Annotated in this window: 41 protein-coding genes and 3 pseudogenes (1 of these 44 running past the window's edge); 21 read left to right on the top strand and 23 right to left on the bottom strand. The window is 59.0% G+C overall.

The features are described from left to right. On the bottom strand, window positions 1-1,667 hold the 5' portion of the coding sequence (locus tag EHH60_RS34245; RefSeq protein ID WP_124163633.1) for an ABC transporter substrate-binding protein. Its footprint begins 22 nt before the window's first position; 1,667 of the gene's 1,689 nt are visible here — the first part of the coding sequence; its start codon is at window positions 1,665-1,667; its stop codon lies off the left edge, out of view. Between the two features lie 34 nt (window positions 1,668-1,701). Next, window positions 1,702-3,042: an NtaA/DmoA family FMN-dependent monooxygenase gene (locus tag EHH60_RS34240; RefSeq protein ID WP_036032050.1), complete on the bottom strand. Its 1,341-nt coding sequence runs from the start codon at window positions 3,040-3,042 to the stop codon at window positions 1,702-1,704. Window positions 3,043-5,464: 2,422 nt separating this feature from the next. On the opposite strand from EHH60_RS34240, the gene EHH60_RS34235 reads away from it, so the two are divergent. Further along, entirely contained in the window at window positions 5,465-6,373 is a 909-nt protein-coding gene (locus EHH60_RS34235; protein WP_199752387.1) for a hypothetical protein, read from the top strand. Window positions 6,374-6,600: 227 nt separating this feature from the next. Here EHH60_RS34235 and ltrA (EHH60_RS34230) read toward each other — a convergent pair whose 3' ends face one another. The 3 genes from ltrA (EHH60_RS34230) to EHH60_RS34220 form a co-directional block, all read right to left on the bottom strand. Then, complete coding sequence (ltrA, locus tag EHH60_RS34230) at window positions 6,601-7,983, bottom strand: group II intron reverse transcriptase/maturase (RefSeq protein WP_245454658.1); 1,383 nt, start codon at window positions 7,981-7,983, stop codon at window positions 6,601-6,603. Between the two features lie 485 nt (window positions 7,984-8,468). Then, the gene (locus EHH60_RS34225) at window positions 8,469-9,668 is read right to left on the bottom strand and encodes an IS256 family transposase (protein WP_124163631.1); all 1,200 of its coding nucleotides are present in this window, start codon (window positions 9,666-9,668) and stop codon (window positions 8,469-8,471) included. Window positions 9,669-10,686: 1,018 nt separating this feature from the next. After that, window positions 10,687-11,127, bottom strand: a complete 441-nt coding sequence (locus EHH60_RS34220) for a VirK family protein (RefSeq protein WP_036032015.1) — start codon at window positions 11,125-11,127, stop codon at window positions 10,687-10,689. Between the two features lie 693 nt (window positions 11,128-11,820). Here EHH60_RS34220 and EHH60_RS34215 point away from each other — a divergent pair. The 5 genes from EHH60_RS34215 (at window position 11,821) to EHH60_RS34195 (ending at window position 21,344) form a co-directional block, all read left to right on the top strand. Further along, window positions 11,821-12,798: a hypothetical protein gene (locus EHH60_RS34215; protein ID WP_245454657.1), complete on the top strand. Its 978-nt coding sequence runs from the start codon at window positions 11,821-11,823 to the stop codon at window positions 12,796-12,798. 2,040 nt (window positions 12,799-14,838) lie between these two features. Beyond that, a complete protein-coding gene (locus EHH60_RS34210) occupies window positions 14,839-15,528 on the top strand; it encodes a response regulator (protein WP_036032010.1) in 690 nt (229 codons plus the stop codon). Between the two features lie 27 nt (window positions 15,529-15,555). Further along, on the top strand, window positions 15,556-17,010 hold the full coding sequence (locus EHH60_RS34205) for a type II and III secretion system protein family protein (RefSeq protein ID WP_036032008.1): 1,455 nt from the start codon (window positions 15,556-15,558) through the stop codon (window positions 17,008-17,010). Window positions 17,011-17,020: 10 nt separating this feature from the next. Next, a complete protein-coding gene (locus tag EHH60_RS34200) occupies window positions 17,021-17,683 on the top strand; it encodes a CpaD family pilus assembly lipoprotein (protein WP_036032006.1) in 663 nt (220 codons plus the stop codon). Window positions 17,684-18,902: 1,219 nt separating this feature from the next. Beyond that, the gene (locus EHH60_RS34195) at window positions 18,903-21,344 is read left to right on the top strand and encodes a hypothetical protein (RefSeq protein WP_124163630.1); all 2,442 of its coding nucleotides are present in this window, start codon (window positions 18,903-18,905) and stop codon (window positions 21,342-21,344) included. Between the two features lie 329 nt (window positions 21,345-21,673). On the opposite strand, the gene EHH60_RS34185 is transcribed toward EHH60_RS34195, so the two are convergent. Genes EHH60_RS34185 through EHH60_RS34135 form a run of 11 tightly spaced genes read right to left on the bottom strand, consistent with a single transcriptional unit; the run spans window position 21,674 to window position 30,094 of the window. Beyond that, window positions 21,674-22,711, bottom strand: coding sequence for an EscU/YscU/HrcU family type III secretion system export apparatus switch protein (locus EHH60_RS34185; RefSeq protein ID WP_036031186.1), 1,038 nt, complete (start codon window positions 22,709-22,711; stop codon window positions 21,674-21,676). Then, the gene (sctT, locus tag EHH60_RS34180; protein ID WP_036014821.1) at window positions 22,708-23,529 is read right to left on the bottom strand and encodes a type III secretion system export apparatus subunit SctT; all 822 of its coding nucleotides are present in this window, start codon (window positions 23,527-23,529) and stop codon (window positions 22,708-22,710) included. The genes EHH60_RS34185 and sctT overlap by 4 nt, the downstream gene beginning before the upstream one ends. A gap of 10 nt (window positions 23,530-23,539) precedes the next feature. Beyond that, window positions 23,540-23,815 carry an EscS/YscS/HrcS family type III secretion system export apparatus protein gene (locus EHH60_RS34175; protein WP_036014823.1) on the bottom strand — a complete coding sequence of 92 codons (276 nt, stop codon included), beginning with the start codon at window positions 23,813-23,815 and terminating at the stop codon, window positions 23,540-23,542. A gap of 2 nt (window positions 23,816-23,817) precedes the next feature. Further along, window positions 23,818-24,483, bottom strand: coding sequence for a type III secretion system export apparatus subunit SctR (gene sctR / locus EHH60_RS34170; RefSeq protein WP_124163629.1), 666 nt, complete (start codon window positions 24,481-24,483; stop codon window positions 23,818-23,820). Beyond that, entirely contained in the window at window positions 24,476-25,597 is a 1,122-nt protein-coding gene (gene sctQ / locus EHH60_RS34165; RefSeq protein WP_124163628.1) for a type III secretion system cytoplasmic ring protein SctQ, read from the bottom strand. Before sctQ ends, sctR begins: the two co-directional genes overlap by 8 nt. Then, window positions 25,594-26,130: a hypothetical protein gene (locus EHH60_RS34160; RefSeq protein ID WP_124163627.1), complete on the bottom strand. Its 537-nt coding sequence runs from the start codon at window positions 26,128-26,130 to the stop codon at window positions 25,594-25,596. The genes sctQ and EHH60_RS34160 overlap by 4 nt, the downstream gene beginning before the upstream one ends. Next, the gene (gene sctN, locus EHH60_RS34155) at window positions 26,106-27,461 is read right to left on the bottom strand and encodes a type III secretion system ATPase SctN (RefSeq protein ID WP_036014832.1); all 1,356 of its coding nucleotides are present in this window, start codon (window positions 27,459-27,461) and stop codon (window positions 26,106-26,108) included. The genes EHH60_RS34160 and sctN overlap by 25 nt, the downstream gene beginning before the upstream one ends. After that, window positions 27,458-28,078, bottom strand: coding sequence for a type III secretion system stator protein SctL (gene sctL, locus EHH60_RS34150; protein WP_036031175.1), 621 nt, complete (start codon window positions 28,076-28,078; stop codon window positions 27,458-27,460). Before sctL ends, sctN begins: the two co-directional genes overlap by 4 nt. Beyond that, the gene (locus tag EHH60_RS34145; protein ID WP_124163626.1) at window positions 28,075-28,707 is read right to left on the bottom strand and encodes a nodulation protein NolU; all 633 of its coding nucleotides are present in this window, start codon (window positions 28,705-28,707) and stop codon (window positions 28,075-28,077) included. Before EHH60_RS34145 ends, sctL begins: the two co-directional genes overlap by 4 nt. Before the next feature lie 11 nt (window positions 28,708-28,718). Next, window positions 28,719-29,585: a type III secretion system inner membrane ring lipoprotein SctJ gene (gene sctJ, locus EHH60_RS34140; RefSeq protein ID WP_124163625.1), complete on the bottom strand. Its 867-nt coding sequence runs from the start codon at window positions 29,583-29,585 to the stop codon at window positions 28,719-28,721. An 8-nt stretch (window positions 29,586-29,593) separates the two neighbouring features. Beyond that, window positions 29,594-30,094, bottom strand: a complete 501-nt coding sequence (locus EHH60_RS34135; protein ID WP_199752391.1) for a nodulation protein NolB — start codon at window positions 30,092-30,094, stop codon at window positions 29,594-29,596. A gap of 184 nt (window positions 30,095-30,278) precedes the next feature. On the opposite strand from EHH60_RS34135, the gene EHH60_RS34130 reads away from it, so the two are divergent. The 3 genes from EHH60_RS34130 (at window position 30,279) to EHH60_RS38345 (ending at window position 33,362) form a co-directional block, all read left to right on the top strand. Continuing rightward, window positions 30,279-30,974 (top strand): secretin N-terminal domain-containing protein, encoded by a 696-nt coding sequence (locus tag EHH60_RS34130; protein WP_199752385.1) that lies wholly within the window; start codon window positions 30,279-30,281, stop codon window positions 30,972-30,974. A gap of 305 nt (window positions 30,975-31,279) precedes the next feature. Beyond that, complete coding sequence (locus EHH60_RS38350) at window positions 31,280-32,146, top strand: hypothetical protein (protein WP_245454656.1); 867 nt, start codon at window positions 31,280-31,282, stop codon at window positions 32,144-32,146. Window positions 32,147-32,936: 790 nt separating this feature from the next. Further along, a complete protein-coding gene (locus EHH60_RS38345; protein WP_225114932.1) occupies window positions 32,937-33,362 on the top strand; it encodes a hypothetical protein in 426 nt (141 codons plus the stop codon). Between the two features lie 660 nt (window positions 33,363-34,022). Here the strand turns inward: EHH60_RS38345 and EHH60_RS34115 are convergent. Continuing rightward, a complete protein-coding gene (locus EHH60_RS34115) occupies window positions 34,023-35,468 on the bottom strand; it encodes a DUF1521 domain-containing protein (RefSeq protein WP_036031150.1) in 1,446 nt (481 codons plus the stop codon). A 922-nt stretch (window positions 35,469-36,390) separates the two neighbouring features. Here EHH60_RS34115 and EHH60_RS34105 point away from each other — a divergent pair. The 11 genes and pseudogenes from EHH60_RS34105 (at window position 36,391) to EHH60_RS34050 (ending at window position 45,806) form a co-directional block, all read left to right on the top strand. Further along, complete coding sequence (locus EHH60_RS34105; protein WP_036031147.1) at window positions 36,391-36,699, top strand: hypothetical protein; 309 nt, start codon at window positions 36,391-36,393, stop codon at window positions 36,697-36,699. Between the two features lie 42 nt (window positions 36,700-36,741). Continuing rightward, window positions 36,742-36,933: a hypothetical protein gene (locus EHH60_RS34100; protein WP_036014847.1), complete on the top strand. Its 192-nt coding sequence runs from the start codon at window positions 36,742-36,744 to the stop codon at window positions 36,931-36,933. Between the two features lie 115 nt (window positions 36,934-37,048). After that, window positions 37,049-37,942, top strand: coding sequence for a SctD/MshK family protein (locus EHH60_RS34095; protein ID WP_036031142.1), 894 nt, complete (start codon window positions 37,049-37,051; stop codon window positions 37,940-37,942). Between the two features lie 33 nt (window positions 37,943-37,975). Further along, window positions 37,976-38,512 (top strand): hypothetical protein, encoded by a 537-nt coding sequence (locus EHH60_RS34090; RefSeq protein ID WP_036031139.1) that lies wholly within the window; start codon window positions 37,976-37,978, stop codon window positions 38,510-38,512. Window positions 38,513-38,514: 2 nt separating this feature from the next. Next, complete coding sequence (locus tag EHH60_RS34085; RefSeq protein ID WP_036031136.1) at window positions 38,515-38,943, top strand: tetratricopeptide repeat protein; 429 nt, start codon at window positions 38,515-38,517, stop codon at window positions 38,941-38,943. Between the two features lie 9 nt (window positions 38,944-38,952). Next, window positions 38,953-41,043 (top strand): type III secretion system export apparatus subunit SctV, encoded by a 2,091-nt coding sequence (gene sctV, locus EHH60_RS34080; protein ID WP_124163623.1) that lies wholly within the window; start codon window positions 38,953-38,955, stop codon window positions 41,041-41,043. A gap of 216 nt (window positions 41,044-41,259) precedes the next feature. Then, window positions 41,260-41,664 (top strand): tetratricopeptide repeat protein, encoded by a 405-nt coding sequence (locus EHH60_RS34075; protein ID WP_245333766.1) that lies wholly within the window; start codon window positions 41,260-41,262, stop codon window positions 41,662-41,664. 119 nt (window positions 41,665-41,783) lie between these two features. Next, entirely contained in the window at window positions 41,784-42,656 is an 873-nt protein-coding gene (locus EHH60_RS38340; RefSeq protein WP_245333767.1) for an Effector protein NopP, read from the top strand. Window positions 42,657-43,110: 454 nt separating this feature from the next. Then, a pseudogene (locus EHH60_RS38900) lies at window positions 43,111-43,350 on the top strand (hypothetical protein); the annotation flags it as partial. Window positions 43,351-44,277: 927 nt separating this feature from the next. Then, a complete protein-coding gene (locus tag EHH60_RS34055) occupies window positions 44,278-45,027 on the top strand; it encodes a P-loop NTPase family protein (protein WP_036031156.1) in 750 nt (249 codons plus the stop codon). 59 nt (window positions 45,028-45,086) lie between these two features. Continuing rightward, window positions 45,087-45,806 (top strand): hypothetical protein, encoded by a 720-nt coding sequence (locus EHH60_RS34050; RefSeq protein ID WP_036031124.1) that lies wholly within the window; start codon window positions 45,087-45,089, stop codon window positions 45,804-45,806. A gap of 461 nt (window positions 45,807-46,267) precedes the next feature. Here the strand turns inward: EHH60_RS34050 and EHH60_RS38335 are convergent. The 3 genes and pseudogenes from EHH60_RS38335 to EHH60_RS34040 form a co-directional block, all read right to left on the bottom strand. Then, window positions 46,268-46,743, bottom strand: a pseudogene (locus EHH60_RS38335) (NEL-type E3 ubiquitin ligase domain-containing protein). Between the two features lie 63 nt (window positions 46,744-46,806). Next, entirely contained in the window at window positions 46,807-47,385 is a 579-nt protein-coding gene (locus tag EHH60_RS38330; protein ID WP_050996249.1) for a hypothetical protein, read from the bottom strand. A gap of 38 nt (window positions 47,386-47,423) precedes the next feature. Continuing rightward, window positions 47,424-47,630: a hypothetical protein gene (locus EHH60_RS34040; RefSeq protein WP_050996247.1), complete on the bottom strand. Its 207-nt coding sequence runs from the start codon at window positions 47,628-47,630 to the stop codon at window positions 47,424-47,426. Window positions 47,631-50,990: 3,360 nt separating this feature from the next. Here EHH60_RS34040 and modC point away from each other — a divergent pair. Next, a complete protein-coding gene (modC, locus tag EHH60_RS34025; protein WP_311740022.1) occupies window positions 50,991-52,103 on the top strand; it encodes a molybdenum ABC transporter ATP-binding protein in 1,113 nt (370 codons plus the stop codon). Between the two features lie 980 nt (window positions 52,104-53,083). Here modC and EHH60_RS34020 read toward each other — a convergent pair. The 3 genes and pseudogenes from EHH60_RS34020 to ltrA (EHH60_RS34010) all read right to left on the bottom strand — a co-directional run bounded on the left by EHH60_RS34020 (window position 53,084) and on the right by ltrA (EHH60_RS34010) (window position 57,034). Then, window positions 53,084-54,559, bottom strand: coding sequence for an IS4 family transposase (locus EHH60_RS34020; protein WP_124163619.1), 1,476 nt, complete (start codon window positions 54,557-54,559; stop codon window positions 53,084-53,086). 161 nt (window positions 54,560-54,720) lie between these two features. Further along, a pseudogene (gene tnpC, locus EHH60_RS34015) lies at window positions 54,721-55,587 on the bottom strand (IS66 family transposase); the annotation flags it as partial. 151 nt (window positions 55,588-55,738) lie between these two features. After that, window positions 55,739-57,034, bottom strand: coding sequence for a group II intron reverse transcriptase/maturase (gene ltrA, locus EHH60_RS34010; protein WP_124163618.1), 1,296 nt, complete (start codon window positions 57,032-57,034; stop codon window positions 55,739-55,741). Between the last annotated feature and the right edge of the window lie 637 nt (window positions 57,035-57,671).

The raw sequence follows: 57,671 nt of genomic DNA, 5'->3' as shown, positions 1-57,671 counted from the left end.
GCATCATAGAAGACAGGTTCGCCAACTGACCCACGGTCCAGCCAGACGTCTTTCAGGGTCGGCTTGGTCGCCAAAGTTACGTCCAGGACAGTAAGGCCAATAACGGGTGCCTCATCCACGATCTTCCGTTCCGCCTGCTGATAAAGGGCGGTACGTTCAGCTCCATTGAAATTCTGTTCCGCCTTTCGAATGATGTCCCAAAGCATCAGATCCTGGTAGCGCGAGGGATTGAAGCGATTGGGCTCGCCATTCTGATCGGGCTTCCACGAGATCCGGAATATCTCAGCGCCGGGGGCAACCCAATAGAGGAGAACGACCTCATAATCATCGGGTCCGAGGTTTTTCCCGGCGAAGAAGTCAGCCGGATTGGTGGGTTGAAGACGTACGTCAAAACCGGCCGCCCGTCCCTGCTGCTGGACAACTTGCAAGGCTTGCTCGCCATCCGGCTTGAGAAAAGCGTACGAATAGGAAATGCGCACGATGAGCGGACGACCGTTCTTGACACGAACGCCCGTAGGATTGCGCTCAGTCCAACCCGCCTGATCAAGCAGCTGATTGGCCTTGCGAATATCGTACCCATAGGACTGCCCGAGTTCAGGCAGGTATTCCGGCGAGCTCTGACTTAGCGCACCGTTGCCCTCGAACGGTAAAGAGCCGAGGAAGGATGTGTCGACCGCGGCCTTTCGGTCAGTAGAATAGGCAAAGGCCCTGCGGACGAGCACGTCGTCAAATGGGGGCCGGGCCGTATACAATGCGAGGCGCAGGGGGGTGTCCCCCGTCAGGTGCCGTAATACTGGAAAGCGGAAGTTGGCGTCCTTCCATGCGACAGCCGGAATATCGTATATGGCATCGGTCTCCCCCGCGATCAGCGAGCCGTATCGGACAGTCTGATCTGGCAGAAACTTCCAACTGATCCCGTCAACGTAAGCCGGCCCCTGATGTCTGGCGGTGGCCGGCGCCGAATTGTATTCGGGATTGCGGCGGAAGGTGACTTCTCGCCCATGGTGCCACTTGTCGACAATGAATGGACCTGAACCGACGGGGTTCTCGCAATTGACCGCAAGTCCACGTTTGAGTGCCGATGGCGAGAGAATGCCTTGTGAGGATTGGGCGAACACGTTCAGCAAGGGCTGGAACGGCACCTTCAATTTTACTTCCAATCTCAGAGGAGCAATTGCCCTCGCCGATTCGAAGCTCTCGCCGAGATAAGGAGCGGCAGTCGGATTGCGAAGATCGGGGTCATTGCTGAGCCACCCGTTGATATTGTCAGCGATGGCCTGCGCATCGAGGGCGCTCCCGTCAGTGAACTTTACATTCGGCTTTATCTCGAATGTGTACACCTTTTTGTCGTCGGAGATGGTCCAAGACTCGGCCAGCCATGGCAAAATCTTGCCGTCCTCGTCGCGCGCAACCAGATTATCGCTGTACTGGCGTTGCAGATACCATTGCTGCACCCATCCTCCGAACAGGCAGGCAGGCTCTTGAAAATGCCCGTAACGAATAACGCCTCCTCGCTTGACGCTGCCGGCCAAGCCTTCCTGCGCATGAACGCTGGGCGCCAATTGGGACAGGCCCAAGAGCATGACAAGGGTAGCCGCCAGTGTTCTTGCTTGACGGTTGGACTTGCCAGTGAAGCGCCTCGCTGACCGCGCATTGGCTAAATGCATATCCAGGCTCCAGAGATTTGGTGTTGAGGAAGCGTCAGAGCGGTGAGCTAGCTGTGGCTCGTGCCGGCTCGAACGGAGTAGAAATGCCGAAATGCTCTCGCAGTGTCTGTCCCAGATATTCTTTGCGAAACAGCCCGCGCTTCTGCAGGATGGGAACCACATTGTCGACAAACGCTGAAGTGCCATCGGTGAGAACATCCGGAATGATGTTGAAACCATCGACCGCGCCGGCGCGGAACCATGCCTCAATCGAATCCGCGATCTGCTCGGGTGCACCCACAAGCAAGCGGTGGCCAAAAGCTTGAACGCTGCTGATGATCTCGCGAACCGTCCGACCTTGACGCGCCAGAGCTTCAATCGTGCGATGGTGACCGACAGAAAACGGAACATGATCTGCATCAGGCAGAATCTCCTCCGGGATTGGCCTCTCGAGGCTGAGCTTCTCGACCGCCACACCCATGCTTCTTGCAAGGGCGCCGAGGGCGCGCTCCAGATCGAGCAGTCCATCAAGGTTTTCTTTGCGACGAGCCGCCTCGTCCTCGGTGCCCCCGATACAGGTGACAAGGCCCGGCAGGATGAGCGGAGCCGCAGGGCGGCCGAATTGCCGAGAGAGCGCACGCAGGCGCTCTGCCTCCCTCAGAGCCGTCGTCAAGTCCCCGGCGGCCGCAAACACGACATCTGCACTGCGGGCACCAAGCCATAGTCCGGGATCCGAACCGCCCGCCTGAACGATGACTGGGTGACCTTGGGGCGAAGCGGGATGCGTCAGTGGGCCTCGGATGCCGAAACTATTGGTATCGGGATCCAGGAGGCGGAATTGACTCTGATCTGCGTAAACTCCCGCAGCCTGATCGGCGATGACCACCTCGCCGCTCCAGCTCAGCCAGAGAGCGCGGACCGTTTCAACGAAGTCCTCGGCCCGTCTGTAGCGATCCACTCGCCCGACTTCTCGACCGCCAAAGTTTGCTACCGTCGCCGGGCTCGACGTCGTGACTGCGTTCCAGGCAACGCGGCCACCGCTGATGACCTCGAGCGATTGGAAACGCCGAGCGAGATTGTATGGTTCATTGTAGGTCGTCGACGCTGTCGCGATCAGGCCAATCCGCTGCGTTTCGCGTGCAATCACCGCAAGAACGAGGGTAGGTTCGAGCCCATTCAGCGGTGGCTGGTGCGTAATGTCGAAACTTATCGCGGGAGTATCGGCGAGGAATACAGCATCCAGCAGACCACGCTCCGCAACCTTCGCAGCCCGGACGTAGTGCTCGACATCGAAAAAGGCGCTTGGATTTGTACCTGGCCAGCGCCACGCGGCGGAATGGCCACCAGCGCCATGAAGATTTAGGCCGAGATGAAGCATGGAGTTAACCGAAGACATCACAACCCCTAATGCGGCGGCCTCTGAGCCAGTTGGTGGGCGTTGAGGACAAATCAGCGACCACCCTGCCCTTTCGCGCAAGCTCACGCTCAATGTGCGCCGGGCAACCGATTTGAGGCATGGATAACAAACCGTCGGCTGATGTTAGAGGGCTCTCCCCGAAGAAGATTCGGGTACGTGCTATGATGTTCTGCGCGCAGGCGCAGCCCAAAAGAGCTTCGACAACGGTGGTCGCCGATTGACGCTGTCGTGACAGCCAGTTTCCAGCGGCTAGTTGATCCCACACGAGTACACTCACATCTGCGCTCCAGAATTCATCAAGGCCAGCTGCTTCTCAGGAAGGTGTTCTGATGCCCATTCGCGATCGGAACGTTTGGACTCGCGACCGGGCGAGCAAGGATCGATTAGAGGATTTTTAGAGGGCGAAACCACGCAAACGCAATAGTTGAGTATTTCAATCTACTATCGTCTGTTGGCATCCCATTCTATTGCGAAGTCTATCTGTCCATCGCTTAGCCCAAATGGTCTCTGATCAGGCTCCCCGAACATGCGCTGCGTGATTGCAGCGACTTTAATTGGCAGCGCCGGCTCAAAGCGAGGGACATGAATTGATGCGCTCGAGAACACAAACAGATTAGGCGAGACATTGCTGATCAGCCGCATGCTGCCCCGTTGCAAAGCGACATCCGATCAATAAGGCCGGGCCAAGCCAACCATCTAATAATGCGATGAAACATTCTAGATTATAGATGCCTAAAGCATTGCTTGGACGCTGAGCTTTGTTCTGCAGCACCGTGGCGCCTGCTGCATTCGAGGATGCTGCGGATCTTCGCGTGATTGTCTTGCAGGCGCCGCATGTTCTCGCTTTTTCCATCGGTATGATGACCGACGCGACTTTGGAAGAATGCCGTCCCCGAGGCCGCCTTCGTGAGCGCGCCCCGCTATGTGCACGGGACTCAGTTACTTGTGAACACAAAGGCCCTGGAGCATCAAACACCCGGAGCATCAACGTTCACGAAATCACTCAGTTGGGTATCGGAGCGCGTCACTTACCGGCAGATGAGGTCGGGCGCGCCTCTCGTGATGAATCGCAGGCTATCAGCTTCATCAATGCCGGTTCGAACCGTCTGGCTAGCCTCGAGGTCTGCGGCCACCTCCGGCGAGAAAGATCACGGACGACACGCTCCGCGCCAGCATGGTGGACGACCGCAGCCCCGGCGTTCTGACCTAAGCCATCGCCGTCCTGCCACTAGCAACAGAAATGCAACCCTTGGAGCGCCAAGAGCCGCCTCCTTCGGCCATCCGGGCTGGTCGCTTTGGATCGACCCAAGAAGACTGATGCTAGTCACATTTTCATGCGTCGGTGCCTGAGATCTATCGCTACTTTGACCGGAACCGCGCCGGGGTTCGGAGATGGCAAGGAGGGGCCGATACGACCGACCGCGGAGATTGCCCTGGATCTTTTTGTTCTGCTGCGCCTGCAGGTCACACTAAAAGGCTTGTGCGGCGATATGTTTGTAAGGCGCGACCAACGTTGTGGTGCATTGTGTGGCGCATCGGCTGCAAGCGTCAACGCGCCGTTTTTCTTTTCCGAACTGAGGCGCCCGTGCGCCAGTTCTTGCCGCCGCGGGTTCTATGCACCCGAATCGTTTGTGGCCCAGTCAAGCTCTGGTTGGCAGTTCAACGTCTCGCGGCCGCACAGCGTTTTAATGTTGTCAGTTAAGCCATTACCCATGTGTTGCGGATGCCCGAATCGAAATCGCACGCCCGGCTCTTGTTTTACGGCCAGCGCCCCGGCGCACCGACGCGAGGTCTCGTTTCAGCAGTCCCGACAGAGGAATAAGCTTCACGCCACCCCGGCCCGGACACGAGCCCGACGGCTGCGGCCAGACTCAGCTGTTCGGATCCAGCTAGCACCTTGACGAGCATTTCAAGGAGATCCACTCGGAGCCGATGCAAGCTGGCCCAGGCATACTTCTCCACGCCGCTCAAGCTCACCGATAGCAGCGCTTCCGCCGCGCTGCTTCTCCCCGGACCTTCACACGGCCCTGCCGTGGAGCGGATAGCGACGATGGCCGTATCTCCCAAACTCTGCTCTGCATGAACAACAGGCTCGCGGGGGTAGTCGGAAAGGACCCCGCGTTTTCTTCAAGCGCTGAGTCTGGTCAGCTGTTCGACAGCTAAGCCTTCTAGCATCGCAGCATCTTTATCCGGACGGCAGGCCGACTTGATGGCCCAAGCTCTGGAACAGAAGAATGACTTGGATCGGCGGTCAGTCCGACCCGTATGCCCTCAACACACCGATCGGTTCGAGAACCGGAGCCGGTGCGTTTTATCGACATTGCGGGCGTCTCGGTTTCTGATCCTTATCGGATCAACTTCGTACGAATGATAGTGACAAGGCTACCAAAGGGAGACCGACATGGACCCATTTGAGGACGTCAACCGATCCGAGGCTCGGATGAATTACCTCGAGCCTCAACAGGAAGAGATAGCGCAAGCAGATTTTGAGCAGCGGCTTAGAGAGTCTCAGCCAATCCTCGCAGCATTGGCTTCACCTGGGGCCGGATCGAGCCGGAAGGTAACGGACGGTAACAAGAGAGCGCAAGGTATCCCGGAGAATGAACGCTGCACGGCTGCATCCTTTGTCAGAACACGCGCTCAACTTGCCGCAACGCTGACGTGCGCTAACATTGCGGAACTCAGAAGAGAAATCGAACTCGCTGCGCAAAGATCAGCAAAATGGTCACGAGCGAGTGGATTGTCAGTCGACCGCGTGGACAGTGGCCGCGTTTACGATGACGTGGTGGGATCGTCATACGTGGAGCTGGAGCGCTTTCAAAACCACGCCAGCCATTGCAAGCCAAATGCGTTGGACCGTCAAAGCGCGATGGCCCATTTGCGTTCCATGGCGGCTTTGCGTTATGAGGCCGCCCCCTGGAATATCTGGGGAGGCCAACGACTTGATCTGGGTCGCACAGCGGCAGAGCACATGAGGGGAGGTACCAGTTCTTCGCCTTTTGTGTCACTGTCTGAGGAGGCCTCACAACTGCTCCTTTCGCCGGACGATGACAACGAGTATGGCGCCAAAGCAATCGCGGAAAACGCGAATGAGTTGCACACCTACACGGTCCCGAGAGTCACAACATGGACGGCGGAAGACATCGTCAGTATTCTCGAGGACGGGACTGAGAATGACGAACCCGCTCTGGCTTGGGTGAGCGATACCCCAACTGAGGAGCGTGAGGTACTATTTCTCGGCGGGAACCTGGATGACTATCGGACCGCTAGCGCATCTAATCCATACAAAACGTCAGGAACAAACGACTGAGTGGTACAGGCCTCGGAAAGGGTGACTTGCCTTTTACGACGCTCGGAGAAATCAAACAGTAGCGTTTCACGCTACCAATAATACTCCGGCCCAACTGGCCAGCGCGGGGGACTGGCCGCGTACCGCGCTTGGAGATCGTGGTCGAGTAGCTCGGCCATTTGGCTTTGCCCTCACAGATCCGGGCAGGCGGCTTTCCCGCACCCGGCTCTTCCCGAGGGTAACCCGCGTCATATCCGCGCCTGCGCCCATGTGCGAGTGATGCGTGGAGTTGGCAGGCGGAAGCGTGCCGTCAGGGTCTCGAACTCCGGCCAGCCCATGCGCCGACTTTTCTGGCTACGCCGTCTCAGACAACGCAGCCAGGTCCGACGCACTTCGCGGTAGAAGCCGTTGAGCGCTGGATAATTGTGCGGCCTGCCATAATAGCCATAGTGCCCGCGCAGCACGGCGGCGAACCACTCGTGCTGCGTGGCCAGTGGCGCGTGCATGAGCCGCCAGGCCTCCTGGCGCAACGCCGTCAGCTTGCGCGTCAGGCGTTTCCCTTCCGTCTTGTGCTTCACGATGAACCGGCCATCTCGGGTCCGCCCGCAGTAGTGGGTGAAGCCGAGGAAGGCGAAGGTCTCTGGCCGCCGCTCGCCCCGCCGCTGACGCGAGACGGCCGCGAACCGGCCAAACTCGATCAGCCGCGTCTTGTCCTCATGGAGCGTCAGGCCGAAGCTGGCCAGCCGCGCCTTGAGGGCCAAGAGCATTTCCTGCGCATCTGCCTTGTTCTCGAAGCCCATGACGAAGTCGTCCGCGTAGCGCACGATCACGATACGACCGCGTGCGCGGCGACGACGCCATTTCTGGACCCAGAGATCGAGGATGTAGTGCAGGAAGACGTTGGCAAGGAGCGGGCTGATGCCTGCCCCTTGCGGCGTGCCCCTGTCCGTCTCTTGCTTCTCGCCGCTCTCAAGAACGCCAGCTCGCAGCCACAGCCCGATGAGCCGCAAGATGCGAGGATCGGCGATCCTGTGTGCCAGCATCCGCAATAGCCACTCGTGGTCGACCGAGTCGAAGAAGCTGCGTATGTCGGCATCGAGCACCCAGTTCACATGCTGGCTCATGATCGCCGTATGCAGGGCATCAAGCGCCATGTGAGGATTCCGCCCCGGCCGGAAGCCGTAGGAGAACCCGAGGAAGTCGGCCTCGTAGACGGCGCTCAGCACCTCGGCCACCGCGCTTTGGACAATCTTGTCCTCTAGCGCCGGCACGCCGAGAGGCCGCTTACCGCCATCGGCTTTGGGGATGTAGACGCGCCGCACCGGCTGTGGCCGGTAACGACCGGAGTGGACCCGTCCGCAGAGGTCGCGGAGGTTATCCGTCAGCCTCTCTTCGTACTTCGCCACCGTCACCCCATCGACCCCCGCGCTGGCCTGCCGCTTTTGTCGTCGAAACGCCCGAAGAAGAGCGTCTTCGTCGACATGGTGCAGCAGGGCAGTGAATCGGGTTTGGGCAGCTTGCTTGGCTGCCGCGTTCACCCGCTTGAGGTTCGGCGGCAAGGCAACCCGGCTCTGCGTCCGGACCCTGGCCTCCTCGCGCAGGCTCCCCTCGGGCTGGTCCCTTCCCTCCATCCGTCTCGTTACCTTCGACGACTTCACAGGTAGTATGGACCAGTCCGACTCCCGACCTCAGCTCGGACAACGGCTCTGGCAGTGCCTTGCCGCTGTCCCCCACTGGAGACCAATCCAATGGACCCGGTCGGGCCTCTCATGTTCCGATGATTGCCTTCCATACGTGATGCGGCCATCGACCCCGACGGAGCGACATCGTCTCGCATAACGACGATGCTCATGCAGCCTTCGTGACTAGGGAACACACTCGGCCTCCGCGAACATCCACCTTTCGAGGCTCATTCCCGCACCCCGCATGGCTCCTGTCTACACTTCAGACCCCGCGTTGCCGCGACGCCCGCAAGACTCGGTCCCGGCTTGCCTGCTACAGCTTTGGCCGGATGGGACTTGCACCCACAAGCAATCATCAGCTTGGCATGACGTACTCCCTGAGCGTGGTGTAACTGGCGGTGGGACACCGCGTTCGCCGGCAAAAGCCGGACTGGTCAGCTGGCGATAGCCGGGAGGCTGACGGTTGGATCATCGCTCGACGGCGCGATGGTTTCCAGCGTCATGTAACGGGCGCGCTGGACGGCCCATTCATCATTCTGTTCGAGCAGGATCGCGCCGATGAGGCGGACGATAGCGTCCTCATTGGGGAAGATGCCGACGACCTCGGTCCGGCGCTTGATCTCGCCGTTGAGGCGCTCGATCGGGTTGGTCGAGTGCAGCTTGGTGCGGTGCTGCGGCGGGAACGTCATGTAGGCCAGCACATCGGTCTCGGCCTCGTCGAGGAAGCCGGCGAGCTTGGGTAGCTTGGGGCGGAGCTGATCGGCGACCTTCCGCCATTGCGCTCGTGCGGCCTCGGCATCGTCCTGGGCAAACGCAGTGGCGATGAAGGCGGAGACGACACGCCGTCCACTTTTGCCGGCATGGGCCAGCGCGTTGCGCATGAAGTGCACGCGGCAACGCTGCCAACTGGCGTTGAGCACCTTGGCGACGGTCGCCTTGATGCCCTCGTGGGCGTCGGAGACGACCAGCTTGACGCCGCGCAGGCCGCGGCGGGCGAGCTTGCGCAGGAACGCCGTCCAGAATGTCTCGGCCTCCGAGGGACCAATGTCCATGCCGAGAACTTCGCGCCGGCCATCGCTGTTGACGCCGACCGCGACGATCACCGCGACCGACACGATGCGCCCCTGCTGGCGCACCTTCACGTAGGTGGCGTCGATCCACAGATAGGGCCAATCGCCCTCGATCGGGCGAGCGAGGAACGCCTTCACCTTGTCATCGATCTCCGCGCACAGCCGCGAGACCTGGCTCTTGGAGATGCCGCTCATGCCCATCGCCTGCACCAGATCGTCGACGGAGCGGGTCGAGACGCCCTGCACATAAGCTTCCTGCACCACGGCGGTGAGCGCCTTCTCGGCCATCCGGCGCGGCTCCAGAAAGCCGGGGAAGTAGGAGCCTTTGCGCAGCTTGGGAATGCGCAGCTCGACCGTGCCGGCGCGGGTCTCCCAGGTCCGGTCGCGGTAGCCGTTGCGCTGCGCCAGACGCTCGGGGTTCTTCTCGCCGTAGGCGGCCCCGGTCTGGCCTTCCACTTCCAGCTCCATCAGGCGCTGGGCAGCAAAGCCGATCATCTCGCGCAGCAGATCCGCATCGGGGGTCTTCTCCACGAGCGTGCGGAGGTTCATCATCTCATCGGTCATCGGTGGTTCCTCGAATCAGGTTGGTGTCAGCAACCCGACCCTACCGGCGAACTGCCGGTGACCACCGCAAAGCCGCCCGCCCGCTACGGCGCCATGGGAGGGCGCGCGTGCGGACGGCTTTGCTCTACCGAGCTACACCATCACCGGGGACACGACCCGCTTGGAAACATGAGAGTTCAGCCCAACCCTGTATCGTCTCTGAAGTTCGCCGCACTTATCCGCGGGTTGGAACGACCCTTGCCCACTATTCATTCTAGGTTTCCGCCTGGCCAGGTCAGCTTTTGCGAAGCTAACATGGTAGCGATAGAACGAGGTAGCCATGCCCGCCGACCGCAGAATGGATCGATACAACGCGATCAGCCTAACCGATGGCCGCGCTCAGCTCTTCCGTTGGCGCGCAATTTGGCTGAACGAGGTGCTCGTCGGCACCTCGAGCAGTTGCTCAAGCTGCCGAAACCACGGATCGTTTGCTCAGAGAGCTTCGATCTGCGCGCGAACGCAGTTTACGAGCGGTGAGCAAACCCATAGCGGCCAGCCCAGATGATCTTAAGCGGGATGGTTCAATCACCTTGTGGCTGCATTCGGCAGGACTGAGATTTCAAGGTGAAGGACCCCAAAAGAGGCGGATGAAGGATACGAGCGCATCCTGGGCGCCTAGGTCGAGTGTCATCAACGCGAGCCCGCGGCTGGATCGACTTGGAATGTTCTTACGATGACCGCAGACTGCGTGAGGGCGTCCTTGGCGAGTTCATCTGAAGCGTTCAAGTGAGAGCCTTGCTCCCCCCATCCGACGACTGGCTGAACCGCCGATCTTCCAATCCCTGATATCGAATCTAGATCGGCGGCCCTCATGAGTTACCTGAGCAGCAAGTTCGTGCAACTTGATCCTCGCCCGACGAAACGACCGTCAGAAACACTCTGATCGTTCCTGACGATCGAAAGGATCCGTATCCGTGCGAAGGTGTCCGCGCGATTAAAGGATCAAGTCTTTGAAGCGCCCCCTGCTCTGTGCTCTTCGTTACCAGATGAACTTTGCGCCATCCGGCAGTTCGCAGATGAATTCGCCCTGGTTCACGAGTTCGGTGGTCCCGACGACAAGTTTCGAGGCTCGCACCGTCAGCTTGCCCTCGCGGCTAAGGCTATGGCGGATGTACTCGGTCACGGCATGTCCGGAGCTGTCGACCGTTTGATGAGCATTGGCGAAGCTGATGCCGTTCTGGACGGTTACCCTGAATGCATTGATGAGCAGGCCGGCTTGCGTCGCCGACGCAGGCTTGCCACCCTCCGCTGTGGTACAGCGGCTCATGTCCAGTATGAGCTTTACATTCTTCCCCGCCTGGAGGGCACTGAGCACCTCGGTGTATTTCGGCGAGGGCTCGTCGGCTCTCGCCGGCGCGCTCACGCTCGCGGCCGAAAGCAAGGACAACAGGATCGTTAGTGCTCGGCCAGTAAACTTCATATGCTCTTCTCCCTCGATAAGTACCGCAAATTGCGCTTTTAAAGACGTCGTGCTCGCAAGCCCTTTGTCTGATTCCAGACACAACGCGCGCTCGCGCCTGTACAAAAGCAGCCTGTCGCAACGAGGCGCAAGTCGCTGTGATGGCTATTCCGACATCACAACCTCGTAGGTCAGGTTTGCTGAAGTGGCTTAGCTTCGCGCGCGTCGACTACAACGATTTGATCCAGCGTCGTCCTCCGCTTGGAAACAACAAAACGGAAGCCGGTTGCGCTTGTCCATCGCAGTCCTAACGGGCGCGAGAATGCAGTTCTCACATCTGCATAAGGAGACGATCTACGAAAGACATTCGGCCAGCCGCAAGCGCCAGTCCGTCCGTCTTGCTGTGCAAGGACCGTCTCCCTGGATGAAGCGTCCGCATGAGGTAGTGGAGCGAACCTGGCGCGGCGGTCCGAAAAAGCTCACTCAGCGGCGCCGATCTCGGCTGATCGAACACCAATGCCGGAGGGCACAAGGCAGCACGGTATCGTGGTACGTCGCCTCCCGCGGCTTCCGTGCAGCTGACCGTTCGCCTCGTTGACTGACTCTATTCGACCCTTTCCAAAGCTAAATGACCTCCTTCCTGGTCGGTCAGCTTCTCGAAAGCTGCACCTGCAACAACTACGCCGACCGCCTGCACTTCGAAGGGAGAGAGAGATGAATGTTGATACAGGAAATGCCGCAGACACTCCCTTTGAGGTTCACAACCCGCTACAGGAGCCGCACCGGGTCCACGGGCCACAAGACGAGCTTAACACCCAGATCAGCGCATCGGCGCACAGTTCAGACGATCAAGCAAGCTTCGAGCAGCACTTGAATGACTTGAATCTAGACGACGTAGACTCGGTCTATTCAACCTCGGCTTCACCCCCCTTAGCGGCAAATTCCGCTACCGCCCGCTCCTCGTCTGCGCCAGGCGGCGCGGCCTCGGAAACCAGTCGCTATCCAGCCCCATCATTTGTCGGCGCGCGCGCCCAGCTTGCGGCAACGCTAATGGGCGCCACGCTCCAAGAGCTCAAGAACGAGATCGCCCTCGCCGAAAACCAGTCAGCGCGATGGGCGCCAGCGGGGGACAACGGTGTCGACCGGGATCGCATTTTCGAAAATATAGCGGCATCGACATATCTCAAGCTGCATCGTTTCCAGAACCAGGACAGCGATTGCAAACCGCGCACGGAAGCCACCACATCTGCAATATCACACGTCCGTAACACGGCGCGCGATCATTCTTCCATTGGAGATCCTCTGGAGCGATATCCCCTGGACCTGGCACGCCAGGCTGGATGGCATATGCGCGGTAAGACCGCTTCTCCATTCGTGTCGTTGGTCGAAGACCCTTCGAAACTCAGCGTCTCCCGAGACCACTGGGCGAGAGCGATCGCAAACAATGCCGACAAGCTGCATACCTACGTCGTCCCGAAGTCTGCGGTCTGGACGCCCGACGACGTACTGAGCAGTATTGGCCTTGCAATGAATGTGGAGGATAGCGACAACATCGATGCGGATGTGGATTTGATGTGTTCGCTTGGCAGAACGCCAACTAGTGAGACAGAGCGCTTGTTCCTGGGCGGCAATTTGGAAAGCTATCGAGTCGCCAGTGAAGACAACCCCTTCAAGCGGAGGACTGGAGAGTAACGATTAGCCAACTGGCGACTGCGCCATGCTCGTAGGTCCCTTAATGCTGACTAGATGACCACCCGAAGGAAGGGTCATCCCAGGCGAGCCCGCTTCACGGACAACGATAATGGCTTGGCCACAGGCGCTGAGACCTATCCCTTGACCGGGCGAGGGACGAAGGGGCGCCCACATCCCAAGAGGTACCCGACAGTGTGGCGGAGGACACACTCGCGCCATTGTTTGTTCTTCCCCGGCCTCATTCGAGTGCTGCGGCCTCCTCGCTCGATCCAGCCGCCGCCGACACGTTCGGAAGAAAGTTCAGATGACGTGAGCCACTAAGGCCGCGCATCGATCGTTTCCGCAGCTCGACCTGCCATCGATGGTGCGATCAATCGCAAGAGCTCGAACGCGAGCGCATCAAAGATCAAGTCAATAGAGTCTCGCTCGCGCGGCAAGCCGTGCCCTCGCACAATGGTCTATCTGCTACCTGGATGCGTTCCATCAAAAGAATCGATTTTGCCGATCTTGCCTAAAAGCTCCATAGTCGCTCGTGATGTATGGAGGCAGCATTCAAGAATGTCGTTTCGCAATTCTTCCAGTCCCTTGTCAGTCAAATCAGCTTGCGAGCTCCGGCGCCTGCATCCCATAGGTTAGCTCCTGCGCCTCACATAGAAGCATCACGGGGCGCCACTGTCTCCCTGCTGAGTTCGCACGCACGAAGTCGACCGCACGACCACGACGTCACACCTAAAGGGCCAGCAAAGACGACGGCCCTCACACACTGTCATCGCCTTTGGCTCAAGCTACGCTTTTGGACCGACGAAATGCTCATGACCTTGAGGAGAGGGACGCGCGCGACGCGCAGCTCGATAGTTTGGTTAGGACGTGTCGTCATTACTAAAGACTCGTCGAGTTCGAGAGCACCGCTACGGACCAGCGGTCAAAAGCACTTGAACCTCACCTAGCGTCAGATTGTAGGATTTCTGACAGTCGCGACACCGCCCCCCGCTCGCGTGAACTCTTCCTGACAGGTAGCAAGAATTGCGAACGTCTCAAAAGAACAATGCTCCGCTGCGCCGCCCAATCATGCTGCTGGATAGCTCCTCTCCAGGGCCAGCGTCCCACACCGCCTATGTGGAGATCGAAGGACGCAGCGCCGATCCTATCCCAAGCGAATCAAGATGCGCCGTGCGAGAAGAACGCTGGCGGCCGCTATCTCGGCCTTGCGGGGCACACTCCAACTCCGAAATCGAGATCCGATCATTTTGGGGCTGTGCACTCCGTGAGGCGAAGTTGTTCTGGTGTAGGCACCGGGATCTATGCGCAATGGCAAAACTGTGGAGCTCGGTTCTGCAATCGCTCGCAGCTTTCGCTGGGCTGCGACGTATGCGGGGACCTCGGGCGCGTCACAACTTCAGCACGGTTGACACCTTGCGTGCGAACAATTGCGCGCGAGAGGGTGCTCTTCCGGCCGCGAGGGGCAGATCGTTTCGGCGTGCATCTCGGCCTGTGAAGCCAGTGGCCAGATGCCTCGCGTGATGTGTCCTTGAATACCGGAAAGACTTGCACTGTCGTGACTTCACGACACGACAGGCTCGACAGCCCAGCAAGACTGGCCGCAGACCAAGACGAATTGGGGAGTTTCCATGTCAGTTTCGCTCATCTGTTCAGCCACAAATCCGATCGTCTCCCGCGCTTTGGTTTCGGTTGCGCGGCTCGGCGCTATTCTTTCTGCGGGGGCCGGGTCAGTGCGTGCAAGGACGGGCGTGATCGGCCCACGGACGCGTCAGCGGGCTGCCGCGGCTGTCAGCCTCTTAAACAAAAACAGATCTGGCATGAGGGGCATGTTGAGCAGCGCCGACGCCGTAAGCAGGCCGCAGCGGTCCGTGGTCCATCCGACGACAATCGACCCGCAGGTATTGATCGCCAGCCAACATGCTCCGCCCTCTCGTTTCGGGCTGTCCAAACTCACACCGGTCCAGCCTCCTCTCAGTTACATCGAGCCCATGCTCAATCGTGACGCGCTCAGGTCTGCGTGGATGGACGAGAGGCAATGAAATGCGAATTCTCCTGGTTGATCATCATGCGGACTTTGCCCGCCACGTGAAGGAAGTGCTGTTAGGTTGCGGCTTCGCCGTCGACGTAACACGCACGCTGGATGAGGCGGCGGCCGCGCTCGATTGCGCGAACTACCACATGGTCCTGCTCGAATCGGCTTTGCCCGATGGAGACGGATTGGACTGGCTGAAGCAGTTGCGGCGCGAGGGACGGTCAATGCCCACCATGATGATGAGTAGTCTCAATGATCTCGGCCGGCGGATTGCGATTTTCAATGCGGGCGCGGATGATTTTCTGCCTAAGCCCGTCTCTACCGACGAACTCATTGCTCGGATGCGAGCGATTTTGCGACGGTCAACGCAAATGACGGCGCCGGTGGTGACATTCGGGAATCTGCATTTCGATCCAATCGCGCGGCAAGTCTCGGTCGGTGGCCGAATCCTCAGAATTGCGCGCCGGGAAGTGTGCATTCTTGAACATCTGCTCAACCGCGCGGGGCGTACCGTGCCGCGCGCATCGCTCGAAGATAGCTTGTATGCATTTGACGACGAGGTCTCGACCAATGCGCTGGAAGTCGGGATCTATCGATTGCGCACGCATTTGAGCCAGGCGGGCGCAACGCTCAGGATCAAGACCGCGCGCGGTGTCGGTTACACCCTTGAACTCATTGGCGCAGCCTCGGCTGCCTAGCCGATCGAACTTGAAAGCGACACTCCCTTGAACATCGTTAACAATGCCCCCGGCGCTGATGAGCCGTCCATGGTGGCAGGCCGCTCGCACTATGCCGCTTTTCGCCGCCTCTGGTACGCCCTGTGCGCAGTCGCTCTGTTATTTCCGTTTGCTGCCACAGCTCAGACAAAGCGAGATGGCAAAGCAGAACAGCCACGCGCGGCGTCTGGCAGCACCACCGGCACGCTCAGCCTTACTTCCTCACAGGGCAAGACAGTTCATCTGACCGGACCGGCTGCGAGCATTTTTGTCGCCGACCCGGCGATTGCGGACTATCAGGCGCCCTCAAACACCACGATCTTCGTCTTTGGCAAAAAGGCGGGACGGACCAGCCTGTTCGCCCTGAACGACAAGGGAGAGGCTCTGGCTGAGCTGCGTATTGTCGTTACCCAACCGATCCAGGATCTGCGGGCCGCGCTGAGGGCTGAGGTCGGCGACTATCCGATACAGGTCAGCTATACTCCCCGGGGCGCAATTCTTAGCGGGACCGCGCCCACTGCCGATGTCGTCGAGAACGCCAGGAAGGTCACTGAGCAGTTTCTTGGGGCGGGCGCGCTGGTTGCCAACAAGATCCAGGTGGCTGGCTCGTTGCAGGTGAATCTCAGCGTACGGGTGGCAGAAGTCTCCCGCAGCGCGGTCAAGGATCTCAACATCAACTTCACCGCCTCCGGCCCAAACGGCGCTTTCCTTATTACCGGAAAAGGGGGCGGGTCCGGCGCGGCCGGCGGCGGCGGCACGATCGGAATCGGGTTTAGCGCCGGCAATACCAATCTCAGCGCTGTTCTCGACGCTCTCGCGAGCGAGCACCTCGCCTCTATCTTGGCTGAGCCGAATCTGACGGCGATGTCCGGCGAAGCCGCAAGCTTTCTCGCCGGCGGGGAATTTCCGATTCCGGTCATGCAGGACAATCGACAGGTTTCCGTGCAATTCCGGCAGTTCGGCGTCAGCCTGGAATTCGTCCCAACTGTGCTGAACAACAATCAGATCAATATACGTGTGAAGCCCGAAGTCAGTGAACTGTCGAGCGAAGGCGAAGTCAAAATCAATGGCATGGCGGTCCCTGCACTCTCAACGCGGCGCGCGAGCACCGTTGTGGAGCTTGCCAGCGGTCAGAGCTTTGCAATCGGCGGCCTCATCAGGCGCAACTTCAACACTGATATCGGCGAGTTTCCCTGGCTCGGCGATGTGCCGATCCTCGGTGCGCTGTTTCGCTCTTCATCGTTTCAAAAACGTGAAACCGAGCTGGTCATTATTGTCACGCCGTACATCGTGCGGCCGGCATCGAACCCGAACAAGATGAGTGCACCGAGCGACCGCATCTCACCGCCCTCAGACGCGGGGCGCATTTTGACGAACACGGTGGCCCGGCCGCCGCGAGACCGCGATGCTCCTCGCACCAGCACACCAGGATTGACCGGCAGTGCCGGCTTTATCATCGAATGAGGACCCTCATATGACCTTGCGACATTTGTGTCACTTGATCGCTATAGGAGCAACATTGGGTGGCTGTGCAAATAGTGCCTCGATCCATCTCGGGCCGGCTGAACAAGCAATACAGGTAGAGCAGAAGAAACGTATCTTGTTCCTGCGGAGCCTGCGTGGCTCCGAAAAGCGTCAACTGCGGAGCTTTATCGCGAACGCCAGTGGCGGCCGGCGGGATGCGCTCCATGTGGATGTCACCGGCTCACCCAGGCTCCTTGCCCAAGTGGCGCACGAGGCCCGCGCCATGGGCGTTGCACCTTATAACATCCGCCTGTCCGCTTCTCCCGTCGATTTACCGCCCCGTTCCGGCGTGAGGATCGAGGCGATCACCTTTGATGCCCATCCTCCGATCTGTCCGTCGCTTTTGATCGTCGGACCAGCCGTGAACGACAATTCGTTCGAACCCACGCTTGGTTGCTCGACCAAAAACAATCTGGCAGTTATGGTAAACGATCCGCTCGACTTGCTGGATAATCGGTCTGTCATCACAAGTAATGGCGATCGCGCCGCCATTCCCCTGGCCAACTACGGTACCTTCGCCCCGCGTAACAAGAGCAACAGAGAAGATGGAGCAGGTACGGCAGCCCCGAACGCGGCGGGAACGACAGAACCGAATGTGCAGCCGCTCCGATAGCGGTTTTTGGCGAATGTCGGAAATCACAATAGCTGCTGCCATGTGGCTAGCAAGGAGAGGCGGCTCGATCGTGACACACAAACCCGCGCTCTGTTTCGGGAGCGGTGACGATCAAGCGCAACGTGCTGCACAGCTCTCGAACGGATGGCGGATCTTGTTCACCCGCACCAATGGATCTCGTCCAGAAATTCCACGTGGCGTGCGCGTGCTCAACAAGGCCGCCATCACGACCCTGAGCGCTTCGACGGTGAAACCGTGACCGGACGTGCCTAAGCGAGATCGACGGCGAAGACCGAGCCTACGATCTATGGGGCGTCTCCAAGAGGGCAACTTAGGCTTGGCGACCACGTCGGTCGTTTGGCTCCGCGCCGTTATGGCTATGGAGCACCCATTTGTGGCTCCAGTTCAGTAACGCGCTCGGCAGCTGGTCTGCATCATCGTCCGTCTTATCCGATCGATGCAATGCCCTCTTGCGCGAGCGCCACAGTTGCCGCGCGCTGGACGCTATGTAGGAGCACATCGGATTAAGCCAAACAATAACATGGTTTGTCCTGGGTGTCTGAATGCACGCGGCTTCACAGGCTAGCGTTGCCTCTCAATGGCAACGACCGAGCCATCAGCAGTCAAAACGCGCTCGGCTGCTGGCTTCATGGATCAATGGCCCTCGGCAATCCCGCCCTAATCTGCCACCCAGCATGTCGGAGCGTGTGTGTTGAAAGTGAACATGACCACAAGGTGGTATACGAATGGCTTCGTTTCGCTTCTATTCTCGCAGCAGGCGACCACCAACCAGAGCTTGCGAGCTTTATTGAAAGCGCGCGTTCCTGGGAATGCTGGTCAGGAACGCGCAAGAGTGCCCTCAATTCTGGTGCCGCCCATACCGATATCTCGTTGGTTCAAGGAGCGAGCGCCCCGTCGCCGCCTCAGCCCGACCTCCGAGTAATCGAAAGCCCCCGGATGACCCGGTCCTCACGATCATACCGCCGTGAAGGGACCGAGATCTGAAGCGCTGTGGCGCATCACACCACCATTTCAGCTCAACACTTCAGTTGAAGACGCTGTTTTTTCTTCCGGCGCTTTCTTTTGCCTGCTCGAGCGATGCTACAGCGCACGCCGGCCATCATTCACATGTCATTCTACCTTTCCGCCGGCCACGTCAGATTTTGGAAAGCTAACGTGAGTAGCGAAATGGCGAAAAAGCGATGCCAGCGGACTGACCATGGACCGATTCAACACGATCAACCCAGCCGATAGAGAGTCCACTGCGTCAGATGCCAGCGTGGAACAGCCGCAACAGCCGCATGTTGCGTTTGAGCAGCACCTGGCAGGCGCGCGAGAGGCGGGTCCCGTATATCCTCACGCGGCATTGTATGATGTCACTGACGAAGACGATCGCCTCATCCAGGCGGCATCGGCCGCTGCTCTCGATCGAGGGCCACCGCCGAGTAAAACCACCGTCGAAATTTATGATCGTCGGCTTCGCAAATTCGCCGACGCACTGAAGAAGTCTGGCAAATCAATCTCTGGGCTGGATGACGACACGTTAGCCGGTTACGCTAAGAAGCTGCTGCCAGGCGATAAGGTCATTGCCCCAGCATTGTCAATGGTCAGTCAGTACCGCGAGCCTGACGCCGACGCTGGCCCCATCTCAACACATTATCGTCCTTCCAGGGAAGATGAGAGGGTCATCAGGAAGGCCGCCAACGCAGGTTTTGGTCGACGGATTGGCAAGAGAACGGCCGAGAGCTATGCGAGCCATCTGCGGAAATTGGCGGTAGCGCTCCGCCCCTTGTCCATGGCCGAGCTCAGTGATGATAGACTGCTTGGCCACGCGGACAGGTTGTTTCCAAAGGACAAGACGCTCATCGCCGCCTTGAACGGCCTCCGCGATTATCGCGCGACTACCCTGCAGAACAATTTAGGCGGGGAAGGAGGCAGCTCGCGTCAGGTCATTCAGCCGTCCGCGCCCTCGCCCATGCCCCCGGCCGATGGGCAGCCGATGGGGAGCGGCGCGGATGGGGGCGGCTCATTGCCGCCCGGGTTCGATGTTCCGCAGGTCAGGCATGCAATGGGTTTAGCGGCCCATTCTCCTATACAAAGTGTCGCCCAGGACGAGCTTTTCGATGCGGCGGATCGCGAGGTCCTCTTGCCGGCGACAACACATGCACCGGTGCCTTGGCCAACGACGAGTTCAATCGCCCCCTCGCCGGTGCAAAGTGTCGCTCAGGAAGGGCTTTTCGATGCAGCGGATCGCGAGAACCTCTTGCCAGCGTCGACCTTCGATGCACCGGTGCCTTGGCCAACGATGAGTCCAACCATCCCCTCCCCGGTGCAAGGTATCGCTCAGGAAGAGCTCTTCGATGCCGCGGATCGCGAGAACCTCTTGCCCACCCCAACCTTCGATGCACCGGCGCCTTGGCCAATGATGAATCTAACAATCCCCTCGCCGGTGCAAAGTGTCTCTCAGGAAGAGCTTTTCGATGCCGCGGATCGCGAGAACCTCTTGTTGGCCCCACCCTTCAATGCACCGGTGCCTTGGCCAACGATGAGTCTAACCATCCCCTCGCCGGTTCAAAGTGTCGCTCAGGAAGAGCTTTTCGATGCCGCGGATCGCGAGAACCTCTTGCCGGCCCCGGCCTTCGATGCACCGGTGCCTTGGCCAACGCTCAGTCCAATAATCCCCTCGCCGGTGCAAAGTGTCTCTCAGGAAGAGCTTTTCGATGCCGCGACTTGGCAGCCGAGCTCGCGGCAGCCGAATTCCGCCTCTGAAGACCACCCTGGACGGATGATGAACCAAGGCGCTGCGGCCCAGACCATGCTTGAGCAGACGGTCGCGGCAGCCGGCGACGCCTTTGATGCGTCTTTGAGCGTTCCCGAGGATTTCTCGCACGGCACCCAGGCCGCGCCCAATATGATGCACACGCTTCGCCGCTGGGGCCTCCTGCCGGATGCAGCACAGCGGATAAAGACCTACGATATTCGCGGTGAACGCTATATCGCCGTCTTGGGACCGGGAGGGCTCAATGATGTTCGGCTCGTCCATCTGCGGTCGCCCGCTGTCGGCGATACGTTTGATGTTTCGTTCGCCGTTCCCGAGAATTTTTCCCATCACACCCAGCTGGCCCCCGACATGATGCTGTCCACGTTGGGGGATTGGGACTTCTTGCCTGTTGCGAAACATCCAATCATGAACTACGAAATCGGCGGCGAACGCTACACGGCCATCTTGGGACCGGAAGGCCCCAAGGACGTTCAGCTCATTCATCACCCTCGGCCCGGTTTGCCGGGTGAAGCTACGCCTGCGGCACCGAGGACTTCCTCAGATATTTACGGCGGTCTTGCGCCCGGCTTTGATTGGCTGGCACCTTTCGAATCGCGTGAGGACCCTCCCTCGGCACTGGCACCAAGCCTTTCCCTGCCGTCTGCCGCACCGGCATCAGGTCATCAACCCTTCCCCCAAGTGCCTGAACTGGGAGAGTTGTTGGGCGAGGACTGGACGCACGGCCCCCAAGAGGCTTCGCCTGCCGTGATCGACATATTGCAGATCCTTGGCCTTCTGCCGAGTCGCGACGTCCCAATGACCGTGTTTTTGATCCACGGTCAGCGCTACACGGCCGAAAGCCTAGCGGGAGGCGGCGTTCTTCTGTTCCATCGGCCATAATTTGGCTGAACGAGCGGCTCGTCGGCACCACAGGCCCGTTGAGAGCGTGCTCCAGATGGGAGCCGTCCTAGTTCATGATCAGCAGTACCGCGTCATCCGAGTGGCACCCCCTGTAGCTACGGTACAAGTCGACGTCCTCGAGGGTGCAGGCGCGGAAAGCACTCGAAATCGGCGAACAAGTTGTTGCGCTTGGCGCCGCAGCTGATCCAGTGATCCGGTCGGCGAGCCCGTGGCCCAGAGGCTATCTGGGCGAGCCTATCGGCCCGTCGCGCAAGATCCCAGCGTCCATTGGGCGCACTCTGCAGATCGCAGCGTCAGGACAGGATGATCTAGACTAGCCCCGCCGCATAGAGTGCTTTTGCGACCGACTCGAAATATTGCGAGGGAACGGGGTTGCCGAGCTTTGCTTTGCCGAGCAGCTGACGCGTCAGGACATCGTCATCCACAATGTTGAGGCGCAGCGCGCGCGCCTCACCAAGCAGCTGTGAAGCAGCTTCGCCCTCGCCACGGCAGACCAAGACCGGCACGCCGGTCTCGCCGCGAACATAGCGCAGCCCAATCAACGTTGCCGATCCCCGCAATATCAACGTGGCTCGACTGACGCCGACCGGAGCCTCGTTGGCCGACTCTTGCCGCAGACGCCGGTGCTCACGCTTCACCTGCGGATTGCCCTGCTGTTCCTTGTTCTCCCGCTTGGCCTCCGTTTCAGTCATGCGCATGTCCTGCATAAATAGCCAGCGCTGGATTAGGAGGTCAGCCAATCCGCCGACCAGAAAAGCTCCAGCGGCAATCCCAGTCAGCAATTTAACCTCGGTGAAAACGAAGCCAAAACAGCTCATCCCGCAGACTGGCAGGTACACCAGCGCTTTCCAGCTGGCGGTCACCGTGAGAAAGAAAGTCGCACTAAGCAAAACCACTTTAGCCAGTGTCTTGCCAAGCTCGATGGCCGAACGTTTCGAGGCGATGCGTTTCAAGCCTTTGATTGGATCCAGTTTCTCGAGCTTCGGCTTGAGCGGCTCCGAAGCAAACATAAAGCCGCCATTGGCCAGGACATTGGCGAGAAGAGCTGCTGTGACGGCAGCAGCGAGCAACGGAGCGACGGTGGCAATCGAAAGTTCTAGCAAGCCGCTGAGCGCTTGTGGCACTGCGTTTGTGAACGGCTGCTCCTGCAGTTTATCGACCAGTTGGACCGTCTCTTGCCACTTGTCCTTGATCGCACCCGCTCGCCACCACAGACAGCCGAAACCGGCACAGGCGCTGACGCCGCTCACCAGATCCGAGCTGCGGGCGCTCTGCCCCTTCTTGCGGGCATCACGCAGCTTCTTGGGCGTCGGAGGAAGCTTTTTCTCCTCACTTGTAGAGCTCATTTCAACAGCTTCTTCAGATACTCAAGCATGTTGTTCGAGGTCAGGATTTCAGCTCCGGCGTATTCAAGCAGATAGACGGCGTAGCTAACCATGATGACCCCGAATGCAAGATTCTTGATCATTGGGGAGAGATCGTTCAGCTTGAGCTGAGATGCAAAACGGCCGAGTATCATGACCGAGACATCGACCAGCAGCAGCAGGGCCAGCACCGGCCCGGCAACTAACAAGGTCGTCATCATGATGCGATCGAGAAGGGCCAGACATTCCATTGCACCCTGCGCTGTCACGGCAGGCAGAAACTGATAGACAGGCCACACTAGGTAGCTGCCATAAAGGCCGCTCACCATGGTCTGCAGCCCGCCGACCAGTACGAAGATCGTAACTGCCGTAACGCCGAGAAAAAGCCCGGTCCCGGACGCTTGGCTGTGCGTCGCGGGATCCTCCCCCGCAACTTGGCTCGAAATTCCTCGTTGAGTATCGATGATGTCGCCGACTGCCTGTATGCTCCATAGTGGAATACTGAGCAGGATGCCGAGCATAAGACCGACGAACACCTCCTTCAGGCCAAGCATGGTAACGCTGACTAGGCGCGTGTTCGGGTCCAGGGTCTGCAGACCGAGCTTGATCTGAGCGAGGCACGGTAGGCCGATCGCAATCGTAAGGCTTCCCCGAACCAGACCGCTGATGCGCGGCCGGGTGAAGACCGGAAGCACCAGCATGATGCCGAGGGCGCGGGCCGCACTCAGGCCGGTTGCGGCGACGAGCTCGATCGTGCCCTGAACGAGAGCTTGCGCCTCCGCGGGTGACAGGCCAGCCATCCAAGCTCTGCTAATATCTTGCGGTGAGTGCTGGAAACTCGCTGAAGATGTGCTCGGCCTGGTCGATCAGAGGAGCGCTGAGCACGGGAGAAAACCCGGCGAGCACGGCTACAACAACCAGAAGCTTGACTGTCAGTGGCAAGGTTTGATCCTGGAGCTGAGTTGCCGCCTGGATGAGGCCAATGATCAGTCCAGAGATGAGAGCTGCGAGCAGCGGCGGCAGAACCCAGATCATGAAGAGCACGAGCGATTGACTCAGGTGCGTAAGGATACTGGCTTCGTTCATGGTCAACCTCCTGGGGTCGTGTAGCTTAATACCAGCCCGTGCATGAGACGTGACCAGCCGTCGATCGTGACGAACAAAAAGAGCTTGAAGGGGACAGATATCACCGTGGGGGATACCATCGACATACCCATGGCCATCAAAATCGTCGTTACAATGAGATCGATCGTGATGAAGGGAAGATAGAGAAGAAAACCGATTTCGAATCCACGCTTGAGTTCGGAGATCAAAAACGACGGCACGAGAATCGCAAAATCATCTGCCGTGACGCTGCCGCGCATGTCCTCCGACCAGACGTGTTCCGTTGAGGACAGGAAGAAGCGGCGTTGCTCTTCATTAGTGAATTTCTTCAGATGAGCTCGGAGCGGCTCCTGTCCCTCCTTGGCGGCCGTCACCCAGTCATCGAAACTTTGGTAGCGAAGTTGCGGATCGGTAAAGCGGTTATAGGTCTGCTCGAAGACCGGAGCGCTGATGAAGACGGTCAGGATCAGTGCCGCTCCGTAGAGGACGATGTTCGGCGGTATCGATTGAGTCCCCAGCGCATTGCGCACGAGGAAGAGAACAACGGAGACCTTGATAAAGGCGGTCGTTGTCACGACAGCAAAGGCCAGCAGGCCAAGGCCGACGGTAATCGCAAGAAGCGCAAGGATGCTGGGTTGAACCTCAGTCATTAAGCGCCAACCTGCCGCGCAGCCTGACGGCCAGCTCGTCCCCGATCCGCACGATGTCGCCCTGGCCGATACGTTGGCCGTTGGCAAGGATATCAACCGGCCCATCCAGAGGCCGGCCAAGTTCGAACACGTGGCCTTCGTTGAGGGTTCGCAAGGTTCCCAAGGGCATCGGCCAGCGGCCACATTCGAATATGAGTGTGATCTCGATGCTGTCGATATCCGCCTCTGACGGAGGCTGCTGTTGCACCTGGTTTTGGGGCATTATATCTTCACTCGTTAGGGGGTGGGATCGCAAGCGGAATGGTCCTCGCAGCACCAGCTTGTCGCCGCCAATCTCTGCAGGGGCCCACAATCGGTCTGCAGCGAGAATGATCTGTCCTCGCGCGAGTGGAATTACGTCCGGGAGCAGCGCGTCGCCTTGCTCTGCTCGGCGAAGAACGCCGATCGCGACGCGAAGCGAACCGACTTGGCCTGCAACGATGACCGGGAGTTCGGAAGGCAGCTTGGCCGTCTGTCGCGGTGATCGGCCGAGCAGCTCGCCGAGGGCGGTGAAGGCCGGCGGAACGGGACCGTCAAGCGGCGAGAATAGAAGCAGCCGCGCCTTGCTGGCGAGCTCACCAAAGGCGACGTCAAATTCAAGATAAGGCCTCGTATTCGGCGCTTCCTCGGTGCGAACAAGCTGCAGATTGCGCTGCGTCATTCTTTCCAGCGGAGCCAGCAAGGGTTCCAGCGCAAGTTCCAGGACCAGCGAACGCGTCGGCTCAGAAGGTAAGGTAAGGCCATCCTGCAAGGTCCCAATCAGCGCTTCCGCAAGCGCAACTGGCAAGGACAGGATCAGGGTTTCACCATTTACTTGGAAGACGCAATCAAGCATCGACGTCGCAGCCGGCTCCGCCTGCCAGACGGTTCGGCTCACGCGCACAGATAGCGGCTTCTCGCCGAGGAGGGTTTGCAGAGGCGCACGCAACGCTGCGATCTCGTTAAGCCACGAGGTCACGGCGTGCGAGAGGATCAGCGTCGGCGTGAAGGCTGCGCGTTCAGCCGGCCGATATGGCGCGGATGCGGCTTCCGCGTCGCAGGCCCCTAGCTCGCGCGGGAGAGGATCTGCAATCATGTTGGCTCACCTCCCGTCTGCCCTGATCGGCCTCGCCGGTAGCGGAGCAAGACTTCATCATCGGCTTCGATTTCGGCGGCAGCCTCGAAATGTGCATTCGTGATGCGCCGAACGTCGTGATCGATCTCACGCCATTTCTGGCTCGCCGCTGAACGCTTGGTCCAAACGGCTCGGGCCTCAAGAGCCGCAGCCTCAGCTTGCTCTTGGGCAGCACGGGCCTTGTCAAGAACGCACTGCGCCGCTGTGATCTCGTCTGTGAGTCGCCCGATGATGAGATGATAGCGTCGCTGCAGTTCGCATACAGATATCGCATCGGCCGCTAGCATCTCCCGATAGAGCTCCGCCTCGACCTTTGCGCGGCGCTCTTCGGCATGTGCAAGATGCTCGCACGCTTGTTGGACAGCTTGAATCGCGAGGTGGCGCTTGGCTTCCATGTTGGACAATTCACGAAGGGCGCTTCGTTCCCGCATGTCCTTTACCAGCCGCAGCTTTGAGGCGTGAACGGGACTTAGGCCGTCAGACGCGATATCCATGCGACCGTCTCCTCAAAGCTGCACGCCTCACCCTGCCCCTGGCGCAAAAAGGCCCGCAGCTGCTCGATCGAGGCGATTGCTCGATCGGTCAACGGATCAGAACCTTGCTTGTATTCACCGACCTTGATCAAGAACTCGGCCTCAGCGTAGCGTGAGAGCAGATCACGGAAGAAGGATGCGGCCTTGCGATGCGGCACCGACACGATCGCATCCATGACACGGCTGCGGCTAGACAGCACATCGATAGCCGGAAAATGCTCTCGAGAGGCCAGCGCGCGGGACAGAATAATGTGGCCATCAAGGATGCCGCGTGATTCTTCCGCTATTGGATCGCCCGTGCCATCACCCTCGACAAGCACCGTATAGAAGGCCGTAATGGAGCCATGCTCGCCCATGCCGGCGCGCTCCAACAAGCCCGGCAACAGCGCAAAAACGGAGGGCGGAAATCCGCGCCGGGTCGGCGGCTCTCCTGCGGCGAGGCCGATTTCACGCATGGCGCGGCTAAAGCGCGTCAAAGAATCCATCATCAAAACGACGCGAAGGCCCTGATCACGAAAATATTCCGCCAGTGCTGTCGCCATGTGGGCGCATTGGGCCCGCTCCATCGCCGAACGGTCGGAGGTCTCCACCACAACGACGGAACGGTGAAGGGCTTCGCCAAGATGACGTTCGATGAATTCACGCACCTCTCGACCGCGCTCACCGATCAGCGCAACGATGGTGACGTCGGCCGCCGCGCCTCTTACGATTTGCGACATCAGCGTCGACTTGCCGCAACCCGCATCACCATAGATTCCGATCCGCTGACCTTCTCCACATGTCAGAAGGCCATCCAGGACACGAACGCCTAGCGGGAACGGCTGTTCAATTCCGCGCCGTTTCATCGGATTGGGCGCCCTGCCGCGCAGCGGTCTGGCTTCGCCGGCTTTTATCGGGCCCTTGCCGTCGAGCGGTCGGCCAAAACTGTCGATGACGCGGCCGAGCAAACCGGGGCCGACAGCCACTTCCTGCATTCGCCCGGTCGTCACCACCTCCGCACGATTGGACAGCCCCACCATGTCCCCGATGGGCGTGAGTAACACCCCGTCCGGCAACAGGCCGATCACCTCCGCCTCGAGCGACCATCCGCTACGAGGATCCTGCAATAGGCATAGCTCTCCGACCCGGGCCTCCGGCAAGACGGCGTGCAGCAGCGTGCCCACCGCCCGCGTGATCCGGCCGCGGACGGCGCGTGTATCGATGTGCCTGGCGGAAGATCTCAAGGACGAGAGTGCGGCCTCTACACTTCCTTCTGCGGCCTCGGCATCATGGGTCGCTCGTTGCCCGGTCACGATTCAGCTTCCTCTGACAAGCCAAACCCGAGACGCAGCGCGCGCAGCTGCGCGGCAAGTCCAAGATCGACATTGCCAAACTCGCTCCACAAGACACATTGGTCCGCACTCAGCGCCGGATCCGCCTCAATCCTGACCTTCGGCCGGCCCTCAAGTCCGTCATAGTCCTTGAACTCACTGGCTAGCAGGTCGGCCTTCAGTGGGGAGACGTGGAGGCAAACCTCCGTGTTCTTATATCTTTGCTCGATGGCATGACGAACGCCGTGGACCAGCAGCTCACCGGGGTCAAACGCGCCAAGCAGATCGCGAACGATCTCGAAGACCAGTTGCGGCAATTCCCGCTCCAGAGCCGCCTTGCGCTGGGCCAGTTCACAAGTCGCCTGCGCAATCAGCCGCGCCATTTCCTCTGCGCCAGCCTTTGCACCCTCGGCGCGGCCCCGCGCCCGTTCCCGCTCATAAGCCTGGCGTGCCCACCCGCGAACCCGCTGCAGATGCCGCTCGGCAGCGGCTCGCGCCCGTACGGCATCGTGCCAGATCTCAAGCTGCGCAGCTGGGATCAGCGGTCCAAGTGGCCGAATCTGCGGGGCCGCGGGTGATGCGGGATCATCGGCCGTCATGCTCCGGCAGCCTCTGCACGCAAATGCGCCATGACGAGGGAAAGCAGCGGGCCTGCTGCGCTACGGTGTTCAGCAGTTGGACTCTCGGCGGCCGTCCCAACAGGCAAGCGTAGAAGCACGCGGATACGACCAAGCGATGAAGTCTCTTCGAGCCAGGCGCCGAGACAAGCGTGCCCGTCATATTCGATCTGTCGCGACAATTGCTCTGGATCGACGATCGGGGTCGTTGCGACGGCACTGGATAAATGCCGGACTGCGAAAGCATGCGCTTCGGCACCGATCAACTCCACCAATATCGGCAGATCGTGCCTGGAAACCAGCTTGAGGATAGAGCGTGCATGCCAGATGCTGCCCGCGAGCAGCGCAGCCCGCCGCGGCTCATGCCCCAGGAGAGCATCTTCGTTCCAATCGGCGCAGCTCACCTCGACCTTGCCGCCCAGCAGCAGTTCGGCGAGCCTTGGCTGCAGCCTGGAACTCTGCTGTAGCCGAGCCAACGTGGAAGGCGAAAGCAGCGGGTCAAGAAGCCCAGCAAAACGACCGGGATCGACCGAGGCAGCAAGCTCGCGCAGCCGATCGGCTGGGAGCGTGAACGAACGATTGGGTTTTGTGGATGACATTGATGCCGACATGAGCGTCCAGACTATGTCGCATCAGCAATCAACTTTTTGTCCGACTCCTGCTCAGCAGACACACGCGAGCCCCTACCAAACACGCTCAGCTTGCGCGATGATCGTCCAAACTGACGCATGCGCGGGCCCAGCAATACGCAAGATACGATGCCGAATAGCGCTCCGGCGCCTCCCACAGCAAGCGCAAGTAACGGGGCTGAGCCCGCTCTTGCTGACTGAGCCGCAGGAACTACCGGCGCGGCAGACTGCTCGATTGGAGCGCGCTCGACCGGCACGAAGACGACCGCGACCTTGTCATAGGACAGGCCTTCAATGCTGTTTGCGACGAGCATCTTGATCTGCGGCAACAGTGCCGAGAGCTTCGCGCTGGAGCCATGGCGAATGAAGACCGAGGCGGAGGACGGGGTCGCATCTTGTCGCAACAAGTCGTTCTTCGGCAGAACGACGTGGACGCGTGCTGAAAGGACGCCATCTATATCGCTGATCGTGCGCGACAATTCTTCGCTTAGAGCATAAACGTAACGTGCCCGCTCCTCGATCGGCGAGGCAACGAGGCCCGATCCCTTGAACACCTCGCCGAGATTCTTGAAGGATTGGCGCGGCAACCCTTCGACATTTAGCAGGTCAATCGAATAAGCGAGCTGCTTTTCCTCGACCTGGATTGTACTGGTCCCGTCCTTGGCGACAACACGGACAGCATCAACGCCCTTGCTAAGGAGAAGCGCGAGCATCTCATTAGCCTCGCGCTCCTGAATTTTGGTGTAGAGATCAGCCTTACAGCCGATCAGCGAGAGGAGAAGGGGCATCGCGAGACACACGCGAAGCCGCCGCCACGATTGACGGCCGCCACAGCTAGCCCTCTTCATATCGCCAGTCATCAGCTTATTCAGCCGGCCGATAGCAGCTTGTTTAGCGACGAGCTGACAGCGCTGGTGCCCTTAGAGACGAGGGAAACCTGAATAACGTCCCTGTATACGTCTCGCAGATTCGTCATCATCGACTCAAAATCGGCTCCAACCGGTTTAACATCCGCATGTGCACCGACGTTATCCGTCTGCAAAAGCGGCTGCGTAGCCGGTCCAGGCTGTACATTAGTCACGGCAGCCGACGCAACCGCCGGAGGAACGGCGCGGCCCTGGTACATACTGGAAAGGGTTTGGAGGATTCGGTCACCCGGCGGACTTGCCAGCACATTCGTGCGCTGGACCTCCAATATCGGCGAAGCCGCTACGGGCCGATCCGCAGGCGGGAGAGCAGATCCCTGATTTGCAGATACTTGCGCTAGGGACTGCTCAAAGCCCGCCTGCTCGCCAGCAGCTGCGGGCGAGCAGGCACTGGAAAGACAGTCGGCAGGACTGGGAGAGATCGGCGTTGCGCCTAACAACATGGAATGAGTCATTGTGCTCGTGTGGTGAGACCTAGGCGTTAACCGATGAACCGATCAAGTTCATAGGCTGGCGAGCTGACGAAAACCTGACGGAGATCGGTCTGACTACGTCATCTAAAGATCACTTTTCGCTTTCAAGCTAGGACCAAACTCCAACTTGATGATGAGCGGAAGGCGTCCGGGAATGCTCGCGCGATCCACGATCGTACATATTCTAACAAGAATTTTTTGTGCCGGCGTTTTTGTCTGTATCGGGATAATGCGCTCGTCTGCTGCATCCCTTTCGCTGCCGTCCGCCCCTTATAGCTACACTGTTCTCGATCAGGATCTTCCTGCGGCGCTGCAGGAGTTCGGCAACAATCTCAATATCAGGGTCAATGTCAGCGCCGAGGTCAAGGGCCGGATTCGCGGACGAATGCCGGACCTGCCGCCACGAGAATTCCTTGATCGTTTGACTAACCTGTACAATCTTCAGTGGTATTACGACGGGCTCGTCCTTTACATCTCCGCCGCCCACGAGGCGCAAAGCCGGCTCATCGTATTGAACCCGATCAGCTTCGATGCGTTCACCTCCGCGCTCGACGCGCTCAACATCTCGGATGAGCGCTATATCGTGAAACCGGCTCCGGGAGAGGGCCTCATCCTTGCTTCTGGCCCACCCCGATTTGTTGCGCTGGTGGACCAGACCCTTAAAGGCCTTGTGGCGGAAGCGCAGGCCCGGCGCGGCCCCGTCGCAGCCGAGAGGCCACAACGCGAGTCGGTTTTGATGTTGTTTCGCGGTTCCTCGAGCACGGTCTTGCGAGACGGGCGGCCGGAAGGTTCTCCCGAAACGCCGCACCATGAGGGCACTTTGCGCGAAACCGGTCCAGGCCAGAAGTGAGGTCGAAGATGCAAAACCGCTCCGAGCAAAGTCGGTCCGTCCGGCGTACGCCTATATTCATCCGATCGTCAGCTTTTCGAAAGCTACGGTCCCCAGCATGAGCCTGCGAGGTCTGGACGGCTGCCTTGCTTGGGGCAACCCTGATAGAGGGATCAGAGACCAGGCGCTCAAGGGAAATTAGGTAGTGCTGTCTTTGCAGGCGGCGCGAGTATTAAAAATCAATGTGGGCCTCCGCACGTGTGCTTCCGAGCTAGCCGAGGCTTCGCGGAACTCGATGCGCGTCATCAGTTGGAAGGAGGAACAGGGTGGATTTCAATGCAGTCGCCCCGGCGAATACGAGCCCGGAGCCCGACGCAGCACGGACGGCTTCAGATGCAACCGAATTCGACCGGCAGCTCAGCGACGCACAGGCTCCCGCTTTGGCGCAGGGCGTCGCCCATCCACTGCTGCAGGGCGAGGCTTATTCACCCTATCTGGACGCGGGCCATCCCTACTCTCCATACTTTGATACCGGACACCTGTATCCGCCTTACGAAGATTTAGCGCATCCCCATTCGCCAGACTCGGGTTGGCAGGATAATCTAAATGCCGCGCCTGCGGCTGTCGCCGCGCCTGAGCCGGAAAACGGCCGGCAGCATCTCTCGCCGCAGACCATCGCTCAGGCGATCGAGGAACATCCCGGCTTCGATCAAGATCTGATATGGCAGAATCTGGATGTCGACCCGTCTGATGCCGAGCCACGGCACAGTGAGCCACAAGCGGGCCCATCGCATGCAGGACCATCGCACACCGCCCCTTTTCAGGGTGAGCCGTCGCACGCCGGCCCCTCCCATGCCCGGCCATTGCAGGCGGGACCGGCCCAACCTGGGTCTTCCGCAGCTCCGCCAGAACTTTCCGAGTTCCGTATGTGGGACGGACATCTCGCCAAGGACTATTGGGTGTTTACGCCTCAAACAGCCACCGGCGCTCAGATGGACATGCTGGAGCGCAGCGGAGTGAAGCCAAGCAAAGACAACCCGACAACAGTTTTCGCCATTCTCGGCGTGCCTCATACGGCCGAATGGAGAGAGGAGGACTTCATTCGTCTCACACCTTCGCTAGATCCGACCCTTTGGCCTGAAGAGGGAGGGCAAGACCAACCTCTAGATGCGGAAGATCCGCCCATCCCCTAACGGCTGCAGCCGTGCAACGGAAGGGCGATCTCCGCGGGGCCGACAAAGACTCAGAGATCGCAGGACACCTGGTGAGAGGCGAGCTTGCCGGCGGGTATTCGCGGCCACCCTTCTCTTTTCCGGCCACTCCTAAGTGCCAGACCAGCTCGCGAGGGGTAGCGGCCAAATCAAAGACCGCGCGAGCCGAATGCGTGAAACAGTTCTCAATGGTTCGCTGAGAACACAATGGCCCGCGGAGAAGAACATCGCAATTTAGCTGCGAAATCAGGTCTGGCGCGCCGGACCCGCGAGTACGGTGCGATTTAAGAGCACCGCGAGACGTTCATGCCGTCGAGATGAGGGTAAGGGCGTTCCGGATCAGGAGAGTCAGGGTATGACCGACCCCCTGAGCACCTTCAACATCGAAGTGCTTGCTCTGCCGCTTGTCCGCCGTTCCTTGGCGAACGATTGATCATTCGCAAAACGAGGACTCTAGCATCCGGCGGTAACGGCCTGCTGATAACAGCTCTCAGTGACGTATGCCCGCGGATCATCCAAAGCATGATCATCAGAGATCGACGGATTGATCCGCGAAAACTCTGTTCGGCACCCCAAGGTCTCTCATCTCCTTTTTGCAGCCGGGCCAAAGCAGCCACTTGCACGCGATGGCCTGTTTCAGAAGCCGGGCAAGGCGCACCTCCGTCGATAGCTTTTTAGCTCGTATCGTGAGACAGAGGCCAGCTCTCTACGGCAGCCGAGCGCAGATGCCCATCCGATCCACTGGCCCTCAGTCGCGCCTGGAGCCGGACCGATGCGCGCCGATGTTCCTGGAGACAACAGCGGCCGAATGATTCGAACCGGCACCGTCCTTTGCGCATCAAACTCCAAAGGCGCGGAGCCACCCGAGATCACTGAGCGCAGGAATCACAGCATTAATCCAGCCTCACTCTTCGTCAGCTTCTTGCAAGCTGTCCCTGCTAGAACGGCGGGAATAGGTCATCTCGCGGCGCCGCCGCTATCTGGGTTTTATGACATGGACACAGGCACAGCCGATATCGCAGCAACGGCGCCAGAAGCTGGCACAAACACCGACAACGCCGCGAACGGCGGCGACAACTCGCCCGCAGCATTGTTGCAGCGAGCCTTCGAAAAGGCTCTGGTTGCCGTCGCCACCCAGGTCATAAGCGATTCCCAGTCAGATATGGATGACGCTATGAGCGAGCTAGATGATGGGTGAAGGCCCGGATTATCAGACGCGCACAGGGAAGACTCTTCGGAAGGCAAGCCGAACCGAGAACGACCGGGCGAAGCAGCCGACTTGGCAAACCAGCCGCTAGACGCGTCTTAGGTGGTCCTCCAGGTTGGCGGTGCGGCCGGTCGCAATCCGATCGCACTGGGAACTCTCGGAAGACGCCGCAGCGTCTAGCTAGGCGGGCATACGCCACACTCTTCGATGCGGATTCATCGAGTGCTTTTCAGTCAGCAGGTTTCAAGCGGAACCAACCGCTTCCCCATTGATGATCAATTCCGTCAGCTGGCTGTCCTAGATCGGTTCTGGAGCCGCCCGCGAAATTGGGCGTCAGAGAGACCCTCTGAGATCATAAAGTCGGCAGCTTTGGCGCTCGCTGCGCGCATACCAGCACAGCTCCTGGACCGCTGAGACCAGCATCGAAAAATGTTGCGGGTACCTGATCAGTGAGGTCATGGCGGGTCTGTCGGTACGATTGGCGCCCAAGCTTAGACAGCCCCGATCGCGAGATGAGAGCGGCGATCCAGATCGATACGCCGCCGCACCTACTATCTTCATCTGCCTCGCCGAACACGAAAAGCGGGCGCTAACGCCCGCTTCAGTGACTTACCCACAAGCTGAGAACGCTTCGCCAGGCTTGCGGCCAACTCAAGCGTCCGACGGTGTGCCTGGATTCTCATTGCTGTCGATGATCGCCTGGTTAACCTGGCGTCCAGACCGATCGACCCAGCCCGAGCCTGGTTGTTCATAAATCGTCTGGGCTCCATCCGAAGTCAGCTGATCAAGCGTACGGCCCGCATTTGACTGCGTCACCTTAAGGTTGTTCTTACCGTCGAAGCGGTCTCCAAGACCTTCGACGACCATGGCATTGTCGCCGTTGGTAATGGTCAGCTTCGATGCCATCGTTTTGCCGTTGCCGATATCAACGGTGTCGATGGTAATTTTCGTGCCGTCGTCGAGCTGGAAGGTCATGTTCTTTTTGAAGTCAAAATCGATCTTGCCGTCACCGTCGGCATCGACGTGGGGGTCGCCGTGGATCGCTGTGATCTTGCCCGTTTGATTGTTGCGAATGAGCACCGTTCCGTCACGTTCGTCCACCAGCATCGAATACTTATCACCAAGCTTGATCTCGGCCCTGCTGCCCCTGACCTCATGCGACCAGACTGGCGCCGGCTGAGACGACTGCGTCGGTGCCTGGGCGACCGCAACAGGCACCATCGCAAGAGGCGGCGGCGGCGGAGGAACGAAGAAGACGGGGGCGGTAGAGGCAGGCGCTGCGCTTGCATACTGGTAGTTACCAGGCCCGCGCCCTTGTTCGCCTGCATCGATGCTCGCCTGATTCACCGCGCGTCCGGCCCCATCGACCCAGCCTTGGCCACTCTCATGGATCGTTTGGGCACCATCGGACGTCAGCTCGTCAAGCGTCATACCAGCATTGGACTGCGTCACCCTTAGATTGTTTTTGCCATCCTTGTCGTCGCCGAGCCCCTCGACAACCATCGCGTTATGGCCGTTCGTAATGGTAAGCTTTGAAGAGATGGCCTCACCATTACCGTAGTCGACGTTATTGACAGTAATTTTCGTGCCGTCGTCGAGCTGAAACGTCATATCCTTCTTGAAATCGAAGTCATCTTTGCCGTCTCCGTCGGCATCAACGTGGGGATCGCCATGAATTACCGTGACATGACCAGTCTGGTTGTTGCGAACTGTCCAGGTGCCATCCTTTTCATTGGCCGTAATCGTGTACTTGTCCCCAAGGTTGATCGTGGCCTTGCCATCCTTGACCTCATGCGTCCACACCGGATCCACAGCAGGCTCAGAATTTTGATTCAGCTGGCTCATCAGCATGGTGGGAGGAGGAGGCGCCATCATGTACGCTTGGGTCGTAACGACGGCTGGCGTCACGACGACGGGAACGGCGACCGAACTGACGAGGGCTGGTGAGGCCACCGGTAGGTACTGGTAGCTCGCCGGAGCATACTGTCCCAACAAGGCGTTGAAGGCGGGAGTGACAACCGCGCCTTCTGGCACCACTCCATTCATCGAGTCGGGCGCGCCCACCACCGGAAGACCGGCCACGGGAAGATACGGCATTTAGTTTACTCCTGTTGCATAGACGAAATCTGTAAAACTGCGAGCGCTACGCATAGTCAACCAAGGTACGCAGCTTCGATTTGCATGAGAACGCACCATTAGCTCATCCGAACGAACGACTGCTTCTCTTGCCAGAACCACCAGCCCTAATGAGATCTTCCTCTCGCCGCACCACGGTAACCGCACGATCACATCACCGCATTTAACTCACAAAGACTGTAGCCCGAATACCTGTCGAAAAGCTGACGACGATGAGCGAGCGAAGCCGCACGCACTTTGACATCGATCGCATGTGCGAGACGCATCCTTCGCTAAGCTGTATCGCAAGCTTCAACGCACCTGTCCGCAAGAATCGTCTGGTACCAGATGTGCCCCTATGTCTTCGCGATACGCCACGTCTGCCGGTCATCAACCAGTCATCTCATCCTCCCCGCGCAATCAGCGCTCCCGCCGGTCGTGCACATCATCTGCGAGCAGCGATCGATCGGTTGAGCACGCGCGCGCACCAGTCTCTCCGGCATTAGGATCTTCACGGAACCTGATTTTTCGCAAGCCGCCCATGTTAGCCAAGCGAGTCAAGCGCGGACTGAGACCCGCACAACTCTATGACCTTATCCCGCTTCCGCGCTCTATCCGGCAGGCCACGCGCCTGTGCAGGGTCCGCAAGGTAAACTCATTCCTGAACGCGCAGCTAAGCACCATCCAACCCGGCCTTGAGCCAAGCCGATTATAGGCGGGGCTGGGAACGCCCGGGCGAGCCGGTGATTGCGAGCAGATGCAAGGCTGCCGCAAAAGATCAACCCACTCGCCTCAACATGAGGCTCGTCAGCTTTTCGAAAGCTAGCGCCCCTAGCATGAGGCCGCTGAAATCTAGGCGAGCAGTCGTCTATTGAGCGCAACAAGACGAGGATAGGAGAATGCGATGATCGGAGAAATGATCGGAAGCGCTGCCGGCGGATACCTTGGCGGTCCTGCCGGAGCGGCCATTGGTTCGGCACTGGGCGGGACCGTGGACAAGGTCTTTGACAAGGTGGTCCACACCTCGGTGCCCGACGAGGGTAACCACTATAAGGCCGCAGACGACAAAGACGCCGGCGACAAGAGCGAGGTACAACCCAAGTCAGATACTCTCAGCAAGAGCCCGGAGCTGAACCTTGGGCTCAGCACGCTCGGCGGTACGCCCATGTTCCTTTCGATTCCTGCGATCATCTCGCCGGCCCACAACTCGTAACAAGTCAGAACCAAGGTTATCCTAACAGAAAGGTAAGTAGACATGGCAGTTGACAATGTTGGCGGAAATGGCGGCGCTGCTGGTGCCCAGCCGACGGGCGATACGGGCTTCCAGAACCAGATGGCTGAATTCGAGCGTGTTAGCCAGAAAGTTCAGGCCCAGGCCGTGGCAATGCGTCGAATCACGACCGAACTCTCGTCCGAGAAGAAGGTCGCCGACGAGCGCGTTCAGTAGTTCTGCAAGACGGGTGGCTCACCGCGTTGCTACCGTCGCCGCGCTGTGAATGACGAAATCTGGATGAGCCGTACGGCACTGCCGTACGGCTTCTCTCGTTATTCAGGAGGTTATCGTGAACGACTCTGTTTCGCTCGAGTTCGAGGTGCTTTCGGGGCTCTATACCGGGCTCAAGGGAAAGGCAGCGGGCGGCGAAAGCATTGTTGGCAGCGGCCTCGATGCCGACATGATCTTCGTTGAACAAGGGCTTGAACCGCATCACCTTCGGATCATCGCGCAGCGCGATTCGATTGAAGTCGAGGCGCTCGCCGCCAATATCAGCATAGACGGCCTCGCGAGCATCACTTCAGGTGAGAGCGTCAGAGTGCCCCTACCCGCGGTCATTCATGCTGGTGCGATGTCCATCCGCTGGTCGACAGAGGATGTCCAGCCAGTTGCTTCGAGCAAGCGCTCTCGCAGCTCGATCATCGCACTCAGCCTGGTTCTGCTCAGCTCTGTCGTGATCGGCACCGTCTCAATTATCCTCTCCCCCGGCGATAGGGCGGTGGTGCCAAGTACCCAGTCGTCGCGCGCCGTCGAGATTGCCACTAAGCCAACCGTCGATCATTTCGATCCGAGAGCTGCTGATGAAATGGCCGTATCGCTGCGGCAAGAAATCGAACGAGCGGGCCTTCTTGACGTTAAGATCGGGCGCGGCCCCGGCGTTGTGACCGCGGAAGGCACAATTGCGCCGAACCTCGTCGCAAAATGGAAAGAAATCCAGCAATGGTTCGATCGCCAAACCAACGGTACCACGACCCTTGTGAATGCTGTCACGGTGAAAGAGGAGAAGATGCCGTCTTCGATTGCTGTCCAAGCCGTCTGGCGCGGAAGCGAACCTTATCTGCTTATTGCCGGACAGAAGTATTTCGTCGGCGCGCTCTTAAGTAATGGATGGACCGTTGATCGAATTGAGGATGGACGTGTTCTGCTCAGTCGCAACGGCCGATCTGCTGCTTTGCCATATTAAAGTCTCTACCCTGCAAGAAAGAAGGAGAAGGCGATGGCTAGGCTGCCCCAGCACTCTGTAGGGCCCGGCACCTCATCGCAGGGATTAGATGCGGGCCAGCACGCACCGGTCATCGGCTCGCCTCCCTCGCGAGGTGATAAACTCGAAGTCGGAGGCGTCCATGCGGATAGCGGCACGAAGCGCGCGTCGTGGCGGGATGCGGTTACGCATGATCTGCCAATTGATGGTGCGAGCGAAGCGGCGCTCGAGGTCAACTCCGTCGGCGCCATCCAGCGCGTCACTCTATTCGAAAGCGAAGCAGGGGCAAATGAGCTAGATCCGCGCGCGGTATTGGCTTCGCTCTATGGTCCCAATCTGTCCCGCGGACTACTCTCCTTCGTCGTTCCACGCCTCCGTCATCCGGACGTACTGCGCGCCGACAAGCATGGTGTTCTTCTGGAGCGCTTGACGCGAACGTTGGAGGCGACGCCGAATGACAAAACGGCGCGAGAATGTTTGGCAATCCTGCAGCAGGAACTACAGCGGCTATTAATGCTCCGGCAAAATCAAAACAGCTTAATCAAGGGCTAGCCATGGCCGATCCTGATGGATTGCAGCATGTGCCCGCTCCCCTGGAGCCAGAAGTCTCCAAATCCGGCGATATTCTGTCGATCTCCGGGCCGGAGCGCGACCTGCTTTGTGCGCTCTCGTATGTACATCTCGCGTGCGGGCAGAGCGCACAGAGTCTGGCTCTGTTGCGAATTGCAGCTCGCGAGCATTCCAACGACGTCGGTTTACTCCGCATCCTAGCTTACACGCTAATCTCCGAGGGCCTTGGCGACGAAGCACTCCACGTGTTGGACCGGCTGGACGCACTCGATACGCAACCCTCTTCCCGCATACCGATGACCCTGTTGCGCAGCCACGCCCTGCGTCACGCTGGCCGCATGCCCGAGGCTCGCGAGGTCTTCCAGCGCTATGTGTCACTGCGCGCGGGCAGGGCCCTCATCAAAAAGCAATAGGGATCTATCATGGCCAACGTCTTGCGTGACTTCATCGTGCGCGCTCCGGCCCACCCGGATTTCATGGTTGCCTTGATGCTGCTTCTGGCGATCGGCATGATGATCATGCCAATCCCAATCATCGTGATCGACATGCTGATCGGCTTCAATCTTGGGTTTGCCATATTGCTGCTGATGGTTGCCCTCTATCTCACCACACCGCTTGATTTTTCGTCCTTACCGGGCGTCATCCTGATCTCCACCGTATTCCGACTGGCGCTAACGATAGCAACAACGCGGCTGATCCTTGCCGAGGGCGACGCCGGCAGCATCATTCACACATTCGGCGACTTCGTCATTTCAGGGAATATCGCGGTCGGAATCGTCATATTCTTGATCGTGACCATGGTGCAATTCATGGTTCTTGCCAAGGGTGCCGAACGCGTCGCAGAGGTGTCTGCGCGCTTCACCCTTGACGCGCTACCAGGCAAACAGATGGCGATCGATGCGGAACTGCGCAACAGCCACATCGATCAGCACGAAGCACGTCGCCGACGTGCCGCCTTGGAGCAAGAGAGTCAACTTCATGGCGCGATGGATGGTGCCATGAAGTTCGTTAAGGGAGACGCGATCGCCGGGCTAATCGTGATCTGCATCAATATGCTGGGCGGAATCAGCATCGGTCTGCTCTCAAAAGGTATGTCGCTCGATGAGGCGCTGCATCAATATACGCTTTTGACGATCGGTGATGCGCTCATTTCGCAGATTCCGGCGTTGCTGCTGTCAATTACCGCTGCGACCATTGTCACGCGCGTCAACGGGCCCTCCAAGCTCAAACTCGGCGCCGATATCGTTCACCAACTTACCGCAAGTACGCAGGCGCTTAGGCTAGCCGCCTGCGTCTTGGTATTCATGGGGCTCGTTCCCGGCTTTCCTTTGCCCCCGTTTTTCGTGCTGGCCGTCCTGTTCGCTGCGGCAAGCTTCGTCAAGGTCGGCAAAGGCGACAAGCCTGCCGCTAAAATAGGAGCTAGCGTCGCTGCTTCGGCGCCGGCACCCGCAGCGGCCCAGAAGCAGCCGGTGCATGCGGAAGCACTTCCGATCGCGTTGTTCCTTGCACCGAACCTGACGGATTCGATCGACAAAGACGAGCTGGAAGAGAGCATTTCGCGTGTTTCAAGGCTCGTCTCGGCGGACCTTGGCATCACCATTCCGCGCATCCCGGCCCAGATCGGCGAGAGCTTGTCCTCGTCGCAATTCAGGGTGGATGTCGATAGTGTGCCAGTTGAGCGCGATGTGATCAATCCCGGGCACCTGGCGCTCAACGACGATGTGGCCAACATCGAGTTGAGCGGCATCCCCTTTCAGCAAGACCCGGAAACGAATCGGGTCTGGATCGAAGAACGGCATGCAGCGGCCCTCAAGGCCGCCGGAATCGGATATCATCGGCTGAGCGAAGTTCTTGCCTTACGTCTCCATTCCACATTGACACGCTATGCACAGCGCCTGGTGGGTATCCAGGAAACCCGCCAATTGCTCGCCCGGATGGAGCAGGAATATCCTGACCTGGTGAAGGAGGTGCTGCGTACGGCCACCGTCCCCCGGATCGCCGAGGTCCTGCGCCGATTGCTCGATGAAGGCATTCCAATCCGCAATACCCGCTTGCTCCTGGAGGCATTGGCAGAATGGAGCGAACGCGAGCAAAACGCCGTCCTGCTCACCGAATACGTTCGTGCTACCTTAAAGCGGCAAATCTGCTTTCGGTATGCGAACGCCCATCGCGTCGTGGTCGCCTTTATCATCGAGCGTGAGAGCGAGGAAATCATCCGCGGCGCAGTACGGGAAACTGCCGTCGGCCCATACCTCGTTTTGGATGAATGGCAGAGCGAAAAGCTGCTTGCACAATTTCGTCAGATCCATGCGACCATCGCGCAAAGTAAGAGCCAGCCTGTCGTCCTTGGGTCGATGGATATCCGGCGTTTCGTACGCGGTTTTCTCACGCGCAACGGGATCGACCTGCCTGTTCTATCGTATCAAGATCTCGCCGCCGACTTCACGGTCCAACCGATTGGATCCGTCAAGCTTCCCAAGGCGCCTTCCTCGCTTCTCACAGCTGCAAACTAAGAATGGGCAGCGCTTCCTCGTGACTAACCTATGAGATCAAATAGAATCAGGTGCCGCCGGTATTTGTGCTCCGCCAGTCCAGGGCCGCGGCCGGCTCTGCTTGCGATGCTGGCTAGTGTGCTGCTCGCTGGCTGCGCTGCCCCAGATAAGCATAGCCTTTCACCACAGCAGACGTCCACATCTGACCTCGCACACAGCGAAGAGATCGACCCTGCGGTGCGCGAGCGCATTTCGCACGCGCTCGGCCAAGATCCTGATGAAGGAGCTCTGCGTGATGCATTGAAGCAACAGCCGAACAACATCGATGCGGCGATTCCTCTTGCGCGAGCCCTGCTGGCAGGCAACCGTCCGAATGATGCGCTCGAGGTGCTCGACGGCGTATTATTGGCAGCCCCTGGCGACCTGCGCGCATTGAATGCCAAAGCGGTTGTTCTCGATCACGAGGGCCGCCATCAGGAGGCCCAAGAACTATACCGCCAAGCTCTCGCAGCGGAACCCGCAAACCCGATGCTGCGCAACAATTTCGGACTGTCCCTCGCCCTTGAACGCAAGACGGAGGCCGGCGATGCCAGCCCAGCACCGCAGGCGGGCGGCCGGCACGCATTGGCTCGTTCAAGATAGCGTGGCGATAAAGAGCGGGGCGGAATAGCGAAGTGATGCTCAGCTTGCCGACAGCTGGGCTTACTATGAACGCGGAACCTCAACCAGCGCAGCCCCCGTCGATACAAATAGAAAGTGTTATGTTTCAGCACATCATCAATCTATCTAGTAGCGAACGTGCTTCCGAGCCCGATGAAATGAGAACGAGCGCGACCGATGACTCTTCCTCCTACACGGATCGCCAAAGGTTCTCGGATGTATTCTCTAGTCTGAATTTGGCGCCATCGATCTCCTCTCCTGATGCAAGTTCGCCGCCAGTTCCGCCATACGCGCTGGTTGAAGAGCCGCCGGTCGTTGAAATCTCAAGATCTTCATTCGAGAGGAAGCTGGTGGACTTTTATGGAGCAGACATAGAGGATATTGCTGCTAATCCGCAGAGATACTCTCGCTGGGTGTCTCAAAAGGCTCAACGCACAGCGGACACCGCGTTTCGCTTCGGCACCAAGTCTATTTCGGAGAAAGCGCGATTTTTCAGCTATCAGCTCGCGAATAAGAGCGTCGGGCTTCTGAGAACGGAACCCGGAGGTCGCATGAGTGAGCTGTTCAAGGGCAACGATGATTGGCGCAAACAATTTCCTGGGCGAGATCAAATCACCTCAACGACAGCTTTCAGGGTTACTCATCCGCTCGTCGATAACGCGGGCGATATCTTGCTTGAACATCAGCTCCAGATCGATGGTAACAAACCGCTTGTTCTCTCCCACTCTTCCAATCCGGAAGCGAAAGCCCGCGCAGCAGCGTTGGGCTTTCTTGAGGTAAGCGACTCGATGATGGTGCTCGATCCCACCAAGCACGAAGACAAATGGAAGAACAAAGAAGGCAAATGGCAGCGAGCGGGTAAACCGCCTTTGTATCTTGCCGCGACTGAAGACAATAGCAGCAATGCCACGTGTACCGAAAGTATGGCAAAGCCCGCGAACGATCCGTATGATGATGACTATGACTTTATGTAGAGCGTACACGCACCACATGAAGAGCGATTGGCCAGATCAACTTTGGTGAGGTCAGGCTCGCACTGGATAACCTGATCCGCGCGACCGATAATCTACGCTATTCTGGCACCTTCGTCCTGGACTACTTCGGCGCAGTGTACTCCGAGGAGCTGCTCGCCGACTTCCAGCTCGCGTCCATGAGAAATATTGTCAAGCTACTCATCTTCTAGAGCGAGATGTGTGAGGGCGAGCCTGCCGGGTGTTGTGCCGGCGTCATATCGCGCTCGATTGACCTGAAGTCTCCATTGGGCGAAGTTCTCCTGACGCGTTGTGCGCAACGTCGCTGTGTGCCGTTGCGTACGCGAGGCCGGCGATTGGTCCGGTTTTCGCTCCACTGTTTGCCAAGACGAGACACGGCTCCGTGCCGTGTCGGATCTTCTACCATAATGACAACTATGGAGCGAAAGGCGATGCCATGAAGAACCGGCTTTCGGTCACCGGCAAGGCGGCAGGCACCGCCGCTGAAGCCTCGGAGTCGAGGACGCGCACCGCCCCGGCGGTCGAGCGCACAACGGAGAATGGCACCGACTTACACCTTCCTGACGAGGCTAGCGTCTCTGCCGGCACGGTCAAATCAGATCGACCACCAAACTTCACGCTGCGGAACGGCCTGCAGGTCGTCGTGATCCCGGATCATCGCACACCCGTCGTGACTCTCGAGGCCGCTTTTTGCGCAAACGCGTTTAAACAAGGCGACAATCCGGGTTGGATCTTCAGGGTAATCAAAGTGGGCGCTTTAAAACCGGAGCGTACACTGTCTGCCGCTTCAAGGAAGCGGCCACCGAGAGTACGCACCGCCATGGCTACCGTTCATTCCAATAAGTCCTTCTCGATCCATAGGACGTCGCTCGGCGAACTCTGTGTCCAAGACAAAGATCGCCGTGCCGGCCACCAGACGCGCGCTTCTTTCGGACGCCCGATATCGCTTCCCCACCGATGCTGCGCCGTCCGCCGGCGCCCCGCTCCGGATTCGATCTTGTTCTCCGTGGCCCGATAATCTCGCCGCAGAGCGATGCATGGTTGCTATTGCGTCACCAACGCGCTTCAGCCTTCGCATATCCCGACATTCATCACCAGAGTGAGAGTGAGAGCTCGGTCGTTCAGGGTCATCTTTCAGGAATTTACCAGCCGCTTCTCTCTCCGCCGAAGAGACGACCATCTAATCCAGCAGGGCTTTGTGGTCTGCCAAGCCATAGTCGCACCGCGTCGCATCCCGAGCTCGCAATCTGACGCTACGTTAGTTTCCGTCGCTTCATGAAAAGTAGATAGCGGCAGCGACGGCATCCATAGATAACCTATGGCATCACAACGATCACCACAGGCGGACAGTTGATTCTTGGCCCGCGCATTCCAGCTGCCCACAAACCTCACGTAGATCACCAATACAAGTGATTACTTCCATTCTCAGGCCTGCATCATCGGACCACGTCACTCGCTTAATGTTGAAAACGTTTATCAGTTGCAGAGCTCCAGCATCGAAGGTTCATTGCCCCTTCTTTCTGCCATGATCGCGCCCAAAGCAGAGACGCGCCGATTGCGCACCTTGCGCGCGGCAATGGCGAGTGTCTCAGGAGATGTTTCTATGGTGAAGCCAGTTGTAATTGTGGTCGGCGCGGACAAGGGAGGAGTCGGCAAGACGACCGTATCACGAACGCTACTGGACTACTTCAGCGTCAACAACGTGCAAACACGCGCATTCGACACAGAGTCGCCCCGCGGAACGCTGAAGCGCTTTTATCCCGAGATCACTGAGATCGTCGACATGACCACGACGGCGGACCAGATGAAGATCTTCGATACCTTGAACTCAGGGCTATCCGTCACTGTCATCGATGCTCGCGCAGGACTACTGTCTTCTGCGTTAGCTTCCTTGCGCGACATCGGCTTTTTGGACTCGGCACGGTCTGGCCAGATCACATTCGCCGTGTTCCACATCCTGGGATCATCCATCGCTTCGCTAGACGAGATCGCGGAAACCGCGACTTTCATGAGCGGCGCAAAGTACTACCTCGTCAAGAACTTCATCAACGACACTCAATTCTTCCAGTGGGATCAAGCGACTTATAATTCCTATTTTCACCGCATCAAACATGCGACTGAGCTGACCATACCGAAGCTCAACGAGATGGCCTATGAGCAGGTGGAAGTCGCATCCATCCCATTCATAGACTTCGTGGCAAACAAGGGACGGAACGATGAACCTGCGAACAACTCCTTCGTCCTGCGCGGCTATGTCCGGCACTGGCTGGCAAATGTCTGGAGCGAATTCGATCGCATCAACTTGACGGAATTGGCGGGGGCCAAGTCCGCCACCCGGGCCGGCGAAAAGTAGCGGCATATCCGGCGAGCTCCGGTCGGGCCTACGTACGGAACGAAATTGATCTGCTGGCTATGTTAGCGACCCCCATCTACATCATCTGCTCTCCTAGCCCGCAGGTCGGTAAAACCCTCATCGCTCGGGCTATGAGCGAGTTCTTGCTGCTGAAAAACGGCGCAACGCTATCGTTCGATGTGAACTTGAAAGAGCCGTCATTGCTCGACTACCTCCCCAACATCACGGAGACCGCGGATGTGATCGACACTTACGGCAAGATGCAGCTGATGGACCCTCTGATCATCCACGATCGGGTACCCAAGGTAATTGACCTCGGCTTTCACGCCTTCGACGAATTCTTCAAGATGTGCGAGGAGATAGGCTTCATGAAGGAGACGGCGCGCTGCTATGTCGCCCCTATCATCCTCTTCGTCGCGGGCGCAGACCGCATCTCCTTTCGCGCTTATGAAATGCTGCGGCGGCGAATTCCGCCGGCGTCGCTGGTCACCGTCCACAATGAATTCGTGCTGCGCGGCGAATTACCGGAAGCGATGGATCACGAGCGGGTGATTCGGATTCCCGCACTTCCGCTGTTCCTCAAACGATATATAGACCGGCTTAGCTTTTCCTTCACTGGATATCTGCGCAACGAGAAGGACTGGTCCACCGAGCTGCATCAATGGATCCGACGGAATTACAGCCTGTTTCGCGATCTGGATTCGAGTGTGACGCAGCGAAGGTCCGATCGTCGGCGGGGAACGGATATCGATAGCCTACGTTGCACAAGGGCCACTTGAAAGTTCGCTCTGATCCGCATCTATTCGTCCGGCCTATGAGTGGTCGTTGACCGCTGACTTCAATGGCGTTCGCAACGCGAACGCATGAATTGCGGTATACGACTGTTCGCTTGGATCTCCACCTTACGATCGTGCGCACGGGCAGCGCGAGGGCAATTGACGGCAGATCATTCGCCAATGGCTGATGCAGGCGGCCCGTCCAAGAAACGATAGCAGCCTTGGCTGGTGAGCGGCTAGGCGGATCGAAGAGGTCTTCCTTCGGGAGCCGCTCATAGCTTCAGGTCGAATTCTCCGAGCACCTGATGCATGACCGCGCCTTTGATCTCGCGGGCGATCTCGTCTCGTGTGTGGGCGCCGAGGACCCGCTCGGCATCGGCGTCGCCTGTTAGACCATGCTCGGCCAGTCGCTCAAGCGGGTTTCAAACTGTACGCTCATCGCCTCGACGAGCCGCTCCTGCATTTCAGCATAGTCTTGGGGTGCGATGCGCCTCACCACGCGTTCCTGGTTGCCAGCACGCTGCCAAATAGTCCGGAAATTCCGCCGCTTCCTGCTCCCGCACCGATGCCTCGGCCCTGGCCACATCGCCCTCGGTCACGTGAGAGACGTTCATGAAGCGCATGTCGGGAGCGGTGTGCCGCAGCTCCAGCGCGTCGCGCAGCCGGGTCTGGTAGGTAAGGTAGACCTCGATCTCATCGACATCTGCGTCGGGATCGGCACGACGAAGTGAATTGCCCTCTCGCGCGCGATCCCCTCAAGCGCTTCCGAGCGAAACATGACGCGGCCGTTCTGGAGCAGTTCGCCCAGTCGCCCGTCATAGACGCCGTCCTCGATATCAGCGTTCAGGCGTGCAGTCCGCATGCCGTTCCAGACCAAAGTAATGCGATCTTCGCAGCTCGCGTTCGCTCCCGAAGCCATCTCGAAATACTGCTCGCGCAAATGCGGCCTGAAGGCTGCCTGCCGCAGATCTTCGGCGACCGCCTGGCGGAACGCCTCATGATGTTAGTTCACGGTGCCCCGGAGCCCATCGAGGAAGCGGTGCATAGTCCGCGGCCCCCGCCTCATGGGCGAAGTGCTGCCAAGTGGCCATTGCCGTGGGCTCGCCCTCGAGCCAGTCCGCGGCGACCTCTTGTAGCGGCCGCGGCTGAACTTCCACCGCTCCAGCGGTGATCGAGAAGAAAACCTGAGGGCCGGCATAGTGTCCGGCATCGCTGTTGCCTGGCCGGCCTGCACCCAATCGGCGAGCGGATTATTCTCCAGATTAACGCTCGACTCACGGCCTAGGTGCGTCAGCAGGGTCTCGCGCACGCTGGTCAGCAGATTGTTGCTGGCACCGAACCATAGCAGCTGGTGCGAGACGGCCTCAGGCAGGCTGGTCAGCCGGTTGTGGCTGGCGCTGAGCCATTCGAACTCGGCCGGGAGAGGCTCGGGCAGGTCCGCCAACTGATTGTACTCGACGTTCAGACGCTGGAGCCCGGCCGGAAGCCGGGGCAGGTGGGTCAGGCGGTTACCGCGCGCGTCCAACTCCTGAACCGTTTTTGAAGGCGTCGGGGAGGCTTGCCAGCTTATTGTTGTCGACATTCAGGCGGCGCATCCCGGTCAGAATGGCCGCAGACAGCCTAACACCACGACCCTCCGGCGCGGATTTCCTCGAAACTCGGCAGAACTTTAGATCGAAACTCAGCCTCCGCCTTTTGCTGGAACATCGAATGGTCCACGTTGCGCAGTTGCTTGTCGCGCGTGACCACCACCGTTGAGAATTCAACGATGTCGCTGGCGCGATCGCTTTCGCCTAGCGCCCTCGCGAGGCTGGTCTGAACGGACATGAGACCTCCCAAGCTGTCGCCGCAGCGCTCGTGCCGCTATCAGTGCTGCCTGTCGCCGCCTCTGGATAGATGAACCGTCTGCTGGAGTACTTTGCTCGCGAGCTGGCTGTTCACCCAGCGCGTTTTCCCTGCACCAGCTAAGGGGTGGCTAGGCTGGGTCAGACACATCCTATTGCCCGCATCATTCCATCATCCACGCTATCTCGCGGCTCCAACCGTCAAGTTGTACTTGACGATGCCGGCCAGGCGCCCCGTGCCGACCATCGAAATGGCCTTCCTGGCCATCGCCCGCAGGCAAGAAAACTGGAAATCAACAGGTCGTCGCCGTGATCTCCACTTGCGATGGGACGTCAACGCCTGCCAACCTTTATCTGTGGCGCATCAACAACGCTAAAACCTGGCGCAGCGTGGGATTCAAGCTATTCAATCGCTCTTCTGAGGCGTGCACAGCCGATGTCGATGGCAATGACCGTCTGTGGAATGCTCAATTGGCTCGACACTGCGTCCATCGACATTTTACCTTGTATTACCAAGATCGCAACCGCGTTCGCTTCTTGATTGGCTGGCGCGTGCCGTGGATCGCACTCAGGCTGGTTTGCGTTCCTCACAATTCGTTCTCATGGCTTTCCCATGTTGTGGATAAGCTCCACCTCGCCCATGGATTAGTTATCGGGTAAGCGATTGTGAATGCCTATAGCACGCCGGATCTACTTAACTGCTCGTCGGCCAACCAAGCTTGTGGAAGCGCTGAAATTATGCAGGACACACGATCGGGGCGCCGTGAAACCGCGAAAATCCGCCGCGATTAGTCGTCACACGCGCGGTGTCGGGTGATATTGATTGGTAAGAGTTGCACACATCTTGCTCGGGGACAACGGGCGGAAAGTCGTAAGTCCTCAGCTCAACTATTCGGCAGAAATGCGGAGCCAAGCAACGGCCGCTCAGACGATCGCCATGCTTGATACTCCAGGGACGAATATCAGTGATGACTTCGATTGATGATACATTAAGTGAGATCAGATGGTTGCGAAACGAAATCTGGCGCTGCCGTCGATTACTTGGCACTGGTCTGCTTGGCGCGGAGCGGGAGGCCGTGGAGAAGCGTCTGCATGAACAGCTTTCTGCCTTTCAACGACTCGTATCGACGGCCTTCCCTTTAGCCCTGAGCTCTGAAGTGTATTCTTTCAAGAGTACCACGTTCGGGCGAAGCGACTCCCCTGGAGCGCCCATCGAAAACGCCGCAATGGCATCAAGCGGTTGCCTCGAGAAGTCGATCAGCGGCTAACAAAAGATGTTTTCCTAGCGCACTCTATTACCTTGAGCCCGGCAGTCCAGCCCAAGGTAGTTCCAAGCTGAGAATCTAAGGGAAACCAACTCCAACGCTAATATTCCGGCGAATCGTCTGCCCGTCACTACCGCTTAGCTTACCTGCCCAAAAACACCTAGTCGCCGACCATAACGGTATAGATTGGTGAGCAGTACGGAATTCCTGCATATGTCAGGCCATTCCCTCCTCAGCTTACGCAGTTGTCGTTCGGACCCGTTACAGCGAACCCATAGCAACGTCACGTAAGCCTCGAAGTCGCCGTATGGCTGCAGCGCTGTTTGAAGCGCAACTGCTGCCAATCGATCCACGGATCAGTCCTCAGATAGTTGAGCTGCGCGAGGCAGGCTGATCCTTCAGTCCGATCAACTTGCAGCCACCAAGCTGGTCAAACCCCGGGCCCGGTCAGGCTGAACACCTCACTATCGTTCGAGTTCGCAACTGCCGTGCCTCACTCTGGATGAAGGCCTACTGGACGCCTGTTGAGAGATTGTCTCGACCGGTCGCTTTTGTCCGCGGCGGCGGTAGGCATCATGCGTCGGCATTCGCGGCGTAAGTTTTTGAAGTTTTCCGTAAGACAAAACATGGCCACATCAGCATCGTTACGGCCTGTAAAGCGGTCACAGAAGCGGATCACGTCTGGTTTGCACGACACCAAGACTTCCTCGGCCCGACGATCTCGCGCGCGAGCATATCCTGTGCACCACGTCGCTGCGATCGCGATCGCAGCGAGGACGGCCGAATAGCGATGCGCATTGCAGGTCCAGCCCATTCGTCGCTCTTGATTCACCAAACCTCTCAACTGTTTTTCTTTGCCCCGCGAGGCTGATCTGTTTACCGGATTCGAGCGCTTCGGCAGCCACTGGCTCACTGTTCCGGGCGCCGCAATGATAACGGCGCCCCGAATCATCGTCCCGCTAGGCGCAACACGCATTGCGAGGACCGGGATCAAACAGAGATCCGGCCGTTTAGCGCTTGTGTGCCGATGTTGGCTCCCAATATGGCGTTTTGCTTCGCAATGCCTACATCCTGACGTTACGGGCGATTCAAGCACTTTGAGCGCGCGGACAGCGCATATCATCTCATATCAGCGCTTTTTCGAAGAGAGGCTGCCAACCTTCTCCTTCGCGCAGATCGGAAGGTGCGCCAGCCGGAGGCAGCGACTTGTGTATCACTGACGCGTTTTACGGCCGCACATTCGCCGAAGCACCGTCTCCAATGCGAGAGGCATGGTTTCACCCTCAGGTGCCATCTCATAGCTCCTGCATGTGCGGTTGGCGACGCGAACGTCCAAGGTCCTACAATGCGGCGATTTAGGACGCAGGGTGGAGACCGATGCAAAGCCTCCCTTGCCACTAGCCGGCCAGGTATTCCTTAAAACGGCACGCCGATTGCTGGGTAAGGATAAAGCTGCCGCGAAGGAAGCGGTCGCGGCGGAGCCGGGATTCCAATGAAGTTAATTCGATTCATCATGATCGATCTAGCTTTGATGCTACTCGCACCTGAGAGTGCAAAGGCCACCATTGTGGCGACGGACGCAAACTTCGAATCGGCTCGCGAAGCTGTGGGATCCGTAATGCCGAGTTCTGGCCCCGAGCCAGTATTCGGCTCTGGCGTGATCGGACAGCTTTACCGCCAAGCCTCTCAAGCCGCGCTATTCGAACATGCGCTCGGCCCGCCAAGCAGACTGACAACCTTGCGCTGCTGGAAGGGCGCTTACCTCTCAATGGCAAGTGCAGCGAGCAACGTCCGATTGCCACAATCCTAGCGGCGCGGAGCTGCTCAACAAGACTCCGGTCTTGATACCAATCTGCAGTCCGCCCCCTACCCTAGGCCCTCACGCGAGCAGAAAAGCCCGTGCTGCCGCGGGATAGAGTGGATCGTCGGAAGCATGGCGATCAGCTCCACTGCAGCCATTGGCCTCCTGACTTAGCTGAGAAGATACAGCACATGCTAAGGTTCATCAGAGAAGCCAAAAAGGGCTATATCGAAGTTGCCTTCAACGGCTCTCTCGGAAGCATTTTGCTAGATACGCAATTCAGCGTACAGCCAAAGGCGTCACAGCGATTCTTGGTCCGCCCGGGTGCGGCAAAACTACACTCGCGCGCTGCATCGCTGGCGTCCAGCGCCTGCCGAATGGATTCTGTGCGATTGATGGGGAGATTTGGCAGGATGAGACTACGTTTCGACCGACTCATCTTCGTCACGTCGCATTTGTATTTCGCCTACCGATTCTCTCTTCTCATTTGTCTGTACGACACACCGTTTTATACAACGCGTCCAAATCGGAACAGGCACTGATCGATTTTGATGGTGTGGTCGAATTGCTCGCCTTGGCGCCACTGCTCGAGCGTTTGCCATCAGATCTTTCCGGAGCGGAGCGACAGCGACTCGCCCTTGGCCGTGCGCTGTTGGGCCAGCCTCGGCTACTCTTGCTGGACGATCCACTCATTGGGCTCGACCGCTCCGCCAAATGCGAGATCCTGCCCTTTCTCGAGCGCATGCGGCAAACGCTTCCATTGCCGATGATTTACTTCGGCCATGACATCGCTGATATCGAGCGTTTTGCCGATTATCTCGTGATGATGAAGGGTGGCGCCGTGACTACGGCCGGTCCGCTCAATGTCATTCAGAGCGATGCGGCGCTTGCCAGGCGGGGCGAAGCGGCAGTCTGTCTTGATACTACGGTCGGCGGGTATGACGGGCGCTATGGGCTGATCATGCTCCGCCTCAAAGCTGTGCGCTTTCTGATACCTGGAGTGCCGCTTACACCGGGCGCGCAGCTGCGGCTGCGCATCGCTGCCGACGACGTCAGCATTGCGCGCGAACCTCGGCGCGCAAGCTCTATCCTCAATGTTTTTCCAGCACGCATAAAAGCCTCTCTGCCGCACGGCGAGGCTGAGGTCACCTTGGTTCTGACCCTTGAAGCCGGCCGATCTGGCGTGCCGCTTTTGGCGCGCGTCACACGCCGCTCCTTTGATGCGCTACGGCTTAGCAATGGAGGGCAAGTATTCGCGGAGGTCGCGCGCGCCGTTCCGCTCGGGCTGCCGAGCGGTTGCTTGCAACGCCTACCACATTCGCAGGAGCACCTTCGACAGCTATGCCCGATGCGAGAAAAACACCAACAAGATCCCGGCCGTGATCGATAATCTACATGAGATCGATCCGAATAGTGTTCCGGGCAGTTCTCTACCCTCCAAAAGACGAATAGGCTACTGGCCGATGTGGCTCAGGATGTCGGGCACCAATGCGTACGCATCGGCGACAGGTGCAGCGACACTCGAGGCCAGCAAATGGGCACGCACGTTATACTCGCAATCGATTTTGCGAGGGGAGAAAAGATCTCGATTTCGCAACCACTCGGCAGCAGGTGCCCTTTAGTCTTGATATAAATGGGCTTGCCGAGCCCGCAGCCGTCGGACCGGCCAGCTGTTTCTCGTTCTTTTAGCGAATTTGCTGATCGCGAGGAGATCGATCTTATTGCGAAGCGCGCGGGAAAAGGCCGACCGGCGAGCCTCACCGCGGACTTGGCAGGCTGCTGCCTTGATCGTGGCGCGCAGCCGGGCCCCATCCGAGCTGCGGTGCTTTGGTTACAACCGGACGACCTGAACGCGACAGTGGGGCTGCCGAGCACGTCGGCTCCGCAACCGTCCATCAGAATTTTTGCCATCTCCGGAAGCCGCCTTAGCTCTAGCGTCCGCTCCTGCGTCACATTGATGTCTTACGAACGCGCCGATTGTGGACCCTCAACGGCGAGACGTCGCAGTTCGACCAGCTGCGCGCGCTAAATAGCGCAAGCCGACATCAAGCCCGTAGCTGGCTTTGCGGTACCTACCGGTCGATGACGAGACTGCTACGGTTCGGGTCTGACGTCTTCCCGCCAAGTCCCTGACCAGCGCCCGCGTGCCGTCGAGCTCAAAGGCACCCTAATCCTAGCCATTCCTCTGCTGGGGTATGGCGGTGTTTTATAGTTGGCTCCAACGCCTTGTGAGAGCATTGGTGCTCCAGATGACCGTCAGCTTAGTGCTGATCGAGGCACCAAGCGCGCGAACATGCCCGGACCCAAGCCGCGGGGCTGGTCTTGTTGCGCCCATTCCAGACCTAAGAACGTAACCGTCCGGTGAGGCTTTCAATTACCCACATTTCCAGCCGTTGCGATTTCGGCGCCAAGTTCGATATCTGTGAGTCTTGAGAGGCCGCGCCAGATGACAACATTTCCAGGCGGCGGATCGCCCGCCCTGGCCAGGTAGCCACCCAATCGTGCAAGCTTGGTGAGATAAAATGCAAGGGTTCCAGGGCGACATCGTCGATGGCTGGCGCCGCTGATGAGTCGATCGAGCAATGCGATCTCGGTATTCGTCAGTGCGAGCTTCGGTGGCGCGTCCGGGGCGATGCGATTGAGCATGGTGAGCCAGAGGACGCGCCAGCTGAGAATGCAGAAGACCGCCATTAGATTGGCAAGTCGCTCCGCGGTCCGGAGTTTTGAGTCTTCCGCCTTGCAGCCCGATTTCAGGATCTTGTGGAATACCTCGATCTTCCACCGCATGGCGTACCAGTTGATCTTCTCGATTGCTTCGGAGCGACTGCGGACGGCTAGGTCAGTGATGAGCTTCCACTCAATTGGTTTACGGTCCTTTGGCGTACCGCGCTCGGTGGCATGGATTATCGTCAGGTCGAGGGCCGGATAGCGTTTCTGCTTCCCGATGGGCGGTAAGACCACGATCCGCTTGAACTTGATTTCCAGCGCGGCCTTCGTCGCCTCTCCCTTGTCGTTGCGCACGTCGATGTAATGCAAGCCTTTGACGCTGGTCTCTTCCATCTCGGTTGCGATCGTATGACCGCCATCGCCTGCCAGCCGGTCGACGCAGGCGCGGACAAGGAAGTGGGCGCCAAGCTCTTGCGTCAGGCAATATAATTCGTAGATGTCGCTTTCGCGGTCGCCGATATGAATGCAACGCGCCGGCTGTCCGAGCCGCTCGATCGACTGCCTGAGATTGTCGAGCCAGCGAACGCTTTCCTTCTTCTCAATCGGAACGCGGGTCGGGTTGATCTTCTTCTTGAGCTGCGCCGTGCCTTTGAACTTTTTCCGTGTCCAGAACTTCACCGCCGCCAATCCCAGCGGTAGGCCCTCGACAGTCACGGCGAGACTGGAATGCATCAGCATTCCACAGACCGTGTGATGGCGCCAACGGCCGTCCTTGTCCCGGCCGCTGTTGACGCTCTTGGTCAGGCCAATAGCGCTCGTGTTCGCGCGCTGGTAGGAGAATTCCGTAGTGTCCTGAATAAGGAGGATCGGGCCTCTACAGTCATCGTAACGCGCGCGGGTGGCGGCGAAGTGACCGCTGAGGATGTCGGCTTCCTCCACGCGATCATTGGCGAAGAAGCGGTAGGCCGCTTTCGTGTTCGCCCAGTCCTGGCACGCGAACGGTATGCTCCCGCCCATGCCGTCACCAATTTGCTTCAACAGCTCGCTAAATCGTTGACCGAGACGGGCATCCTTGAACGCTGTCTTGTCGATCTCACGCTCCGTCCAATGTTCGACGGCACTTTCATCACCATCATCCGGGCCGGCCGACCAACGACACGTCGTTCCGCTTGAACACATCAAGGCACCTCGCCGTCGCGATTCAGGTGCCCGACAATGAATCACAAGCGATTCATCCGATTCAAGATTTTTCGATTAGGACTATCGCAATCGAATCAAGCATTTGTGGGTAATTGAAAGCCGGTGAGGGCCGCGGGATGATCCGCGGTGCGGTGGCCCGATCAGGCCGCAGACTGAACAGGGCTGTTCTTCCATTCCCAAGGCAGCAGCTCATTGAGCCGACCTTGCGGGGTGCCGGCGATGCGGGCCAAGACGTCCGCCAGCCAGGCTTGCGGATCGACGTCATTGAGCTTTGCCGTCATGATTAGCGTCGCCATGGTGGCGGCGCGGTCGGCACCACGTTCGGAGCCGGCGAAGAGCCATGACTTGCGGCCGAGGGCAAAGCCGCGCAGCGCGCGCTCCGCCGCATTGTTTGTCAGGCAGATCCGCCCGTCATCAATGAAGCGGGTGAACCGATCCCAGCGGCGCAGCATGTAGTCGATTGGCTTGGCAACTGCAGACGAGTTCGACAGCCGGGCACGCTGCTCGCGCAGCCATGCTTCCAATGCCGTTAAAGGCGGAGCGCTTTGCTCCTTGCGCATGCGCAGACGCTCTTCGGCGCTTTGGCCATTTATGCCGCGCTCAATATTGAACAGCGCATCGATGCGCTTGACCGCCTCCAGGGCAATCGGCGAGATCGCTGCGGCATTCTTGTCTCGCCTCGCATTGGCCGCGATGTCCGCCAGCTCGAAGAACTGGCGCCTAGCGTGGGCCCAACAGAGTGCGGACGTGATCGGCCCCTGCGCGCGCGAGGCGTCATACAGTTCGTTGTAGCCGCTATAGGCGTCGGCCTGCAGGATGCCGGAGAAGCTTTGAAGATGCCGTGTGGGATGCTCCTGCCGTCGGTCGCACGAGGCGTAATAGAGCGCACCCGGGGGCGCCCGTCCGCCGAATGGCCGATCGTCGCGAACGTAGGTCCAGATGTGCCCCTTAACCGTCTGGCCCTTGGCCAGGATCGGCACTGTCGGGTGAGTAGGCCGGAGGGATTTCACCTCCAGCCTCTCGCAGGTAGGGTCGAAGACTGGCGCGCCGACAGGCCTCTCGACCGTGCCACGTTTCCAGTCCCCTCCACGTCGCACGCAGCATGCGGATTTCCCGCACTGCGCGCTCCCATTTGCTTCACGCCAACGCTTATGGGACCTATCCTGCTGGGGCGACTTTCGGCCCGTCGCGTCGCACTCTGTAGGCGTTGAACAGCCCGAGAGTGTCGTACAGCCACCGCCTATTCCATCGTTCCCAGCCGAAGCCCTTTCGTTTCTGAGCATGCGCCAGATGGCGCCTGACCTTCTTCTCCACCCAGTCTTTGATGAAGCTGAAGCACTCGCTGGAATGCCCCACCGCGAAGTAGTTCACCCACCCCCGGAGCATCGGATTGATCAAGTTTATCACTCGTTCAACCGGTTGCGACCGGTGTCGGCGGAACACCTCTTTGAGCGCCCGCACCAGTGCCGTCCGCTTTTTGAGCTTGGGCGTGTAATGCGGCCGCATCGCTCCGCTTAGTCCGCGGAAGTAGCGGAACTCAAAGCCCAGGAACCCAAAGTACTCACCGCGCTCAAGGTCCACTGTGCGGCTCTTTTCATCATTGATTTCCACCTGCAGCTTGGCGAACTCCTCCCGGAGTCGTTTGGTCACGGCTCCAATCAGCCAGTCATGACGCTTGTAGGCGTCGATCAAGACCACCAGGTCGTCAGCGAATCGCGCGTATTCGACGTAGGTGTACTTGCGGGTGACTTCCCGCGCTCGCTCCAGCATCCTGTCCACCTCATTGAGGTAGAGATTACTGAGTAAAGGCGAGATCACACCGCCCTGCGGAACGCCCTTCTTGCCTGAGGCTTTCAGCATCATCTTTAGGAGATGCAGTATATGCGCGTCATCAACCCGCCGCGCCACTTTCTCCAACAGCCGGTCATGCCGGACATTGTCAAAGTAGGCCCGCAGGTCAATGTCGAGAATCCGCGTCTTCCGTTGGACTATCGCTTCAGCCACACGCTTGATGGCGCCATGTGCTGTCCGTTTGGGCCGATATCCATACGACCCCGGTTGAAAGTCAGCCTCGAACACAGGCTCGAGGATGAGCTTGAGCGCCCCTTGCACCACTCTGTCGCGGATCGCCGGAATCGAGAGGACACGGACTTTGCCCCCGTCCTTCGGTATCTCCTGCCTCCGCGCGGGAAGTGGCTGGTAGGTGCGCCCGATCAGTTCGTCCCGTAACTGCTCGAGCAGAGCTTCCACGCCTTGCGTCTCAATGGCCTCGAAGGTGACGCCGTCTATTCCCGGTGCTCCATCGTTCTCTTTGGCCATCTCATACGCAGCGCGCAGGGTCTCCATCTTGCAGACGTGGACGTATAGTCCCCAGAACCGCCAGGACGGTTCAGCCTTTGCCTTGACGTATATTCTCCGCCTCAGGTCCTGCAAATCGATGGACGCCTTTGTCATCTCGTCCTTGCCTTCCCTATGTTGGAGACATTGCAAATGGCAGGGTCCCTTGGCTCCACGGATATTACTCCGCTTCATTGCTACTCCGGACCCGGCCGCCACCCTCTCGTCTTCGGCCGACTTCCCGGTTTCGCCGGTTATACGGCCTACCTTGCTCCGACGATTTCGCGTCGGGACGAGGAGGGCTTCTCCAGTTGCTCAGCATGTCCTTGTCACCGTGCTGTCGCTTCCACCCCGCCGAGGTGAACATCCGTATCGGTCAGTCTTCAGTTGCTCATGCTGCCTTCGCCCTCCGGTTGAAGGCTCGGCCCTCGGGGATACTCACTTTCGAGGCCACAACGCGTTCACTTTTATTACGGCCCGATGACTCGTAGCCTCCCCTGGGGAGACTTTGTCGATAGGCTTCAGAGTTTCAGTTTCCATCACCTCTGCTATCCAAACTACGGGGCTCTGACTTCTACCCCGGCAGGTTTGTCTCCTGCTGAACATGCCAGCCTTCGCTGGACACACAACCGGGCGTGAGACTCTCGCCTCACCCGGCTCCCATCAGGCAAGCTTGCCGCCATCGCCGAGTTGCCAATGCACAAAGAGCCTGCGGTTCTCACGCGCGATCTTCTCCAGGAAGAGACGCGCGCGT

Origin of the sequence: Bradyrhizobium sp. RP6 (genome assembly GCF_003837805.1) — a bacterium.
Lineage (GTDB): Bacteria > Pseudomonadota > Alphaproteobacteria > Rhizobiales > Xanthobacteraceae > Bradyrhizobium.
This window is presented reverse-complemented; position numbering and strand designations above follow the sequence as displayed.

Excerpts from the sequence above, each read along its gene's own strand:
- sctJ (WP_124163625.1), bottom strand. The coding sequence starts at position 29,585 with ATGACTGGCGATATGAAGAGGGCTAGCTGTGGCGGCCGTCAATCGTGG.
- EHH60_RS34225 (WP_124163631.1), bottom strand. The coding sequence starts at position 9,668 with ATGACCGATGAGATGATGAACCTCCGCACGCTCGTGGAGAAGACCCCC.
- EHH60_RS38345 (WP_225114932.1), top strand. The coding sequence starts at position 32,937 with ATGCGCGCCGATGTTCCTGGAGACAACAGCGGCCGAATGATTCGAACC.
- EHH60_RS34210 (WP_036032010.1), top strand. The coding sequence starts at position 14,839 with ATGCGAATTCTCCTGGTTGATCATCATGCGGACTTTGCCCGCCACGTG.
- sctR (WP_124163629.1), bottom strand. The coding sequence starts at position 24,483 with ATGACTGAGGTTCAACCCAGCATCCTTGCGCTTCTTGCGATTACCGTC.
- sctV (WP_124163623.1), top strand. The coding sequence starts at position 38,953 with ATGGCCAACGTCTTGCGTGACTTCATCGTGCGCGCTCCGGCCCACCCG.
- EHH60_RS34160 (WP_124163627.1), bottom strand. The coding sequence starts at position 26,130 with ATGGATATCGCGTCTGACGGCCTAAGTCCCGTTCACGCCTCAAAGCTG.
- sctQ (WP_124163628.1), bottom strand. The coding sequence starts at position 25,597 with ATGATTGCAGATCCTCTCCCGCGCGAGCTAGGGGCCTGCGACGCGGAA.
- EHH60_RS34090 (WP_036031139.1), top strand. The coding sequence starts at position 37,976 with ATGGCTAGGCTGCCCCAGCACTCTGTAGGGCCCGGCACCTCATCGCAG.
- ltrA (WP_124163618.1), bottom strand. The coding sequence starts at position 57,034 with ATGACAAAGGCGTCCATCGATTTGCAGGACCTGAGGCGGAGAATATAC.
- EHH60_RS34185 (WP_036031186.1), bottom strand. The coding sequence starts at position 22,711 with ATGAGCTCTACAAGTGAGGAGAAAAAGCTTCCTCCGACGCCCAAGAAG.
- EHH60_RS34100 (WP_036014847.1), top strand. The coding sequence starts at position 36,742 with ATGGCAGTTGACAATGTTGGCGGAAATGGCGGCGCTGCTGGTGCCCAG.
- EHH60_RS34105 (WP_036031147.1), top strand. The coding sequence starts at position 36,391 with ATGATCGGAGAAATGATCGGAAGCGCTGCCGGCGGATACCTTGGCGGT.
- EHH60_RS34175 (WP_036014823.1), bottom strand. The coding sequence starts at position 23,815 with ATGAACGAAGCCAGTATCCTTACGCACCTGAGTCAATCGCTCGTGCTC.
- EHH60_RS34055 (WP_036031156.1), top strand. The coding sequence starts at position 44,278 with ATGGTGAAGCCAGTTGTAATTGTGGTCGGCGCGGACAAGGGAGGAGTC.
- EHH60_RS34050 (WP_036031124.1), top strand. The coding sequence starts at position 45,087 with ATGTTAGCGACCCCCATCTACATCATCTGCTCTCCTAGCCCGCAGGTC.
- EHH60_RS38330 (WP_050996249.1), bottom strand. The coding sequence starts at position 47,385 with ATGTCGACAACAATAAGCTGGCAAGCCTCCCCGACGCCTTCAAAAACG.
- ltrA (WP_245454658.1), bottom strand. The coding sequence starts at position 7,983 with ATGGAGGGAAGGGACCAGCCCGAGGGGAGCCTGCGCGAGGAGGCCAGG.
- EHH60_RS34215 (WP_245454657.1), top strand. The coding sequence starts at position 11,821 with ATGAATGTTGATACAGGAAATGCCGCAGACACTCCCTTTGAGGTTCAC.
- EHH60_RS34145 (WP_124163626.1), bottom strand. The coding sequence starts at position 28,707 with ATGTCGGCATCAATGTCATCCACAAAACCCAATCGTTCGTTCACGCTC.
- EHH60_RS34235 (WP_199752387.1), top strand. The coding sequence starts at position 5,465 with ATGGACCCATTTGAGGACGTCAACCGATCCGAGGCTCGGATGAATTAC.
- EHH60_RS34040 (WP_050996247.1), bottom strand. The coding sequence starts at position 47,630 with ATGTCCGTTCAGACCAGCCTCGCGAGGGCGCTAGGCGAAAGCGATCGC.
- EHH60_RS34195 (WP_124163630.1), top strand. The coding sequence starts at position 18,903 with ATGGACCGATTCAACACGATCAACCCAGCCGATAGAGAGTCCACTGCG.
- EHH60_RS34115 (WP_036031150.1), bottom strand. The coding sequence starts at position 35,468 with ATGCCGTATCTTCCCGTGGCCGGTCTTCCGGTGGTGGGCGCGCCCGAC.
- EHH60_RS34200 (WP_036032006.1), top strand. The coding sequence starts at position 17,021 with ATGACCTTGCGACATTTGTGTCACTTGATCGCTATAGGAGCAACATTG.
- EHH60_RS34130 (WP_199752385.1), top strand. The coding sequence starts at position 30,279 with ATGCTCGCGCGATCCACGATCGTACATATTCTAACAAGAATTTTTTGT.
- sctL (WP_036031175.1), bottom strand. The coding sequence starts at position 28,078 with ATGACGGCCGATGATCCCGCATCACCCGCGGCCCCGCAGATTCGGCCA.
- EHH60_RS34240 (WP_036032050.1), bottom strand. The coding sequence starts at position 3,042 with ATGTCTTCGGTTAACTCCATGCTTCATCTCGGCCTAAATCTTCATGGC.
- EHH60_RS34220 (WP_036032015.1), bottom strand. The coding sequence starts at position 11,127 with ATGAAGTTTACTGGCCGAGCACTAACGATCCTGTTGTCCTTGCTTTCG.
- EHH60_RS34085 (WP_036031136.1), top strand. The coding sequence starts at position 38,515 with ATGGCCGATCCTGATGGATTGCAGCATGTGCCCGCTCCCCTGGAGCCA.
- EHH60_RS34135 (WP_199752391.1), bottom strand. The coding sequence starts at position 30,094 with ATGTTGTTAGGCGCAACGCCGATCTCTCCCAGTCCTGCCGACTGTCTT.
- sctT (WP_036014821.1), bottom strand. The coding sequence starts at position 23,529 with ATGGCTGGCCTGTCACCCGCGGAGGCGCAAGCTCTCGTTCAGGGCACG.
- EHH60_RS34020 (WP_124163619.1), bottom strand. The coding sequence starts at position 54,559 with ATGTGTTCAAGCGGAACGACGTGTCGTTGGTCGGCCGGCCCGGATGAT.
- EHH60_RS38340 (WP_245333767.1), top strand. The coding sequence starts at position 41,784 with ATGTTTCAGCACATCATCAATCTATCTAGTAGCGAACGTGCTTCCGAG.